The sequence below is a fragment of the Kitasatospora sp. NPDC033851 genome, from assembly GCF_055576085.1.
Genome location: NZ_JBVIRL010000004.1, coordinates 56,744 through 112,563 on the forward strand (window position 1 = coordinate 56,744; position 55,820 = coordinate 112,563).

A 55,820-nucleotide genomic window follows, 5' to 3' on the forward strand; every position below is an offset into this window, starting at 1 on the left:
TTGCTCCTGACGCTGGTCGGGAGTTGTGAAGCTGAAGTCGGCCCGGCGGGAAGGGATCCCCCGCCGGGCCGACTTCTTCGCGTTTCAGCCCTGGTCGCGGGTGTAGGTGGCGAGCAGGCGGGCCAGGTGCTTGCCGGTGACCAGCAGGGGCTCCTCGCTGCGGGCGACCTGCGCGGCGAGCTCGGCGCCCTCGAGGATGTTGATCACCGTGCCGGCCAGTTCGCGGGCGTCCTGCGCGTCGATGCCGGCGGCGCGCAGCCGTTCCTCCACGATGGCCCGCCAGTTGGCGAAGGCCTCGGTCACGGCCTGCTCGATCACCGGTACCCGGCCGACCGTCTCCAGGGCGGTGGTGGTGATCGGGCAGCCGTCCTGCCAGTCGGAGGCACGCAGTTCGGTGGCCAGCATCCGGGTACAGGCGGTCATCGCCTCGCCGAGGTCCGCCGAGGAGTCCAGTCCGGCGCGCAGCAGGACGGCGAACTCCTTGTCCCCGTGCCGGATCGCCTCGGCGGCCAACTCCTGCTTGCCGCCCGGGAAGAAGTGGTAGACGGAGCCGAGGGTGGCCTCGGCCTCGCGGGAGATCTGCTTGATCCCGGTGCCCTCGTACCCCTGGCGCTGCAGCAGCCGGGAGGTGGCCCGGACGATCCGCTCGCGGGTGCCGACGGTGGTGGTCTTCTCGGGCGTCTCGGACGTCTTCACGGCGTGATCCTAGCCGAAATATGAATAGAGCGTTCGTTCCAGAGCTGTGTTAGCGTCAGCTCCGTCGCTCTGGATAGAGCGTTCGTTCCAACGGAGGGGTAGACGTATGTCCGTCGAGCAGCAGCCGGAGCAGCAGCCGGAGCGATCGGTGACGGTGATCGGGCTCGGCCCGATGGGGCAGGCCATGGCCGGGGCGTTCCTGGACGCCGGGTACGCCGTCACCGTGTGGAACCGTACGGCCGCGCGGGCCGATGAACCGGTCGCCAGGGGTGCGGAGTTGGCGTCGAGTGCGGAAGCGGCGGTGGCGGCGAACGAGCTGGTGGTCCTCAGCCTCACCGACTACGACGCGGTGTTCACCGTGCTGGAGTCGCTGGACCCGGCCGTGCTCAAGGGCAAGGCCGTCGTCAACCTCAGCTCCGACACCCCCGAGCGGGCCCGCGAGGCCGCCCGCCGGCTCGCCGAGCACGGGGCCGGACACCTGACCGGCGGGGTGCAGACGCCGCCGTCCGGCATCGGCAGCCCCGAGTCGTCCACCTTCTACAGCGGCCCGGTCGAGCTGTTCCAGCGGCACCGGGCCGCCCTGGAGGTCCTCACCGGGGCCGACTACCGGGGCGACGACCCCGGGCTGGCACAGTTGTACTACCAGATCCAGATGGACCTGTTCTGGACCTCCATGGTCGGCTACCTGCATGCCACGGCGATCGCCGAAGCCAACGGCATCTCGGCCGAGGAGTTCCTGCCGTACCTGAGCTCGACGGCCGCCTCGCTCCCCGGCTTCCAGGCGTTCTACGCGCCGCGGATCACCGCCGGGGACCACCGCGGGGACGTCGACCGGATGGCGATGGCGCTCGCCAGCATCGAGCACGTCCGGCACACCGCGGAGGCCTCCGGAGTGGACGGCGCACTGCCGGCGCTGCTGGCGGAGGCGTTCCGGCGCGGCGTCGAGAGCGGCAACGGCGCGGCGAGCCTGACCGCGCTGGTCGGGCAGTTCCGCCGGGCGTAGCCCGGTCCCGTACGGCAGATCGTGTGCCGTCGGCCGTTGTCACGGTCGGCGGCCGCTGCCACCATGGGTTTCGGCGGCTGACGGGTTGTTTGAATCGCGGACTGTTGCGTACTCAACGTAACGTGACATTGTACACTGGTGTTCTGCACCCACCCGGAGGAACACCATGGCCGACCTCAAACCCCGCACCCTGATCTCCGTCCAGGAGCGGCTTCGCGACCAGGTCGCCCACGCACTCCGGGCGGCTCTGATCTCCGGCGAACTGCGCCCCGGCGTCGTCTACTCCGCGCCCGCCCTCGCCGCCGACTTCGGCGTCTCCGCCACCCCCGTCCGCGAGGCCATGCTCGACCTCGCCCGCGAGGGTCTCGTCGAGGCCGTCCGCAACAAGGGCTTCCGGGTCACCGAACTCACCGAACGCGACCTGGACGACTACACCGAGATCCGCGCCCTGATCGAGGTCCCGACCGTCGGCCGGGTCACGCAGACGGCGACGAAGGAGCAGCTGGAGCGGCTGCGCCCGCAGGCGGAGGCGATCGTCGCGGCCGCACGCAAGCACGACCTGATCGGCTACCTGGAGGCCGACCGGCAGTTCCACCTCGACCTGCTGGGGCTCGCGGGCAACGCGCGGCTGGTCGACGTCGTCGGCGACCTGCGCAAGCGCTCGCGCCTGTACGGGCTCAACCGGCTCGACGAGCGCGGCGAGCTGGTCTCCTCGGCGGAGGAGCACCTGGAACTGCTCGACCTGATGATCGCGGGCGACGTGGCGGCGGCGGAGGCCTGCATGACCCGCCACCTCAGCCACGTCCGCTCCCTGTGGGCCGGCCAGGACGAGGCGGCGGAGCCGGAGCGGCCGGCGCTGCGCCTGCGGGCCCGGTAGGGGCTAAACCGCCCGTTCGGGTGAAGACTGAGGATCGGGCGTCGGGGGGCGCCCGGGCTCTACGATGATGCTCTCGACATCGGCAGCCAGGAGGAATTCCATGTCCGCCGCAGCAGTGGAAGAGCCGTTCGAGCAGCAGACGCTGCTCGAAACCGCCGAGCTGATCTCCAAGCAGTTCGTGGGGCACCGGGTCGAGATCCTCGGAGGACAGATCACAGTGACGCCGCCTCCCGACGGGCCGCACGGGGAAACGCTCACGGACCTCATGATCCCGTTGTGGGCTGCAGGGCTTCACGGTGACACATCTCGAGTGGTCCAGGGGATGGGTATGTGGCTGCCAGGAGGCCCGTCCGATTACGCGATTCCCGACCTGTCTCTTGTCGATGCCGACTATCGGGACCATCTGATCGAGCATAATTGCTATGATCCGGCGGTCTTTCGGTTGGTCGTAGAGGTCACGTCCTCCAACCATCTATCTGATGTCAAGATCAAGCCGGGAATCTATGCCGAAGCGGGAGTGCCCGTTTACGTCATCGTCGACCGTAAGAACCTGAAGGTCATGGTTCTTACCGAGCCACGAGATGGCGAGTACCGGGTGCATGCCGTCCACCACCCGGGCCAGTCGTTCACGTTGCCGGAGTCGATCGGCGCGTCGGTGACGCTGTCGGTGGACGACGTGCTGACTGCCAAGAAGTAGTGCCGTACTCCGTGCTCGGTATGGCCGAGGCTCTCGTCGAGCGGTTCCCCGAGCACCGGGTGGAGGTGCTGGGTGGTGAGGTGTCGGTCGACCCGTTGCCGGACGGGCGGCATGCCCGGGCAGTCGTTCACCCTGCCCGGGACGTCGGTGGCACTGAACGTGGACGAGCTCTTCTCCTAACCCACCGCCGTCGGCAGGGTCAGCCTCCCGTCGTGGACTTCGGCGATCTGGTCGACGGCCGTGAGGTGGGTGCGGTCGTGGGTGACCAGGACGGTGGCGGTGGCCCTTCGGTGGGTGAGTTCCGTGATCAAGTCCAGGACGGCGGCGCCGCGTTCGTGGTCGAGGGCACTGGTGGGTTCGTCCACCAGCAGGACCGTGGGGTCGTTCATCAGGGCGCGGGCGATGTTGACGCGCTGGCGCTGGCCGCCGGAGAGCTGGTGCGGGCGGCGGGCGGCCTGGTCGCGCAGGCCGACGGCGTCCAGCAGGTCCAGGGCGCGGGGGAGGGCTTCGCGCGGCGGGCGGCCGTCGAGGTGGGCCATCACCTGGAGTTGTTCGGTGGCGGTGAGCGAGGGAAGCAGGTTGGCCTGCTGGAAGACGACGCCGATCCTGGTGCGGCGCAGCGCGGTGAGGTCGGCCCGGCTGAGGCCCGTGGTGTCGGTGCCGTCGATGACGACCTGCCCGGAGTCCGGGGTGATCAGGGTGGCGGCCACCGCCAGCAGGCTGGACTTGCCGGAGCCGGACGGGCCGACGACGGCGGTGATGGTGCCCTTGGGGACGGTCAGCGAGACGTCGTCGAGGGCGGTGAGCCGGCCGTCGCCGTCCGGGTAGGTGAGGGTGATGCGGTCGAGCAGGAGACTCATCGGGCGCTCCCCAGGGCGGTCAGCGGGTCGACGGAGGTGATCCGGCGGATGGACAGGGCCGCGCCGACCGCGCCGAGGGCGATCATGACGGTGGCGGGCAGCAGGACGGTCGGGGCGTCCAGGACGAAGGGGACGGCGGAGCCGACCAGCGCCCCCAGGCCCGCCGCGATCGCCGTGCCCAGCAGGGTGCCGAGCACGAGCAGCAGGACGGCCTGGCCCAGCGCGTCGCGCAGCAGGTAGCGGGTGGAGGCGCCGAGGGCCTTGAGGACGGCGATGTCGCCGCTGCGCTGGATCGTCCAGACGGTGAAGAACGCGCCGATCACCAGCGCCGAGATGGCGAACAGGAAGCCGCGCATCAGCTGGAGGGAGCCGTTCTCCGAGGTGTAGGAGCCGATCGCGGCGAGGGCGTCGTCGCGGGTGCGGGTCACGGTGCCCTGGTGGGTGTCGGCGGCGGCGAGGTCGGCGCCCTTCGCGGTGGTGAGCGCGATGACGGTGGCGTGGCCGGTGCCGCCGGGGGCGAACCGCTGCCAGTCGGTGAGGCTGGTCCAGATCACCGGGGTGTGGCTGTACGCGGCGTCGCCGTCGACGGCCGCGACCCGCAGCGGGTGCCCGGCCAGGGTGAAGTCGGCGCCGGTGGTGAGGCCGCCCAGGTTCTCGGCGGCGGTCTTCGACAGCACCGCCCGGCCGGGGGCGATCAGGGTGCCCTGTGGGGCGAGCCCGGAGCCGTCCGGGACGCCGAAGGCGGAGAGCGCGGCGGTGCGGGTGCCGGCGGCGGCCTTGGTGGTGGTGATGCCGATGGGCTGGGCGGAGGTGACGCCCGGCTCGCGGGACCAGGCCTGCCACTGCTCGGGGGTGACCTGGGAGTCGGTGAAGGACAGCTGCTGTCCGTCGGCTGACTTGGAGAACACCAGGTGATCGGCGGGCAGGCCGGTGATCGCGGAGATGTTCTGGCGGCCGAGGCCGGCGGTCAGACCGGACAGCAGGCCGACCAGGACGGTGATCAGGACGATGACGGTCCCCATCAGGGCGAACCGCCCCTTGGCGAACCTCAGGTCCCTCCAGGCGACGAACACGGTGGGCCTTCCTCTGCGCAGGTGTTTTCCGACGTTCCCACCGTCGTGGACGGCACGGCCCCGCGGCATCGCGCCGGGGATTGCATCCTGGGCATCAAAGGGCAGAAGCGGAGTTCAACCTTTTGATTGATGCCGAGCCCCGCGAACGGAACTTAGGCTGGACGGATGGCGACCGAACGATCCAGAACCACCCCCGTCGCCCGCGTCCTCCAGGTCTGCCTGCACCTGCTCGTAGCGGGCCTCCTCGCGCTCGCCGTCGCCCGGTCCGCCTTCACCGGCCACGGCGCCGACCACGGCGGCGACCCGGCCGCCGTCGCCGCCGCGGCCACCGCGATGGGCGCCGTCTACGCCGTCGGACCGCAGCTGGCCGCCGTCCGCCGCTCGCGCCGGGCGGCCGCGCTCTGGCTGGCACTGCTCGGCGTCACCTGGGCGGGCGTGCTGGTCGCCACCCAGGACGGGGTCTGGCTGGCGTTCCCGCTGTACTTCCTGGAACTGCACCTGCTCGGGCGGCAAGGCGGGCCCGTGGCCGTCGGGCTGACCGCCGTCGCGGCGATCGTCGCATGGTCCTGGCACCAGCACAGCTTCAGCCTCGCCGCCGCCATCGGGCCCGCCCTCGGCGCGGCCGTCGCCACCGCCACCGTGCTCGGCTACCAGGCGCTCTACCAAGAGAGCGAAGAACGGCGCCGGCTGATCGACGAACTCACCGCCGCCCGCGCCGACCTCGCCGCCGCCCACCACACCGCCGGCGTGCTGGCCGAACGCGAACGCCTCGCCCGCGAGATCCACGACACCCTCGCGCAGAGCCTCAGCTCCATCCAACTGCTGCTGCGGGCCGCCCAACGGGCCCTGCCCGAGCGCACCGAAGCCGCCGCCGGATACGTCGAGCAGGCGCGGCAGGCCGCTCAGGACAACCTGGACGAGGCCCGGCGCTTCGTCCGCGCGCTCACCCCGCCCGCACTGGACAGCGACCCGCTGCCGGTCGCGCTGGAACGGCTGTGCGCGACGACGACGGCGCACGGTGCGCTGCCCGTCCACCTGCACGTCTCCGGCGACCCGGTCCGGCTGCCGGCCGCGCAGGAGGTCGCGCTGCTGCGGATCGCACAGTCGGCGCTCGGCAACACCGTCCGGCACGCGAAGGCCTCGCGGGCCGAAGTGACACTCAGCTACATGGAGGGCGAGGTGGCGCTCGACGTGTTCGACGACGGGGCCGGATTCGACCCGGCGGCGGTCGCGGGCCGCACCGGCGCGGACGGCGGATTCGGGCTGCCCTCGATGCGGGCCCGGGCGCGGACGCTCGGCGGCACCTTCACGGTGGAGTCGGCGCCCGGAGAGGGGACGGCGGTGGCCGTGCAACTGCCTGTCGGGCCGGTCGTTCCCGGAGCGGAGGAGGCGACGTGATCCGGCTGCTGATCGCCGACGACCACCCCGTCGTGCGCGCCGGGCTACGGGCGGTACTGGAGAGCGAACCGGACTTCGCGATCGTCGCGGAGGCGGCGACCGCCGAACGGGCCGTCGAACTCGCCGCGAAAGCCGGCGTCGACGTGGTGCTGATGGACCTGCAGTTCGGGCCCGGCTCGGCGATGAACGGCGCACAGGCCACCGCGGCGATCACCGCCCGCGCGGGCGCGCCACGCGTCCTGGTCGTCACCACGTACGACACCGACGCCGACACCCTGCCCGCCCTGGAAGCGGGCGCCACCGGGTACCTGCTGAAGGACGCGCCGCCCGAGGAACTGGCCCAGGCCGTACGGGCGGCCGCCGCCGGACGCTCCGCACTGGCGCCCAGCGTCGCGGACCGGCTGCTGGAACGGATGCGGACACCCGCGGCGGCGCTCAGCGCGCGGGAGACCGAAGTGCTGGGGCTGGTCGCCGACGGGCTGACCAACCAGCAGATCAGCCAGCGGCTGCACCTGAGCCAGGCCACGGTGAAGTCGCACCTGGTGCACATCTACACCAAGTTGGGGGTCGACTCGCGCACGGCGGCGGTGCGGGAGGCGCGGGGGCGCGGGCTGATCCGATAGGGACCGCGGCGGCCGGTCCGCCGAGCGTAGGGTGGGAAACGGTCCGTGCCCGCAGCAGTGTGAGGAGCCCCGATGGCCGTGCGTCTCGACGAGCTTGCCGTACCGGTGATCGCCGCGCCGATGGCGGGCGGGGCCTCCACCCCGGAGCTGGTGGCCGCGGTGAACCGGGCCGGCGGGCTCGGGTTCCTCGCCGCGGGGTACAAGAGCGCCGCGGCGATGTGCGAACAGATCGCGCTGGTACGCAAGTCGAGCGACCGGCCGTACGGGGTGAACCTCTTCGTCCCGGCACCGCCCGGGGATCCGGCGGCCGTCGCCGCCTACCGCGAGCGGCTGCGGCCCGAAGCCGAGCGGTGGGGGGTGGCACTGCCGGAGGAGATCGGGCCGGACCGGGACGACTGGGAGGCCAAGCTCGCCGCGCTGCTCGCCGACCCGGTGCCGGTGGTCTCGTACACCTTCGGGCTGCCGACGGCGGAGGAGGCCGCCGCACTGCGGGCCGCCGGGACGCTGCAGGTCGGCACCGTCACCACGCCGGAGGAGGCGCGGGCGGCGGAGGCGGCCGGCATGGACGCGCTGTGCGTGCAGGGCCCGGAAGCGGGCGGGCACCGGGGCACCCACCGGATCGCGGACGTGCCGGGGGAGACGCCGCTGCTCGAACTGCTGCCCGCCGTAGGGGAGGTGACGGCGCTGCCGCTGATCGCCGCCGGCGGGCTCGGCGACGGCGCGGCGATCGCGGCGGCACTGCGGGCCGGGGCGGTCGCGGTGCAGCTGGGGACGGCCCTGCTGCGCTCCGACGAGTCCGGTGCCTCGGCCGCGCACCGGGCGGCGCTCACCGAACTCCCGGAGACGACCGTCACCCGCGCCTTCACCGGCCGTCCCGCCCGCGGCCTGCGCAACGCCTTCATCGACCGCCACGGCCGGTACGCCCCGCCCGCCTACCCCGAGGTCCACCACCTCACCGCCCCGCTCCGCACCGCCGCCACCCGCCGCGCCGACACCACGGCCATGCACCTCTGGGCCGGCACGGCCCACCACCTGGCCCGCTCCGGCCCGGCGGAGCAGATCGTGGCGCAGCTGTGGCAGGGCGCGCAGGGGTAGCGCGCCCAGCGCGCGCCGGACGGGGCGTGTTGTCCCTCGCCGGGGTGGATTAGGAGGGAAAGTACGCGGTAGCGCATAAGGCACAACTCAATGTGGCCGCATGTGGGAGATCACGCCCGTACGACGAGTCGATTCCTCTGGCGGAGAAGCGTTACGCGGGCTACGTCGAGGAGCAACGGAACGGAGCGCGCCGATGAAGGGGCGTAGTTGGACCGAGGTGCGAGCCGAGGTCATGAAGCGGTTTCCCGAGCTGGCGACGCCGGAGGCGGAGGCGAGGCGGGTGCAGGTTCGCCAGGAGATGCTCGCTCAGGTTCGGGGGTATGAGCTTGCGGAGATGCGGCGCAAGGCCGGACTCACGCAGAAGCACGTGGCTGAACTGCTCGGGGTGAGCCAGGCGCGGGTGTCGCAGATCGAGCACGGGCAGGTGGACAGCCTGGACAATCTGCGGGCGTATGCCGCTGCCATCGGTGGCGAGGTGGAGGTCACCGTTCGGCAGGGGGAGCGGACGATCAAGGTGGCTTGATCGTCCGCCCTGGCCGTAGGTGGTCAGCTCAGGAGGGCCGCCATCCATGACTCGATGTCCTTGACCGTCCTCGGGAGGGCGTTCGACATCAGGTGGGCGCCGTCCGGGGTGATCACCAGGTCGTCCTCGATGCGGATGCCGAGGCCGCGGAGTTCGAGGGGGAGGGTTTCGTCGTCGGGTTGGAGGTAGAGGCCGGGTTCGACGGTGAGGACCATGCCCTCTTCGAGGGTGCCGTCGAGGTAGCGGTCGGCGCGGGACTTGGCGCAGTCGTGGTAGTCGAGGCCGAGCATGTGGCCGCTGCCGCAGAGGGTGTAGCGGCGGTAGAGGCCGTTGTCCTCGGCGAGGGCCTGGTCGGCGGGGATGCGCAGGATGCCCCAGTCGGCGAGGCCTTCGGCGATGACGCGCATGGCGGCGCGGTGGAAGTCGCGGAAGCGGGCGCCGGGGCGTAGGGCGGCGATGCCGGCGCTCTGGGCGGCGAGGACGAGTTCGTAGGCCTGGCGTTGGGCGGGGGTGAAGGTGCCGCTGAGCGGGAGGGTGCGGGTGATGTCGGCGGCGTAGAGGGTGTCGGTTTCGACGCCGGCGTCCAGCAGGAGCAGGGCGTTCGGGTCGAGGGCGCCGTCGTTGCGGATCCAGTGCAGGACGCAGGCGTGGGCGCCGGAGGCGGCGATGGTGGTGTAGGCGGTGCCGTTGCCTTCGGCGCGGGCGCGCAGGTCGAAGACGCCTTCGATCCAGCGTTCGCCGCGGTGGTGGCGCAGCGCGGTGGGCAGGGCGCGGACGACGTCTTCGAAGCCGGTGACGGTGTGGTCGACGGCGAGTTGCAGCTGCCCGATTTCCCACTCGTCCTTGACCAGGCGCAACTCGGAGAGGACAGCGGCGAGTTCGCCGTCCTCGTGGGAGGCGGTGCGCCGCCCGGTGGTCTCGTCGACCAGGGCGTCGGTGCCCGCCAGGACCCGGGTGGGCGGCTGGGGGCCGGAGAGCAGTTTGCCGAGGTCGTCGAGGTGTTCGGTGCGTATCCCGGTGAGCCGGGCGGCTTCGGCGAGGTCGGGTCGGGGGCCGACCCAGAACTCGCCGTAGCGGCGGTCGCGGTAGAACTCGCCGCCGTCGCGCGGGGAGCGGGGGCGCAGGTAGAGGATCGGCTCGTGGCCTTCGGGGCCGGCGGGTTCGAGGACGAGGACGTGGTCGGCCTGGTCCTCGCCGGTGAGTCCGGTGAGCCAGACGTACGCGCTGTGCGGGCGGAAGCGGTGGTCGAGGTCGTTGCAGCGCACCTTGAGCCGGCCGGCCGGGATGATGAGCCGTTCGCCGGGGAAGGCGGCACAGAGGCGGGCGCGGCGGCCGGGGAAGCGGTCGTGGCCGGGGACGCGGCGGTCGGTGGGGAGCGGGGTGGGGGCCCAGCGGGTGCCCATGAAGGCGGCGAGGGCGGGGGAGACCGGGAGGTCGTGGCTCCCGGTGTTGAGGCCGGTCCGGGGGAGGGTCACCGGTGAACTCCTTGGCTGGACTGGGGAGATGTGCGGCAGGGGGCGCGCACGGACACAGCTCGGTAACGGGTGGCGTCACCTCTTGTGCAGTGCAATTTCACATTACTATGTTACGGGTCACACAGCGGAGCGGCCGGATCAGGCCCCCCACAGCGGAGTTGCAACATGACCAGGCGCACCCACGCCGCCCTCGCGGCGGCCCTCGCGGCGACCCTCACCCTCGGCCTCGGGGCCTGCAAGAACGACAAGAGCGACAGTGGCGGTGACGCGGCCGGGCCTTCGAACAGTCAGGGCCCGGGCGCGGCGTCCGGTTCGATCGTCGGCGGCACCCCGGCCAAGGGGGGCACCCTCACCGTCCTCACCAACCAGGACTTCGCCCACCTCGATCCGGCCCGCAACTGGGTGGTGCCGCACATGGACTTCGGCACCCGGCTGATCTACCGCACGCTGACCACCTTCAAGTCCGAGCCGGGCGCCGCGGGCAGCGAGATCGTCCCGGACCTCGCCACCGACCTGGGCAAGTCCGCCGAGGGCGGCAAGGTGTGGACCTTCACCCTGAAGGAGGGCCTCAAGTACGAGGACGGCAGCCCGATCAAGTCCGCCGACATCAAGTACAACGTCGAGCGCTCCTTCTCGCCGGACCTCACCGGCGGCCCCGACTACGCGATCCAGTACCTGGCGGGCGGCGAGAACTACAAGGGCCCGCTGAACGGCGAGCACCTGGCGAGCATCGAGACGCCGGACGACAGGACGATCGTCTTCCACCTGAAGCGCCCGGTCGCCGAGTTCTCGGACACCGTCACCCTGCCGACCTTCTCCCCGGTGCCGCAGTCCCAGGAGAAGGGCACCCAGTACGACTCGCGGCCGTTCTCCTCAGGCCCGTACAAGATCGAGACCTACGACCGCGGCAAGCAGCTGGTCCTGGTCCGCAACACCAACTGGGAGCAGGGCACCGACACCGTCCGCAAGGCGTACCCGGACAAGATCGTGGTCACGCAGGGCATCAAGGGCGGCCAGGCCGACGACCGGATCATCGCCAGCGAGGGCGCCGACGCCAACGCCATCGACATGCCCTGGATGCAGCACGAGAGCGTCGCCAAGGTGCTGCCCAAGGTGGACGTCAAGTCCCGCATGGTGGCGGAGCAGACCGGCTGCACCGACATGCTGTACATGAACACCGCCAAGGCCCCCTTCGACGACCCGAAGGTGCGCGAGGCGATGATGTGGGCGGTCGACCGCGAGGCGCAGGTGACGGCGTTCGGCGGCCCGGCGGTGACCGACGTGGCGACCTCCTACCTGCCGCCGTCGCTGACCGGCGGAGTCAAGGCCGACCCGCTGAAGGTCCCGGTGGCCGGTGACCCGGAGAAGGCCAAGGACCTGCTGAAGGCGGCGGGCAAGACCGACCTCAAGGTCGCGATCACCGTCTCGCTCGGCGACAAGACCCGGGCCGAGGCGATCCAGCAGTCGCTGGCCAAGGTCGGCGTCCAGGTCACCGTCAACACCGTGGACCCGTCCGCCTTCGCCGACACCATCGGCGACCTCAAGAACGCCCCCGAGCTGACCATCAACGGCTGGTGTCCCGACTACCCGTCCGCCGCGACCTTCTTCCCGTTCCTGTTCGACGGACGGACCCTCAAGGAGAAGGGCAACCAGGGCAACTACAGCCAGTTCAAGGACCAGGCCACGATGGACCGGATGGACCAGATCGCGGCCATGACGGACGTCAGCGAGGCCAACAAGGCCTGGCAGCAGCTGGACCAGGACCTGATGGCTAAGGCCCCGGCCGTCCCGCTGATGTGGCAGCGCCGCCCCCTGCTGGTGGGCACCAACGTGGCCGGCGCGTTCGGCAACTCCGGCTACGCCGGCATGATCGACCTCGCCGTGGTCGGCCTCAAGGACCCCGCCAAGGGCAAGGGCTGAGGGGCCGGCGCCGATGAGTACCACCACCCCTTCGGGAGCCGAAGGCCGCGCGGGTGTCGACGGTGACGAGCGACAGGCGAGCGCAGCCAGTGCCGGAGCGCGGAGCGTCGACGCCGGATCAGGAGCGGCCGGAGCCGAGCGAAGTGTTGCAGAGCCCGCCGCCGTGGCCGGTGCCACGGCGGCGGGCTCCGCGAAGACCGCCGGGCGCGGGCCCTGGCGGCTGGTCTGGGACCAGCTGTGGGCCAAGGGCTCGGCCCGGTTCGGGCTGATCACGGTCGGCGTGCTGATCCTGGCCGCCGCGCTGGCCGGTCCGCTGAGCTCGCTCGGCGGCTGGACCCCCGAGGAGTTCGACAAGCGCGCCATCGACCCGTACCTGGGCGGCCTGCCCCGGGGCGACTTCGGCGGCATCAGCAGCCGGCACTGGCTGGGCGTCGAGCCGATCACCGGGCGCGACCTGTTCGCCCGGGTGCTGCACGGCGGGCAGGTGTCCCTGCTGATCGCCTTCACCGCGACCGCCGTCGTCGTGATCGCCGGGACCCTGGCCGGCATCGCGGCCGGCTACTTCGGCGGCCGCACCGACACGCTGCTGTCCCGGCTGATGGACCTCACGATGTCCTTCCCCTCGCTGATCTTCATGATCGCGATGATGTCGGTGGCCAAGGACGTCAACCGGATCCTGCTGATCACCCTGGTGATCGGGCTGTTCACCTGGCCCGGCATCGCCCGCGTGGTCCGCGGCCAGACCCTGTCGCTCAAGCACCGCGAGTACGTCGAGGCCGCCAAGGTCGGCGGCGCCCGGTCCTGGCGGATCCTCACCCGGGAGATCCTGCCCAACGTCTCCGGCCCGATCATCGCCTACACCACGCTGCTCATCCCCGGCATGATCGCCACCGAGGCCGCGCTCAGCTACCTCGGCGTGGGCGTCCGCCCGCCGACCCCGTCCTGGGGCCAGATGATCGCCGAGAGCATCGTCCACTACGAGACCGACCCGACCTACTTCCTGATCCCGACCGCCTTCCTGTTCCTCGCCGTGCTCGCCTTCACCCTCCTCGGGGACACGCTGCGCGACATCCTCGACCCCCGGGGAGGCCGGTCGTGATCCTCTACCTCGGCCGCCGACTGCTCGGCGTGGTGGGCATCCTGCTCGCCATCTGCGCCATCACCTTCACCATCTTCTACCTGCTGCCCAACGACCCGGCCGCGGCGGCCTGCGGCAAGACCTGCAGCCCCGAGCGGCTCGCCGACGTCAAGGCGGCGATGGGCCTGGACAAGCCGATCTGGGACCAGTTCCTCGCCTACCTCGGCGGCATCTTCGCCGGCCGCGACTACGGCTCCGGGCCCAGCACCGTGCACTGCGGCTTCCCGTGCCTCGGCTACTCCTACGAGTACGGGCTGCCGGTGTGGGACCTGCTGACCGACCGGCTGCCGGTCTCCATCTCGCTGGCCCTCGGCGCGGCCGTGCTCTGGCTGGTCCTCGGCCTCGGCGCGGGCATCACCTCGGCGCTGCACAAGGGCAGGCCGCTCGACCGGACACTGATGGTGTTCTCGGTCGGCACCGCCTCGCTGCCGGTCTACTTCACCTCGATCATGCTGATCTGGGGCGTCGTCAGGACGGCCGGGCTGCTGCCCTACCCGGCCTACCACCAGTTCACCGAGAACCCCCTCGCGTGGGCCTCCAACCTGCTGCTGCCGTGGACCGCCCTGGCCCTGCTGTACGCGGCGATGTACGCCCGGCAGAGCCGCAACTCGATGATCGAGGCGATGGCCGAGCCGTACATCCGCACCGCCCGGGCCAAGGGGCTGCCGCCGCGGACGGTCACGGTCAAGCACGGGCTGCGCTCCGCGATGACGCCGATCCTCACCATCTTCGGCATGGACCTCGGCGGCCTGCTGGCCGGCGCCGTCATCACCGAGTCCATCTTCGGCCTGCCCGGCGTCGGCCGGCTGTTCTACGACGGCCTGGGCCGCTCCGACCAGCCCGTCATCCTCGGCGTCACCCTGCTCGCGGCGTTCTTCATCGTCGCGGCGAACCTGCTGGTCGACCTGCTCTACGCGTTCGTCGACCCGAGAGTGAGGTACTGATGACCAGCCTGTTGGAGGTCGACGACCTCAGGGTCGCCTTCGACACCCCGCGCGGCACCGTGCGGGCGGTGGACGGCATCTCCTTCGCCGTCGAGGCCGGCCGCACCCTCGGCCTGGTCGGCGAGTCCGGCAGCGGCAAGTCCGTCACCTCGCTCGCCGTCATGGGCCTGCACCGCGGCGCCGCCGTCACCGGCTCGATCCGGCTGCACGGGCAGGAGCTGAACGGGCTCGGGGAGAAGGAACTGGGCACCGTCCGGGGCCGCCGGATCGCGATGATCTTCCAGGACCCGCTGTCCAGCCTGCACCCCTTCTACACCGTCGGCGAGCAGATCGCCGAGCACTACCGGGTGCACTTCAAGGCCAACCGCAGGGCGGGCCGGGCCCGCGCGGTGGAGATGCTCACCGAGGTCGGCATCCCCGAGCCGGCCCGCCGGGTCGACGAGTACCCGCACCAGTTCTCCGGCGGCATGCGCCAACGTGTCATGATCGCCATGGCGCTCGCCTGCGAGCCCGAGCTGCTGATCGCCGACGAGCCCACCACGGCGCTCGACGTCACCGTCCAGGCGCAGATCCTCGACCTGATCGCCCGGATCCAGCAGGAGCGCGGCCTCGGCGTCGTGATGATCACCCACGACCTCGGCGTGGTCGCCCGGGTCGCCCACGAGGTCCTGGTCATGTACGGCGGACGGGCGGCCGAACAGGCCCCGGTGGACCGGCTGTTCGCGCAACCCGCACACCCGTACACCCGCGGCCTGCTGGACTCGCTGCCCCGCCTGGACGACACCGACGACGCCCCGCTGCGGGCCATCCCCGGCAGCCCGCCGTCGCTGATCGCCCCCGCCACCGGCTGCTCCTTCGCCCCGCGCTGCGCCCGCACCACCGCCGCGTCCGCCGAGGAACACGCCCGCTGCCTGGCCGATCGACCCGTGTTCGGCCCGCTCACTCCCGGCCACCAGGCCGCCTGCCACCTGCCGCTGGTGCCGGAAGGGGTGCTGTGATGGCCGATGCCGCGATGACCGATCCTGCGATGACCGATCCTGCGACGGCCGATGCCGTGCCGACCGGTCCGCTGCTGTCCGTACGGGACCTGGTGAAGACCTTCCCCGGCCGGCGCAGCCGCACCGGGCGGCCCGGTGCGCCGGTCCGGGCCGTGGACGGGGTCAGCTTCGACGTCGGCGCGGGGGAGACGCTCGGCCTGGTCGGCGAGTCCGGCTGCGGCAAGTCCACCACCGGCCGGATGATCGTCCGCCTGCTCGACCCGACCTCGGGCACCGTCACCTTCGACGGCACCGAGATCGGCGGGCTCTCCCAGGCCCGGCTGCGCCCGCACCGGCGGGACCTGCAGATGGTCTTCCAGGACCCGTACTCCTCGCTCAACCCCCGGCAGACGGTGTCCCGGATCATCTCCGAGCCGTTGCTGGTCCAGGGCGAGAGCGCGACGGCCGCGCGCAAGCGGGCCGCCGAACTGATGGAACTGGTCGGGCTGATCCCCGAGCACCTGGACCGCTACCCGCACGAGTTCTCCGGCGGCCAGGCGCAGCGCATCGGCATCGCCCGCTCGCTGGCCACCTCGCCGCGGCTGGTGATCGCCGACGAGCCGGTCTCCGCGCTGGACGTGTCCATCCAGGCCCAGGTGGTCAACCTGATGGAGCGGCTCCAGCGGGAGCTCGGACTGGCGTACGTGTTCATCGCGCACGACCTGTCGGTGGTCAAGCGGGTCTGCGACCGGGTCGCCGTGATGTACCTGGGCCGGATCGTCGAGATCGGCGACAAGGCCGAGGTGTACGGCAGCCCCGCGCACCCGTACACCAGGGCGCTGCTGTCCGCCGTACCGCTGCCGGACCCGGAGGCCGAGCGGACCCGGGAACGGATCGTGCTGCTCGGCGACCCGCCGAGCCCGGCCGACCCGCCGCCCGGGTGCACCTTCCACCCGCGCTGCCCCAAGGCGCAGGACCTGTGCCGGACGGAGCGGCCGCTGCTGCAGATCGCCGGCCCGGGCACCCGGCAGGCGGCCTGCCATTTCCCGGAGGTGTGAGCCGGGACTTCCCGGAGATGTGATCCGGGCATCCAGACCCCCGGTCGGACGCGGCGGGGAACCTTACGAGGGCCGCGTCCGACCGGGTTCCAACCGATCCCCGGCTCTCACTCCTCGGGCAGCAGGAGGCGCGGGCCGGGGCCCTCGGCGGCCAGCTCGTCGCCGGGGTTGAGCACCCGGCAGCGGCGCAGCGACACGCAGCCGCAGCCGATGCAGCCGGTCAGCTCGCCCTCCAGCCGCTCCAGTTCGATCCGGCGGGCGCGGAGCTGCTCGGCCCAGCGGAGCGAGATGCGCTCCCAGTCGTGTTTGCCGGGCATCCGGTCCTCCGGGAGGCCGGTGAAGACCTCGGCGACCTCGCTGAGCGGGATGCCGAGCCGCTTGGCGACCAGGATGAGCGAGATCCGGCGCAGCACGTGCCGGCGGTAGCGGCGCTGGTTTCCGGCCGACCGCTCGGAGGAGATCAGTCCCTGCTCCTCGTAGAAGCGCACCGCCGAGGTGGCGATCCCGGCCCGCCGGGCCACCTCGCCGACGCTCAGCAGGTCGACGGGCGCGGTGGTCATGTCTCCTCCGCGGTGGTCATGGCGACTCCTTGACTTCAAGTTCTCTTGAAGTCTCAGCGTACCGGACGTGGCCGAATCATCTGCCGTGAGGAACGGTACAACCGTTGCCCAGCCGCACAGTTACCCAACGGAGTCGCCGTCCGACGGGGCCTCCGGCGGGTGGCGCGAACTCTTCTCCCGCCGTGCTGCCGGGCGGCGGCCTGGTCATCCTGCGCGCGGACAGCCCGGTCGGCTCGGCCCGGTACATGACCTTCGGGATCGCCGCGATCACCGTGCTCGGCGTAGCCACGGCCACGGCCACGGCCACGGCCACCGCCGCGCCCACCGCCCGCCGCCTCGGGCGGTGATCGGACGCGGACCGGCCCCGGATCCCTTTGTCGGGGGATCCGGGGCCTTCGTCATGCGCGGCGCTGGAGGCCGCGGTTCGGGATGTTGCCGTTCGGGATGTTGCCGTTCGGGAGGTCGAGGCTCAGGAGGCCGGGCCCACCCGGACGGTGGTGATCCGCCCGCCCTGGGACTCCCGGACGACCTCGATCTTCGTGTCGGTGTCCGGCACCTTCACCGTCAGCTGCGGCGTGGCCGGGTCGGCGTACACCCCGGTGTGGTCGTTGAACACCGGGACGGCCGGCTCGGCCGGGATCCGCACCGCGACTCCGCCCTTGTGCAGGGTGAACGGGGTGGTCGGCCTGAGGGAGAAGGTGGCGTCGAAGGTCTGCGCCCGCCCGTTGACCAGGGTCCCGTCGGCGAAGCGGATCGGCGCCGGGTGGGCGTCGATCGGCAGGATCAGCCCGCCGCCGGGGTGGTCCTTGGTGTTGTTGTCGCCGTACGAGGTGTCCCAGAGCCAGAGCAGGACGCCTTCCTGGTACGGGTAGTTGTCGACGACGTTGGCCTTGCCGGTGACGCCGGTGTAGCCGAAGTTGTACGGGCCGGTCTTCAGGAACGCCCCGTAGCCGGTGTAGCGGCGGTTCTCGGCGATGTAGGCGCGCGGGTGCTGCTTGACGGCGGTGCGGCCGGTGATGGCCGTGAAGCCGCTGGCCGTCCAGCCGCCGGCCCCGTTCTCGGCGCCGTCGGCGAACAGCTCGGTGCCCCCGGCGGTGGCCTTCACGGCGTCCACCAGGACGCCCCTGCCGTGGGTGTTGCCGTCCGAGGTGGCGTGGAAGCGCAGCCGGACCTGCTGGCCGAGGTAGCCGTCCAGCGGGATGTGCAGCTTCCGGTACGTGCCGGAACTGCCGCTCAGCCCGGGGGTGTTGGCGCTGGTGTTGCCGATCGGGGCGCCGTCCACGGTGCCGCCCAGGGCGGTCCAGTGCTTGCCCTGGTCGGTGGAGGCCTCGACGGTCAGGAAGTCGTAGTCCTGCTCGGTGTCGTACCAGGCCGCGGCGTCCAGCGCGGCCGGTCCGGTGGCGGTGCGCAGGTCGACGTCCCGGGCGAGGGAGTTGTCGAGGTTGTCGCCGGTGTCGCTCCACCACTGCTTGGAGCCCTCGTACGGGTCGGCGAGGTCGGTGCTGGTGGTGCCGTCCGGCAGGTGGACCAGGACCGCCTGCGCCTGGTCGGTGTTGTAGCTGCTCACCCCGAGGGCGTGGCTGGAGCGGGTGGCGGCCTGCGCCTCGTCGTAGTTGAGCCAGCCGAACTGCAGCTTGCTCCAGGCGTCGAGGTCGCCCGGGTAGCCGCCGGTGGTGTTGGGGCCCTTGCCCAGGTACGAGCCGGAGGACATCAGCGACCAGAAGTTGACGCTGTTGTCGCCGCCGGTGGTGCTGTACAGGTCGGGCAGGCCGAGGTTGTGGCCGTACTCGTGGGCGAACAGGCCGACGCCGCTGTTCTCGCCGCCCTGGACGTAGTCGTAGACGTAGAGGCCGGTGTCGCCGACGGGCGCGCCGCCGATCTTGTCGCCGTCCGGGCCGGTCTGCCCGGTCGCGTCCGGGAAGGCCCAACTGCGGTGTGCCCACAGCGCGTCGGTGCCCTGTGCGCCGCCGCCCCAGGTCTCGTCCACGCCGGCGTGCACGACGATGACGTTGTCCAGGTAGCCGTCGGGCCGGTTGAACTCGCCGTCCTTGTCGTGGTCGTAGCGGTCGTAGACGTCGTACTGGGCGAGCTGCGCCTTGATGTCGGCGGACGAGCGGCCCTTGGCGACCTCGCCGTCGAACCAGGCCTTCACGGCGTCCCGGACGAACTCCTGGGCCTCGGTCCAGGCGCCGGAGCCCTGCGGGCCCTTGTTGCTGCCGTAGCGGGCCTCGTTGTACGGGACGGTGACCCAGTCGCTGACCGTGCCCTCGACGTCGTACCGGCCGGAGGACTGGGTGCGGTAGTAGTTGCGCATCGACACGGCGCCGGGCGCGTCGTCGAAGAACATCTTCTGGTAGTACGTGCGGTCGAAGTCCGGCGACCACAGGGTGTGGTTGTCGTCCTTGCCCGGCTTGGGGATCTGGTCGTGGCGCGGGCCGGGGGTGCCGCCGTAGCGGGGCTGGCCGTTCCACTGGGTGGAGTTGTCCACCTCGTCGCCGAACTGGGCGAGGATCACGAAGACCTTGTCCGTGCGCTGGTGCGCCAGTTGGACGTAGTCGTTGCCGACCTTCACCTTCGCCGGGGCCCGCTTGTCGGCGGTCTTGGCGACGGCGCCCTTGTTGAGCTGCTCCAGGGCCTTGCTGCGGAGCGCCTGGCGCTCGCGCTCCTGGGGGACGAGCGGTGCGGGCGGGGCCTCGGCGCCCTGTGCGGCGGCGTCGGAGGCCGCGGCGGCGGTGACGGTGAGGGGGGTCGGGGGAGCGGCTTGGGCGGGGGTGCCCAGCAGGGTGGCCGCTATCGCGCTCGTGGTGAGCGCTGCTGCGAGGGCCGCGGACAGTCTGCGCAACTGACCGGTCCTTTCCGGGGGATGGGGTGCTTCGGATCATCGGTCGATGAAGCGCAGGTAATATTTCACATGTCACGGGTCACGTGGAAGGGGTCCGGGGCAAGCGAAAGGGGCGCCGCACCCGCAGGTGCGACGCCCCTTTCCGTGACGTCCTGTCTAGCCGTTGCCGAAGTCCAGCGCCAGGCTGAACGCCACCAGTGCCGCGAACACCGCCGCCAGGGTGGCCGGCCCGGCGGCGGACAGTGCCACCACGGCCACGCCGAGCAGGACCAGTTTCAGCACCAGCCGGGCGGCGAGCGGCAGTTCGACCTTCGCCCGGCGCTCGGCCAGGAACACGTCCCAGACCGCCCGGGCCGCGGCCGGGATGCCGAGCCCCAGCAGCAGCCACAGGCCCAGGCTGTCGCCGGTCCTGAACCCCCAGTAACAGAGCGCCGCCAGGCTCGCGAGCTGCACCCCGAAGCCGAGTTCGGTGCCGGCCCTGGCCAGCGACCTGCGCAGCCGCCGCTCCGTCGGGCCGGGTCCGTCGATCGTCATCCGCGCGCTCTCCCCGCCTCGGTCCCGGCCTCGATCCCGGCCCCGATCCCCGCCTCGATCCTCGCGCCGTCCGCCGCCGGGGCCGCCGCCGGGACCGGACGGCGGACAGGCGGAGGGCTGCTCCAGCGGAGTGTCCCAGCCCGGTCGGGCGAACTCAACGGATCCTCCCGCGGCTGCCGGTCCGATGCCTCCCACCTGCCGGTCCGTCAACGGCGTTGCCGTCAGCGGGTGCTGTACTCGACGGTCACGCTGACCACCACCAGCACGCCGTACACCACCGCGAGGGTGGTCCGCCCGGTGGCGTACAGCGCGAGCGCGGCCGTGCCGAGCGTCAGCAGCTTGAGGACGATCTCGGCGGGCAGCGGGAGCCGGTACTTCGGCCCGCCCGCGGCCAGGAACAGGCCCCAGACGAGGGCGGCCAGGGCCGGTGCGCCGAGCCCCAGCAGAAGCCGGGTGCCCAGGTCGGACCCGGTCTTGAAGCCCCAGTAGCAGAGCGCCGCCAGCATGGCGAGCTCCAGCCCGAAGGCGAGGCCGGCGTTGCCGGCGGTCAGCGGGGTCCACTGCCGCTGTCCGACCGGGCCGGGTCTGTCGATCTTCATTTCGCGCTCTCCCCGTTCCACTGCTCCGCCCGGGCCGGGCGGCGACCACGCGGAGTGTCGCAGTCCGGCCCGGGCGGCGCAATGGACAGACCCGAACGGGTCACCCCAAGGAGGCCCGGAGGAAGGAGAGTTCGGCCCGGGTCAGCTGCTCGTTCATCCCGTCCGGAGTCATGTGGGTGACGCCCGGCAGCGGCAGCACCGTGTGCGGGCGGCCGGCCTTGGTGAGGGCCTGGGAGAGCAGCAGGGTGTGCGAGGGGTGGACGTTGTCGTCGGCCAGCCCGTGGATCAGCAGCAGCGGCCTGGTCAGCGCGGGCGCGTCGGCGAGCAGGCAGTCGCCGGCGTAGCCCTCGGGGTTGTCCTGCGGCAGGCCGAGGTAGCGCTCGGTGTACGCGGTGTCGTACTGCCGGAAGTCGGTGGGCGGGGCGCCCGCGCAGGCGGCGTGGAAGACGTCCGGGCGGCGCAGCACCGCGAGCGCGGCGAAGTAGCCGCCGTACGACCAGCCGCGCACGGCGACCCGGCCGAGGTCGAGGTCCGGGTGGTGCGCGGCGAGCGCGTGCAGGGCGTCGACCTGGTCGTCCAGGGCGGCCTGGGAGAAGCGGCGGAAGATCGCCCGGGTGAAGTCCGGGGAGACGAACGGGGTGCCGCGGTTGTCGGTGGTGACCACGGCGAAGCCCTGGTCGGCCCACCACTGGCGGAGCTGCCAGCGGCGCGGCTCGGCGGCCACGGCCTGGTAGCCGGGCCCGCCGTAGATGTCCAGCAGGACGGGCAGCCGGCGGCCGGGGCCGTGCTCGCGCGGGTAGACGACGGCGGTCGGCAGGCCGCGTTCGGTGACCCGGGCGAGCCGCGGGCTGACCCGGTACGGCAGCGCGGCGCTGAGGTCGGTGAGCGGCAGCCCGGCGCTGAGGTCGGTGAGCGCCCGCTCGCCGCCGTCGCGCAGGACGCGGCGGCGGATCCCGTCGGCGGTGGCCGAGGTGAGGACCAGGGTGTCGGCGGCGGCAAGGGCGGAGTGCGTGCCGGGGCCGGTGGTGAGGGGCTCGGGCGCGCCGCCGTCCGGGTCGATCAGGTGGACGTACTGGTCTGCGGGGTCGCCCTGGCCGGTCTCGCAGAGCAGTCGGCCGCGCAGCAGTCCGACCACCCGGCGGATCTGCAGCCCGGTGGTGTCCAGCGGCTTGCCGTCCAGGGCGAGGCCGCGGGCCTGCGGGGTGTCGTGGACGGTGAGCAGTCGGCCGTCGGCCAGTCGGCCGGGGGTTCCGGGCAGGTCGTCGACCCAGAACTCGTCGGTGGTGCGGGAGAGTTCGCGGGTCGCGCCGGTGGCCGGGTCGGCGCTGAGGAGCAGCACGTTCTGCTGCAGCCGGTCGGCGACGGTGAGCAGCACCTCGTGGTCGGAGGCCCAGGAGGCGGCGCAGAGGTACGGGAACCCGTCGGTGTCCCAGCGCAGCCGGACCCGGCCGCCGTCGAGGCCGAGGACCCAGAGCTGGACGTCCGCGTTGGGGCCGCCGGCCTGCGGGTAGGCGAAGTCCTCGGGGGCCTCGGCGGGGCGGGCCGGGTCGGCGAAGTAGCGCCGGGGGAGGGCGGATTCGTCCACCCGGGCGGCCAGCAGCGCGCCACCGTCCGGGCGCCACCAGTGGCCCCGGGCACGGCCGAGCTCCTCGGCGGCGGCGAACTCGGCCACGCCCCAGCGGGCGCCGTCAGCGGGGGAGAGCGGTTCGAGGCCGGGGGTGACGTACAGGGCGTCGTCGGCGACGTAGGCGACGCGCTGGCCGGTGGCGTCCGGCCGGGGGTCGAACGCGGGCCCGGCGACCGGGAGTTCGTCGCTGGTGGCGGCGGCGGTGTCGGTGCGGAACAGCCGGCCGTCGAGGGTGAAGACGGCGATCGCGAGGTCGGCGGTGGCCGCGTACGAGCCGATCCCGGCGGCGACCAGCCGGGTGCGCTCGCGCAGCCGGCGCTCGACGGTCGGCAGGTCGTCGCGGCGGCCGGTGCGGCCGGGCAGCAGTGCGGCCGGGTCGGCGACCGTCCGCTCCTCGCCGGTGGCGGTGTCGAGCAGGTGGAGGCGGTCGACCGGATCCTCGGGACCGTTCGAGCGGAGCAGCAGCAGCCGGGTACCGTCCTCGGCGAGGGTGTACGCGCGCGGTGCGCCGAAGGTGAACCGGCCGGTACGGGCGCTGAGGGCAAGGAAGGCGTCGGTGATGGTCACGGCCCGATCGTGGTCGCGCGGTGCGTGCCCCGACCAGTAGTCTGTCATGTGAAATGTCACACACCACGTGATGTGCGCCATACGACGCCGCGCGACGCCATATGACGCCATACGAGGCCATGGAAGGCCGGACGAGCGGAGGAAACCGTGACCGAGGACCTGAAGACCGCCGAGCCCCCGGCCCCGCTGCCCGCCGCCGACGGCCTGTTCAGCGTGTCGACGGACGCGGCGCACCTGAACCACGGGTCGTACGGCGCCGTGCCCCTCCCGGTGCAGCGCGCGCAGGAACGGCTGCGGACCGAACACGAGCTCGACCCGGACGGCTTCTTCGCCGACCTCCCGGCCAGGATCGCCGCCGCCCGGGCCCTCATCGCCGCCGAACTGGGCACCGACCCCGACCGGCTCGCCCTGGTCGCCAACGTCACCGAGGCGGTCGCGATCGCCCTGGACACCCTCCCGCTCGCCCCCGGCGACCGGATCCTGGTCACCGACCACGGCTACGGCGCGGTGACCCAGGCCGTCGCCCGCAAAGCCGCCGAGACCGGAGCCGAACTGGTCGTCGCTCGGATCCCGCTGGACGCCCCGGACGAGCACGCCGTCCGGGAGGCCGTGCTCGCCGCCGTGGACGCACGCACCACCGTCGCCGTCCTGGACCAGCTCACCTCGCCCACCGCCCGCCTGGTGGCCGGCCCGGCCCTGCTCGCCGACCTGCGCGAACGCGGCGTGACCACCGTCGTCGACGGCGCCCACGCGCCCGGCATGCTGCCCGCCCCGGCCGACCCGAACGCCGACTTCTGGTTCGGCAACCTGCACAAGTGGGCCTTCGCCCCGCGCGCCACCGGCGTCCTCGCCGTCCGCCCCGAGTGGACCGGCCGGGTACGCCCGCTGGCGCTGTCCTGGGAACACGACAAGGGCTTCCCGGGCAACGTCGAATGGCGCGGCACCTGCGACTACACGCCCTGGCTGGCCGCCCCGGCCGGCTTCGACCTGCTGCGCACGCTCGGCCCGGCGGCGGTGGCCGCCCACAACACCGCGCTCGCCGCGTACGGCCGGCAGGCGCTGGTCGAACGCGCGGGGCTGGAACCGCTGCCCGCGACGCCCGGGGTGTGGATGCGCACGGTCCGGCTGCCGGCCGGCCACGGCGAGACCGAGCCGCAGGTACGGGCGCTGATGGCCGAGGTGTGGCAGCGGCTGCGCACCCGCATCGCCGTCCGCCCCTGGGCCGGCGGCGGGGTGCTGCGGATCAGCGCCCAGCTGTACAACCGGCCGGAGGAGTACGAGCGGCTGGCGGACGGGCTGGCGGGGGTGCTCAAGGAGCTGGAGGGCTAGCGTCCGAGGCTCGCGTCCCCGCGCAGGTTCGCGTCCCCGCGCAGTCCCGTGTCCCCGCGCGGGCTCGTGTCCCCGCGCGGGCTCGCGTCCCCGCGCAGCTCCGCGAGCAGCAGGTTCCGGTCGGCGAGCAGCCCGGTGAGGATCCGCCGGGCCGCCCGCAGCAGGTCGGCCACGTCCCCGCCGGCCAGCGCGTAGACCACCGTGCTGCCCTCCCGGGTGGCGGTGACGATGCCGGACCGGCGCAGCACCGCGAGCTGCTGGGAGAGACTGGAGGGTTCGACCTCCAGCTCGGCGAGCAGGCAGCGGACGGGCGTCGGCCCGGCCTGGAGCAGTTCCAGCACCCGGATCCGGACGGGATGGCCGAGCATCCGGAAGAACTCGGCCTTGGCCTGGTAGAGCGCCACCGTCACGAGGCCCCCCTTCCTGGTGTCGGTCCGGGTTCAGATCTCCAGCGATAGTTCGATCCGCTTGAGCTGGTGGCGGGCCATCGCGAGGTTGGAGCGGCTGCGGTTGAGCGCCAGGAAGAGGAACAGGCCGCGCCCGGTGGGCGTCGTGATCGGCCGGACCATGTGGTACTGGTTGGTCAGGCTGATCAGGATGTCCTCGATCTCGTTGTCGTGCAGGTTGAGCATCTCCATCGCCCGCATCTTGGCGCGGACCACGTCGGTGTTCCCCGCCGCGGCGACGTTGAGGTCCAGCTCGCCGCCGTCGCCGAGGCTGCCGAGCGCCATGCCGCTGCCGTAGTCGACCAGGGCGACGCCGATCGCGCCGTCGATCGACATGGCGTCCTTGAGGGACGTCTCCAGGTTCGCCATCGTGGCTGTCCTCCCGTGCGTCGGCGGCCGTGTGCGGGCCGCTTGGTGGCCGTGTGGTGGCTGTGACGACGACGGTAGGAAGCCTGCGGCCCGGTCCACCGGGAATGACCGGAGATGTCCGAACTCGGACGCATCGCGATCGCTTGAAGACATTTGCAACTATGGAGCTGTGCGGGAACTGATCCGTAGCGCGAAAAAACGGTGCTATCGATGTCAGTCCTCCCGGGTAACCTCTCGCTGAGATGCGAGATCACACCAACCACACCCGGACGGCGATGAACACCCCCGATCCAGAGCCCCAGGTCGACCAGGAGCTCAGCCCCGCCGAGGCGTACGCGGCCAGTCGTCGCCGGGCCAAGGAACAGGCCACCGCCCTGTACGGCTTCCAGCAGCTGTACGACTTCCCGCTGGACGACTTCCAGCTGGAGGCCTGCGAGACGCTGGAATCCGGCTCGGGTGTCCTGGTCGCCGCCCCCACCGGCTCCGGGAAGACCATCGTCGGCGAGTTCGCCGTGCACCTGGCCCTGGCCGCCGGGCGCAAGTGCTTCTACACCACGCCCATCAAGGCCCTGTCCAACCAGAAGTACGGTGACCTGGTCAAGCGCTACGGCGCCGCCAAGGTCGGCCTGCTCACCGGCGACAACACCGTCAACGGCGACGCCCCCGTGGTGGTCATGACCACCGAGGTGCTGCGCAACATGCTCTACGCCGGCTCCAGCACCCTCAACGGCCTCGGCTACGTCGTCATGGACGAGGTGCACTACCTCGCCGACCGCATCCGCGGCGCCGTCTGGGAGGAGGTCATCATCCACCTTCCCGAGTCGGTCACCCTCGTCTCGCTCTCCGCGACCGTCTCCAACGCCGAGGAATTCGGCGACTGGCTGGACACCGTGCGCGGCGGCACCAAGGTGATCGTCTCCGAGACCCGCCCGGTGCCGCTGTGGCAGCACGTGATGGCCGGCAACCGGATGTACGACCTGTTCGCCAACCCCGACCGGGACGGCCGCCCCAAGAACAACCTGAAGAACCCCGGCAAGGCCGTCAACCCCGAACTGGTCCGGCTCGCCCGCTCCGAGGTCGACCGCAACCCCCGCGACCGCTTCGGCCGCGGCCGGGGCCGCTCGATGCCCAACGGCCGTCCCGGCCGGGTCTGGACACCGGGCCGGGTGGACGTCATCGACCGGCTCGACGCCGAAGGCCTGCTGCCCGCGATCACCTTCATCTTCAGCCGGGCCGGCTGCGAGGCCGCCGTCCAGCAGTGCCTCAGCTCCGGGCTGCGGCTCAACAAGGACTCCGACCGCGCCCAGGTCCGGGCCCTCGTCGAGGAACGCTGCGCCGACATCCCCGACGAGGACCTGCACGTCCTCGGCTACTTCGAGTGGCTGGACGGCCTGGAGCGCGGCATCGCCGCCCACCACGCCGGGATGCTGCCCCGGTTCAAGGAAGTCGTCGAAGAGCTCTTCGTGAAGGGCCTGGTCAAGGCCGTCTTCGCGACCGAGACCCTCGCGCTCGGCATCAACATGCCCGCCCGCTCGGTGGTCATGGAGAAGCTGGTCAAGTGGAACGGCGAGACCCACGCCGACATCACCCCCGGCGAGTACACCCAGCTCACCGGCCGGGCCGGTCGACGCGGCATCGACGTCGAGGGCCACGCCGTGGTGCTCTGGCAGCGCGGCCTCGACCCGGAGGCGCTGGCCGGCCTGGCCGGCACCCGTACCTACCCGCTCAAGTCCTCGTTCCGGCCCTCCTACAACATGGCCGTCAACCTGGTCTCCCAGTTCGGCCGGCACCGCTCGCGCGAACTGCTGGAGACCTCCTTCGCCCAGTTCCAGGCGGACCGCTCGGTCGTCGGCATCGCCCGCCAGGTGCAGCGCAACGAGGAAGGGCTGGACGGCTACCGCGAGTCGATGACCTGCCACCTCGGCGACTTCGACGAGTACATGGAGCTGCGCCGCCGGCTCAAGGACCGCGAGAACGAGATGGCCCGCGAAGGCACCAGCCAGCGCCGCGCGGCCGCCGTCGAGTCCATCGAGCACCTCAAGCCGGGCGACGTCATCCACGTCCCCACCGGCAAGTTCGCCGGCCTCGCCCTGGTCCTCGACCCCGGCCTGCCCCCGGTCGACCGCTCCGGCCGGGGCGACCGGCGCCACCCCGACTTCCAGGACGGCCCGCGCCCGGTGGTCCTCACCGCCGAACGCCAGGTCAAGCGGCTCGCCATGATCGACTTCCCGTACCCGGTCGCCGCGATCGAGCGCGTCCGCATCCCCAAGTCCTTCAACCCGCGGAGCCCGCAGTCCCGCCGCGACCTCGCCTCCGCGCTGCGCACCAAGGCCGGCCACCTCGAACCCGAACGGTTCCGCAAGGGCCGCGCCGCCGCCGCCGACGACCCGGAGATCACCCGACTGCGGGCCGAACTGCGCCAGCACCCCTGCCACGGCTGCTCCGACCGCGAGGACCACGCCCGTTGGTCCGAGCGCTACCACCGGCTGCACCGCGACACCGAAATGCTGGAACGCCGGATGCGCTCGCGCACCCACACCATCGCCCGCACCTTCGACCGGGTCTGCGCCCTGCTCACCGACCTCGGCTACCTCCGCGGCGACACCGTCACCGACGACGGCAAGCGGCTCGGCCGGCTCTACGGCGAACTCGACCTGCTCGCCTCCGAATGCATCCGCGAAGGGGTCTGGAGCGGCCTCGCCGCCGCCGAACTCGCCGCCTGCGCCTCGGCGCTGGTGTACGAGGCCCGCCAGGCTGACGACGCCGGAGCCCCCCGGGTGCCGGAGGGCGCGGCCAAGGAGGCGCTCGGCAAGATGGTCCGGATCTGGGGCCACCTGGACGCCCTGGAGGAGCAGCACCGGATCAACACCGCCGAGGGCGTCGGCCAGCGCGAACCCGACCTGGGCTTCGCCTGGGTCGCCTACCGCTGGGCGCTCGGCCACAACCTCGACCAGGTCCTGCGCGACGCCGACATGCCCGCCGGCGACTTCGTCCGCTGGACCAAGCAGCTGATCGACGTCCTCGGCCAGATCCAGGACGCCGCCGGCGAGGACGCCGACCTCCGCAAGACCGCCCGCAAGGCCGTCGACAGCCTCCGCCGCGGCATCATCGCCTACTCCTCCGTGAGCTGACCGCGCAACGCCAAGGGGCCCGCACGTTCGCGTCGTCGAACGTGCGGGCCCCTTGGCGCTCCCACCCCCACCCGCCTGCCCGCCGCCGCTTCGGCTCAGCCGAAGCGGCGGCGTTGTTTCCAAACTCCGAGGCCCGCGCTGACGGGGACGTAGGGAGTTGGACGACCCGCTCCCCAGGGAACTGGGGCGCGGGCAGAGGGATGGGCAGAAGCAAGGTGATCCCAGGCGAGACGTTCAGTGAGCAGGGTCCACCGGGGCGAAGTAGTCGCGGAGCATCTCCGTCGTCCACGCGGGCTGGCGCACCTCTCCGCGCGGGCCGAACTCCTCGAACCAGGGCTTCACTTCGAGGACCGGGGTGCCGTCGATGGCGTCCAGGTCCTCGACGTGCAGGTCCAGGCCGTCGACCTTGACGAGCCGGCAACGGGAGGACCCCAGCCAGTTGATGCGCCGCATGTTCCGGTGGCCGAACACGCCGACCTCGGGCCAGTCCGGGTTGTCCCGGGGACGGCGTGCGCCGAAGTTCAGATCGGCCGGGTCGGTCTTGTGGAACCGGAAGATCACATCGAGGTGGGAGAACTCCTCCAGCCCCTTCGTCGCGTCGAGCGGAAACCTGTCGCCGTCCAGTCGGATGATGGCACGTGTCCCTCCCCAGTAGTCGTCGGTCGGTTCCGTTCGGCCTCCCACAACATGCCCGAGCGCCTCCACGCTGAAGACTTCACCCACGTGCTTCCCCTCCTCTGAACGGACCCGCCAGGACGGCGGGTCAGATGGTGGCCGCCAGGTACTCGGCGGCGAGCCTGTCGATGGTGTCGATGGCCTGCACCTTCCGTCCGCGATAGGGCGACAGAGCACTGCGGATGCCCAGGGCGACATCGCGGGTACGGGCGGAGCGGACCGCCTGCATGGCGTCGAGCGACCGGGACCAGATTGTGCAGGCTTCCTCGATCGAGTGTTGCCGGGCCTTCACGAGGCCCAGGTGACCGAGGGTCACCGCGTGGGTCCTGGTGAAGGAAGCGACCTTCCGCGTTGCAACGCTGCGTTCGAACTCCTTCGCCGCACCTTCCAAGTCGCCGAGGTCGCGTAGCGCCGACGCCGTTTCGTGCGCCAAGGAGGCCTCGCCGAAGAAGAACACCCGGGCCGGTTCGTCGTCGCCGGGCGAGGCCGCGGACAGATCCCGCTCGGCCTGAAGGAGCGCGGCGTTCGCCTCCGCGGTGCGCCCGGCAGCAGCGAGAGCACGTGCGTGGACGACGCCGAGCAGGGACCGCTCGCGAGGGCTGGCGAGCCCGTACCGGTCGCCGGCCATGGATGCCTCGGCGACCCTGACGGCATGGTCCGGCTTCCGGAGGTCGACCGCCTGGTGGGCCATGGCGCGCAGTACGTGGCCGGCCATCGCGGCGTCGTCGGCCTCGGCCGCCAGCTTCACGGCGACGGTGTAGTAGTGCTGGGCGGTGGGGTGCTCGCCGTTGTCGAACGCCGTCCACCCTGCCAGGTAGGCGAGTTCGGATGCTGCGGAGAACATGTCCCGCCGAATCCGGTCGGAGGAGAAGGTGCCCTGGAGGAACTCTCCGACGTCCGTGAGGAGGTACTGCGCGACCGCCGTGCGGCCGTGCCCGCCGCCACGGCGCTGGTCGAGCTGGGAGAACAGCCCCGCCATCTCGCGGACGGCGTCCACATCGGCCTGGCCGGAGCGGCGTTGTGTGATGCCGCGACTCTCCGTTCGGGCCATGTGCTCCCACCAACTGTCGGGGGGGATACTCAGCGCTCCGAGAGAGTACGTGAGCGTGCGGAGGAGCTGTCTGCGTTCCACGTCAACGTCGATCCGTCCAAGAGCCGCCAGGGCTTTCAGCGTATCCAAACCCCAGTCACGTAGATCCGATTGCTCGTCTCCGAACCCCATCGCACACAGGGTGACGTCACGGTTCAGCCAGGTGGTGAGCACCTGCGTGAGGTACTGAGGGATGTTCCCGGAGGGCATCACGCCCTGGCGGACCCATTGCGTGACGGATGCCCGGCTCGGCCGTGCCGGATCGTTGTGACCGGCCGCGACGGCGCACAAGGCCCGGGCGAGGGCTTCGTTCGGTCGGCCTGTTTCCCGGATGAGCTGTCCCAGCCGTTCATTGGGCTGGCGGGTACGCCCCATGGGGGTCTCCTGGCGGTGCCGTTTAACCGGTTTAACAGCGGAAGGTAGCCGACACCTTACTCCCAGCGAACTTGGGCGGTTTGCTGTTCGTGCAAGGCAGTCACAGGTTGCACTGCGAATGTTCCGTCACGTTCGGCCAGCAGCAGGGACGTTTTCCCGAAAGCCCGGCCCCGAGTGAGTGAGGCGCCCTCATGGAGCCCGGATCACACATCATCACGACGAGGTTTACCGCTGAACGGGAGCGGATCGGTGAGCTCCGCCGCTGGGCCCGGATGGCTGTGCCGCTGCTTGGTCTCGGCTTGGACGACCGGCAGCGCGGTGACGTGCTGGGCGACGTGGAACTCGTCCTGTCCGTACTCGGCACCAACGCCGTGCAGCACGGCTGCGGCGGCGACCAGCCGGATCTGAAACTGACCGCCTCTCTGACGTCCGCCCCGGGTGTGCTGCGAGTGTCCGTGGCCGACCCGGGCGGCGGCAGGCCCGAGTGCCGGTCGGTGAGCGACGAGGCGACCTGTGGGCGCGGCCTGAGGTTGGTCATGGGGGTCGTGTCCCGGTTCGGTGTCGAGAACCTTCCCGAGGGTGGCAAGGAGATCTGGTCCGAGATCGACCTGCCCGATCCGGTTACCGGGTGGTGCGTGACCTCGTCATGCTCACCGAGCTGATGGAGACGGTGCGCCGCACTCACCTCGACGCCCCACACCCGCCGGCAGGCCGCCCACCGAGTCGCGTGCCTGCGGGGAGCCCCCGGGGCCCCTGGACCTGGGGGCCGCGAAGAACCGAGCAAGGAAACGGAGTTCACATTGGACGTGACCCAAGGGGTCTTCGTCACCCTCGACGGTCTGAGTGCGAGCGGGAAGACCACCGTCGCCCCGCTGGTCGCCGCGTTCGTCAACGGCGTTCACCTCACGGACGGGGCATTGCCGACGTTCCCCCGCATGCGGGCGGAAGTCGACGCCGCCGGCGTTCTGTCGGCGCGGTTCCACTGGTGGATGATGGCCAACCACATCAAGTCCGAGACCGCGCGGGCGCTCGTGGAGGTCGGCCGAACGGTGGTGGTCGAGTCCTACTTCCCGCGCACCATCGCCACTCACAGGGCGATGGGGCAGGACTGCGTGCCGGAGTACCCGAGCGATGCCCTCGTGCCGGACGTGCCGATCCTCCTGGGAGTGGACGAACGCGTACGCCAAGAGCGGCTCAATCGACGCTCCGAGCGAGGGACGCTGACGTACTGGCACCAGCGGGAAGAGCCGAACGTGGCGGAAAGCTCCCGCGTGTACCGGGAGTTCGGTCTGGTGCCGGTGGACGGCACCGGCCGTACGCCCGAGGAGGTGGCGAGGGGCATCGCCGATATCGTGCGCGCGCATGCCCGTACCGCATCGAGGAAGGCAACTTCCCATGACCGCGATTGAGTTCGAGGCGAAGGTCCTCAACATCGAGCCGGAGACGATGCGCGCCCTGCTGGCGGAAGCCGGCGCCGAGCACCTGCGTGACCGGTTCCAGCGCCGCTATGTCTACGACATCCCCGGTCGGCCGGGTGCGTGGGTCCGGCTGCGTGACACCGGTTCCGACGTCACCCTGTGCGTCAAGGAGATCCACTCCGACGCGATCGACGGCGTCACCGAGACGGAGACGAGCGTCGGCGACTTCGACGCCATGAACACGCTCCTCGGCAAGCTCGGCTACCAGCCGAAGGCGTACCAGGAGAACCGCCGGTCCTCCTGGACGCTGGGCGGCGCGGCCATCGAGATCGACCACTGGCCGCTGATCCCCCCGTACCTGGAGATCGAGGGCGACAGCGCCGAACACGTCCACACGACCGCGCTCTCGCTGAAGCTCCCCTTGGGGGAGCTGACCAGCGAGAACACGACCAAGGTCTACCGCCGGTACGGGATCGACATCGAGGCGATCCCCCGGCTCACGTTCGAGTGACAGGAGACGAACCTTGTCGGCAACCAACCGTCCGGCGGTCAGGGTCGTCCGCGACAGGACTGTCCGCATCAAGGTGATCGACGACTGCGGATTGGCCTGCACGTTCTGCCACAACGAGGGAACGCCCGTCACCGCCGACCACCGAGGCCGCACCGAACTGCCCTTCGCGGCCGGTCCGGGCAGGACCGGCCGCGTATCGATCTACAGCGAGACGAACGGGGTCGGCTTCCTTGCCGCCAGGATGGCCCCGGACATGTCTTTCCGACGTGCGGTGCGAACCGTGGCGAGGGCGTTCGACGCCGACGAGGTTCACCTCACGGGCGGGGAACCCACGCTCCACACGGAAGTGTCCTCGCTGGTCTCGGCGCTCACCGGAATGGGGCTGAGCGTCGGAATGACCAGCAACGGGGAGCGCGGCCGGCAGGTCATGCGGGATTGCTCGGCGGCCGGCCTCAACCGGGCCAATGTCTCCGTCTTCGGCACGACCCCCGAAGAACTCCGAGCCGTTCAGTCCGAGCGCTTCAGGTCGGCGGGTCTGGCCGGGACGAAGATCCGCGCCGCGGAGCAGACCATCCGGGCTGCCGTTTCCAACGGCGTGAAGGTCTCCGTGAACATCGTCGTCCCCGGTATGACCCACGTCGACCGCATCGTCAACCTGGTGGAGTCGTACGGTCAGTTCGCGGACGTGCGGATGCTCACCAGCATCCAGGACGGAGCGGAGTCGACCGCGGCCATCTCCGAAGTGCTCGCCCGTGTCGGCGCGGAACCGGTGCTCCGGACGTTCACCGCTGGGACTTCCGATGAGCGCACCCTCTACCGGGCGCTCGGCAGCCGGGCGGTCTATGTCAAGCGATTGCTGCCCGTACGGCTTCCCGGTACGTGCGCGTCGTGTCGTTTGAACAATGACACGGACTGTGAGGAGGGCTACTACGGCATCCGCCTGTACCTCACTGATCAAGGGGAGTACATGGTGGGCGTCTGTATCCAGCGGATGGACCTCTGCGTTCCTGTGCCCGAGTTGCGGAGGAGCGGGATCGTGGAAGAGGTGAGGGCTTTCAAGGATGCAGAGGTCCGAAGGCTGACGAGCGCGTCCGGGACCGCTGCCTGACCGAGGCCGAATGTGGCGGGTGGCCGCGGGCTGCGCAACGCCAAGGGGCCCGCACGTTCGACGACGCGAACGTGCGGGCCCCTTGGCGTTGCGCAGTGCGGCCGACGGCGCTCGGGTCGAAGTGGACAAAGTAGGATGACTCAACTCCCGCGCTACGCGCGAAGAGTTCCATCAATGTTCCATTTGCCCGATTTATCTCCCGCTTCACACGCACGGAGCCACCCTCATGGACAAGCTGTCCACCGCCGACACCGACGGCGCGATAGAGACCCGCGGTATCGAACCCGTCCCGGACCACGAGCGCCGGGGCAGAGTCCGCGAGCTCTTCCCGACCTGGGTCGCGGCGAACATCAGCGTCCTGCTCCTCACCATGGGCGCGGCCCTGGTGGTGTTCAACCAGTTGAACTTCTGGCAGGTCCTGATCGTCGCCGCGTGCGCCGCGCTCGCCTCCTTCGGCATGGTCGGCCTGCTGTCCGTCTCCGGCAAGTGGGGCGGAGCCCCGGGTGCCACGCTCTCCCGGGCGACCTTCGGTGTGCGCGGCAACCTGTTCCCCGGCGCGATCCTCTGGATCGCCCGGTTCGGCTGGGAGACGATCAACGCCGTCACCGGTGCCTACGCCGTGCTGACCGTCCTTGACCTGCTCTTCGGCGTCAAGAGCAACACCGTGCTGATCGTCGTCACGCTCTTCGTCTTCGTCGCCTGCACCTTCCTGGTCTCCGGCATGGGCCGGAAGGCGCTGAACGTCTGCAACACCTGGTCGACGTACCTCTTCGGCATCTTCAGTGTCCTGGTGCTGGGCTACCTGGTCGCGACCATGCACTGGAGCGAGGTCTTCGCCAAGCCCGCGGGCACCACCGCGATGATGATCGCCGGCATCGGGACCATCGCCGCCGGTGGCATCAGCTGGGTCCCCACCGGCCCGGACTTCGCCCGCTACCTGCCGCACGCCGCCTCCGGCCGGAAGATCGTCGGCGTGACGGTCTCCGGCGCCGGCCTGGTGATGGTGCCGATGGTGCTGATGGGTGCCGTGATGGCGGTGGCCTCGCCGGGCCTGGCCGAGGCCGCGGACCCGGTCTCCTTCCTCGGCGACCTGCTGCCGACCTGGCTGGCCGTGCCCTACCTGCTGACCGCGATCGTCGGCATGCTGCTGATCAACAGCCTCTCCATGTACTCGGCCGGCTTCACCGCGCAGACCATGGGCGTCAAGCTGCCGCGCGCCATGGCCGTCAGCATCAACGCCGTGATCTCGCTGGTCGGCGGCCTGCTGCTGATGCTGGTCGCCAAGAGCTTCCTGGGCTCCTTCATCACCTTCCTGATCCTGCTGGCCGTCTCCTTCTCGGCCTGGATCGGCGTCTACGCGGTGGACATGTTCCGGCGCCGCTCGCGCGCGGTGCGCTACGACGCCGCCGCGCTGATGGACACCGGCCGGAGCAGCCGGTACTGGTACGTGGGCGGCTTCTGCTGGCAGGCGATGGTGTCCTGGGTGCTCGCGCTGCTGATCGGGCTCGCCTTCACCAAGTGCGACTGGTTCGCCGGCCCGTTCTCCGGCACTTTCGTCGGCAAGTACGGGCTCGCCTGGGCGGCGACCATCGTGATCTCCGGCGTGATCATGGCCGTGCTTCCCACGCCGCGGGAGAACACCTCCGCCGGCGCCGAGCAGCCCGCCGGTCTCCAGGCGGAGCAGGCCGAACGGGTCACCGCCTGACCGCGTGACGCCAACATCCCGGACGCCCCCGTCCGACCGAAAGGGCCCGCCGCACCGAGTGCGGCGGGCCCTTCGTGTCGGGCTGCTCAGCGCGTCGCCAGGGCTTCCAGGACGCGGTCGAGGGAGGTGCCGAGGCCCCAGCGGGTGGCGAGTTCCTCGAGGGTCATCGGGTCGAGGGGTTCGCGGGGGAGGGCCGGGTCGAAGGCGGGCAGGGGAGCGTCGTCGGCGACCCGGACCACCTTCGGGGCGACGTCGAGGTAGGCGGAGCCCTCGACGATGTTGCGGCGGCGGGCGGGGGTGAGCTTGGAGGCGAGGTCGAGGGCGGCGGCGCGGATGCCGGCGAGGTCCCCGTACTCGTTGATCAGCTGGGTGGCGGTCTTCTCGCCGATGCCCTTGACGCCGGGCAGGCCGTCCGACGGGTCTCCGCGCAGGGCGGCCATGTCGGCGTACCGGGCGCCGCGCACGCCGTACTTCTCGAGCAGCAGGGCGTCGTCGGTGACCTGGAGGTTGCCCATGCCCTTGACGGGGTAGAGCACGGTGATCCCGCGGGCGTCGTCGACCAGCTGGAAGAGGTCGCGGTCCCCGGTGACGATCTGCACCGGCCCCTTGGCGCGGGCCGTGAGGGTGCCGATCACGTCGTCGGCCTCGTAGCCGGGGGAGCCGACCCGGGCGATGCCGAGCGCGTCCAGCACCTGCTCGATCACCGGGACCTGCGGGGCCAGCGTGTCGGGCACCTCCTCCTCGCCGTCCTCGGCGGCCTCGGCGACCCGGTGGGTCTTGTACGAGGGGACGAGGTCGACGCGCCACTGGGGGCGCCAGTCGGCGTCCATGCAGGCGACCAGTTCGTCGGGGCGGTGGTCGTGGACCAGCCGGGCGATGAAGTCCAGCAGGCCGCGGACGGCGTTGACCGGCTCGCCCTGCGGCGAGCGCAGGGTGTCCGGTACGCCGTAGTAGGCCCGGAAGTACAGGCTGGCGGAGTCGAGCAGCATCAGTCGCGGTGCGGTCACGCCTCCGATCATGCCGTACGAGGGTGACATCGGAGGGCCTCGGTGCCCGTGCGGCGCCACTGCCCGTGCCCGTGCGGCGTCGGCGTTCGTGTGCCGTCAGCGCTCGTGCGCCGTCAGTGCTCGTGCGGCCCGGAGCGGTGGACCGGGCCGTGGGCGTCGGCACAGTGCTCGGCGGCCGTGTCGCCCGGGGCCGCGATCTGCAGCAGTGCGCCCGCCTCGTCCTCGCCGACGTGGTCGACCTGGAGGGTGCTGTGGGTGATCCCGTACTCGTCGGCGAGCCGGCGTTGGAGCTGGCGCCGGACGGCGTGGCAGTCGCCGCCGGGGGTGACCAGGATGTGCGCGGACAGCGCCGGCTGGCCGGAGGTGATCTCCCAGATGTGCAGGTCGTGGATCTCTTCGACCAGCGGCTCGGTGACCATCCGGTCGGCCACCGCGTCCGGGTCGATCCCGGCCGGGGCGGCTTCCAGGAAGATCCGCCCGGACTCCCGGACCAGTGCGACGCCGGCCTTGAGCATCAGCGCGACGACGATCAGCGAGGCGATCGCGTCGGCGCGGGCGAAGCCGGTGGTCAGGATGATCAGACCGGCGACGGCGGTGGCGATGAAGGCGTACAGGTCGGTGAGGACGTGCTGGAAGGCGCCCTCGACGTTGAGCGAGGTGCGGTTGGCCTTGGACATGCACCAGGTGGCCGCGAGGTTGACCACGATCCCGATCAGCGCGGTGACCAGCACCAGCGAGCCGGTGACCGCGGGAGGCGAGATCAGCCGGGTGACCGCCTCGTAGCCCAGCCAGGCCGAGAGCACCAGCAGGGTGACGCCGTTGGCCTGCGCGGAGAGGATCTCGGCGCGCTTGAGGCCGTAGGTGTAGCCGCCGCGGGCCGGGCGGGCGGCGAGCCGCATCGCGATCAGGGCGAGCACGATCGAGGCGGCGTCGGTGAGCATGTGGGCCGCGTCGGAGATCAGCGCGAGGGACTTGGCGGCGAAGCCGACCACGACCTCGCCGGCCATGAAGACGACGATCAGGGCGAGGGCGCTGAGCAGCCAGCGGCGGTCCGCGTCGGCGGAGACGCCGTGCGAGTGCCCACCGTGGCCGCCGTGCCCGCCGTGGCTGCCGTGTCCGCCATGGCTGCCATGTCCGCCGTGACCGTGCGCGTGCCCGTCCCCGTTCGACGGCTGGTGGTCATGCGCATGATCATCGTGCGAATGCTCGGGCCTGGCCATGGAAGTCCTCTCTGGGCGCACGGATGGGAACAGGGGCGCGGCGCGACCGCCCTGCAACCGAAGTGAACCGCAGAATCGACAAAGATCCAAAGGCTGTACTGGTGACCGTTGTCGTTGCCGTTCGGGTGGCTTTACCCGGCGCACGCCGCAGCCGTCCGACCAGCAGAAATCCCCTGCGCCCGCGCCCAGTTGAGCTATCCCAGCGCCGCCATGTCCAAGGCCGGGTCCAGCGCCACCGCGTCCAGGGCCGCGGCGGTGGCCGCCCGAACCAGGGCCCGCATCAGCCGCAGGTCGTCCCCCTGTTCCGGATGCCACTGCACCCCGAGCGTGAAGCCGGGCCCCTCCAGCGCCTCCACCGTGCCGTCCGGCGCGTGGGCGCTCACCCGCAGGCCCGTCCCGACCCGGTCGACGGCCTGGTGGTGGAAGGTCGGTACCTCCAGCTCGCACTCCGGCAGCAGCCCGCCCAGCAGCGTCCCCGGCACCGGCCGCACCGGGTGCGAGCCGTACTTCCCCGGCGAGCCGCCGTGCACGTCCACCGGCACCACGTCCGGCAGGTGCTGCACCAGCGTGCCCCCGCACACCACGTTCAGGACCTGCATCCCGCGGCAGACGGCCAGCAGCGGCATCCCCGCCGCCAGCGCGGCCCGCAGCAGCGCGACCTCCCAGACGTCCCGCTCCGGCGAGTCCACCTCGGTCGCCGGATGGGCCGGCTCCCCGTAGTACGCCGGGTCGATGTCCGGCCCGCCCGCGATGACCAGCGCGTCCAGCCGGGCCAGCACCTCCGGCGCGCGCTCCGGGGCGTCGGGCGGCAGCAGGACGGCGACCCCGCCGGAGTCCCGGACGTACGCGGTGTACCGCTCGGGGACGAGAGCGACCCGACGGCTCCGCCAGTGGCTCCAACTCGCGTCCACCAGGTAGGTGCTGACACCGATCAAAGGCCTGCGATCCATGGCGCGCATTCTCCTCCCGAACCGCCCGATACCCCGTCAACCACGCATATCGGCGCGCCACACACGCCTGCCCTCTTCCGCCCCGCGAGGCGCAGGCCGTACGGTTCGCTGTGACTGCTTGATCTCGAAGAGTGATCGACGGGTTCGAGGTCGTCACGGCCATCCGGGCCACCAGACCACCGAGACCATCGAGACCACCTAGACCATCGAGACCACCCAGGACACGAGGAAGGAGGGTTCCGTCATGTCCGAGAACGCCGCACCCGGGAACGCCGCCGCGGGGCCGCCGCCCCGGCCGCCGCTGACCCTGGACGAGCTGCGCACCCTGGTGGACGCCGGCAAGGTGCACACCGTGGCACTCGCCTTCACCGACATGCAGGGCCGGCTGCAGGGCAAGCGCTTCGCCGCCCGGTTCTTCCTCGACGAAGTCGCCGAGCACGGCGCCGAGGCCTGCGACTACCTGCTGGCCGTCGACGTCGACATGAACACCGTGGACGGCTACGCCTTCTCGTCCTGGGCCACCGGCTACGGCGACTTCGCGATGCGCCCCGACCTGGGCACCCTGCGGCTGACCCCCTGGCAGCCCGGCACCGCCCAGGTCACCGCCGACCTGGCCCGGCACGGCGGCCACCCGGTGGATGCCGCCCCGCGCCAACTGCTGCGCCGCCAGATCGCCCGGCTCGCCGAGTACGGCCTGGCCGCCGACATCGGCACCGAACTGGAGTTCCTGGTCTTCCGCGACACCTACGAGCAGGCCTGGCTCGGCGGCTACCGCGGCCTGACCCCGGCGAACCTCTACAACGTGGACTACTCGATGCTGGGCACCGCCCGGGTCGAGCCGCTGCTCTCCCGGATCCGCAACGAGATGGCCGGCGCCGGCCTGGTCGTGGAGTCCGCCAAGGGCGAGTGCAACCTCGGCCAGCACGAGATCGCCTTCCGCTACACCGACGCCCTCACCACCTGCGACCAGCACAGCGTCTACAAGACCGGGGCCAAGGAGATCGCCGCCCAACTGGGCTGCGCGCTCACCTTCATGGCCAAGTACGACGAGCGCGAGGGCAACAGCTGCCACATCCACCTCTCGCTGCGCGACGCCGTCGGCGCCCCCGCCTTCGCCGACCGGGACGGCCGGATGACCGACACCATGCGGCACTTCCTGGCCGGCCAGCTGACGGCGCTGCGCGAGTTCAGCGTGCTCTACGCCCCGAACATCAACTCCTACAAGCGCTACCGCCCGGGTTCCTTCGCCCCGACCGCCGTCGCCTGGGGCCGGGACAACCGCACCTGCGCCTACCGGGTGGTCGGCCACGGCCCCGGCCTGCGGATGGAGAACCGGGTGCCCGGCGGCGACGTCAACCCGTACCTCGCCGTGGCCGGGATGATCGCGGCCGGCCTGCACGGGCTGCAGCGCAAGCTGGAGCTGCCCACGCCCTGCCTGGGCAACGCCTACGCGGTCGAGGAGTACGCCCGGGTGCCCGGATCGCTGCGCGAGGCCGCCGCGTTGTGGGCGGAGAGCGAACTGGCCCGGGAGGCCTTCGGCGACGACGTGGTCGACCACTACCTGAACATGGCCCGGGTCGAGCAGGCCGCCTACGACGGCGCCGTCACCGACTGGGAGCGCTACCGATCCTTCGAACGGATGTGACGCGTGACCGACGGACGTGACGCATGACCGACTGGACACCCTTGGGCGGCTTCGGCGAGTCCGGGGTGGGCCGCGAGCGGGGGCCGGACGTGCTGCGCCGCGTCACCGAGACCAAGAACGTCTTCATCCAGAGCGAGGAGTGACAGCCCGATGAGCGAGAAGCACGCCGCGCGGGACGAGGTGGTCTGCCGCCGGCTGGTCGGCCGCACCGCCGTGGTCACCGGCGCGGGCAGCGGCATCGGCCTGGCCGCCGCCCGCCGGCTCGCCTCGGAGGGGGCGAAGGTGGTCTGCGCCGACCTCGACGAGGAGACCGGGCGGGCCGCCGCCAAGGAGGTCAGCGGGCTGTTCGTGCACACCGATGTCACCGACCCGTACATGGTCGAGGCGCTGTTCGACGAGGCGTACGAGACCTGCGGCAGTGTGGACGTCGCCTTCAACAACGCGGGCATCTCGCCGCCGGAGGACGACTCGATCCTGACCACCGGCCTGGACGCCTGGAAGCGGGTCCAGGAGGTCAATCTGACCAGCGTCTACCTGTGCTGCAAGGCCGCGTTGCCGTACATGCGCCGGCACGGGCGTGGCTCGATCATCAACACCGCCAGCTTCGTGGCCCGGATGGGCGCGGCCACCTCGCAGATCTCCTACACCGCCTCCAAGGGCGGGGTGCTCGCGATGTCCCGCGAGCTGGGCGTGCAGTTCGCCCGTGAGGGGATCCGGGTCAACGCGCTCTCCCCGGGGCCGGTGGACACCCCGCTGCTGCGCGAGCTGTTCGCCGAGGACCCGGAGCGGGCCGCCCGCCGGCTGGTGCACATTCCGCTCGGTCGGTTCGCCCGGGCCGAGGAGATCGCCGCCGCGGTGGCCTTCCTGGCGAGCGACGACTCCTCGTTCATCACCGCGAGCGAGTTCCTGGTCGACGGCGGGATCTCCGGGGCGTACGTCACCCCGTTGTAGTCCGGTGCGCTGCTTCTCACCGTAATTTCATCGAAAACCGGGGGAATTCCGTGCCGCGCTGATTTCGCGCTTATCCGGCTGCCTTTAGATTCTCTGCTGTGAGCGAGCAGATTCCCGCCGGGTGGTACCCGGATCCGAAGGACCCCACCGGTGACCCGAGGCCGCAGCGGTGGTGGGACGGCAAGGGCTGGACAGCCGACACCCGGCCCACGCCCTCGGACGCCCCGGACTCGACCGCTCCCGCGGCCGATGCTGCGGCACCCGGCGCCCCGGAGGGCCCGGACACCCCGGAGGGCCCGGCGGCCCCGGAGGCCGGCGATCCGGGGGCGACCGATCAGACCCGGGTGCTGGAGGGCGAAGTCCTGGGCAGCGGCCCGACCGTCCGCTATCCGGAGCCGCCGCCCTTCGGCGCCGCCTTCGGTTCACCGCTGCCGCCGCGCAAGCCCCGGCGCAAGCCGTCCAAGCTGGTCGTGGCGACCGTCGCCGCCGCCCTGCTCGGCCTGGGCGCGGGCTCGGGGATCACCTACCTCGCGATGGACGGCCACGGGGACAAGCCCAAGCCGATCGCCCAGCACACCCCGCGAGGCGCCTATGGGCCGTGGGACGGCTACCCGGGCGGTGGCAATGGTGGCAACGGCAATGGTGGCAACGGCGGTGGCGGCAACGGGAGCAGCGGGGACGGCAAGGGCAACGGCAAGGGCAACGGGAACGGCAAGGTCCGGCCCGGCGCCGACACGGCGATCGACGTGGTGAACCGCCTCACCTTGCCGGTCCCGAACGGCTGGCAGGCCGGCACCACCGGCGACGGCTACGCCATGATCACCGTCGGCTCCTACGCCTGCCCCGACGGCAGTGGCGACTGTACCCTCGGCGGGGTGAACACCGGCCGGATCGACGGTGGCGGCACCGACGCCCAGACGGCGGCCAAGGCCGACATCGCGAAGGTCGCCAAGGAGTCGTACGGCAACATCACCGGGCACCAGGAGCTCAAGTCCGAGGCGGTCAAGGTCAACGGCCAGGACGGCTACCTGGTCCGTTGGAAGGTGGACGCGCCCAAGGGCAACAACGGCTACGTGGAGACCGTGGTCTTCCCGTCCGCCGACGGCAAGTCGCTGGTCTCGGTGCACTTCGGCTTCGACATCGCCGACAAGGCGCCGGACGTCGCCGTGATGGACACCATCGTCAAGGGCATCACCGACTTCAAGGGCAAGATCCCGAGCATTCCCGGGATGCCCGGCACCGGCCCGGGCGGCAGCGCGGGCTCCGGCCCCGGTGGCACCGGGGGCACCGACGGGACCGGGGGCACCACCACCTGAGCCCCGCGCTCCTCACACAGCGGCGGCCCACCCGGGAGGGAAACCCCGGGTGGGCCGCCGCCGTCATGCGGTGACGGAACCGGGCCGGACGGGGGTGTGACCGGCCCGGCCCCGCCTCCGGCGTCAGGCGTCGCGTCGAACAGCCTCGACGCGGCGGCGCCGGAGCACCATGCCCGCCCACCCGACGCCGATCGCGGCGGCGCCGGCGAGCAGCAGCGGACCGGTGGCCGAGGTGCCGGCCACGGCGGCGGAGGTGGTCGGGACGATCTGGCCGGCCGGGGCGTTCGGGTCCCCGCCGTGGCCGTGGTGGGCGACCGTGGACCTGGGCGCGTCGGCCGCGATCTGGGCGTCGCTCGGCGCGGCCGGGGCCTGCGCGGCGAGTGCCGGGGCGGCAGCGGCGGTGCTCGAGCCGAAGTCGACGTCGGAGCAGCTGTAGAACGCCTCCGGGCTGTCGCTGCGCTGCCAGACCATGTACAGCAGCTGGCGGCCGGTGCGCTGCGGCAGAGTGCCGGAGTAGGTGTAGTAGCCGTTCGTGGCGGTGCGGTCGACCTGCACCTGGGCCACCGGTGTCGGGTCGAGGTCCGACCACTTCAGCGGCTTGGTGGGGTCGTAGCTCGGCTTGGTGATGTAGACGGTCTGGGTGCCGATGTGCGGCGCGGTGGTGCGGAACTGGAAGGTGAACGCGCCGGCCTTGACCGGGGTCGCGGGCCAGTCGGTGCGCGGCCAGTCCAGCGCCTTGTACTTGTCGCGGTTGGCCGAGCAGAGCTTGCCGTCCGGGATCAGCGCCTGGTGGTTGCCGGCGGCGTTGGCGATGTTGACCTCGTTCCAGTCGTACAGCGGCTGGGTGCCGCTCGCGGCGACGAGGTCCTTGCAGACCTGGGACACCGGGTGCTCGGGGCCCTCCGCGTAGCACGCGGCGACCCGGCTGACGGGGTTGGTCATCGTGCCGTGCGCGCCGGCGGTGCCGGCGGTGGTCGCGGCCACCGCGAGGACCGCGGCGCCGACCACGCCGACGGACAGGGCACTTCGCTTGATGGACATGGGGTGGGGACTCCTTGGCCGTCGTTCCGGGCGAGTGTGGGGGAACGGACACGCCTGCCCGCTCGGGAGCCGCCGGCCCGGCGCGCGACCCCCGGCCAGAGCGTAGGATTGGTCTGGACCAGATGGCAATAGCCATGCGTGGAGCACTTGTTGACGGACTGTAGGCCGCAGAGCAGCACAAAGGCCCGATGGAGGACGGTGGTTAGCCGTTCCATCGGGCCTGGTTAAGGCTGCGGAAAGGTCAGCGCTGGATGCCGTGGATGATGCCGGCCTGGATCACGAGATCGCTGTTGACGGTCGAGTTCCCGTCGATCGTGTTGATGATGTACGTTCCGCCGGCCGACTTGCTGAACCGCTCGGGAGCGAACTCCGAGAGGATCTCAAAGAGTTCCTCGGCCGCCTGCGGGTTCTCCCGGAACAGCGCGCGCAGCCGGTTGCGGATCGCCGCGGCCTGGTCGTCCAGGACCTCCTGGTCGCCGTCGGCCTCCAGCACCTCGGCGCGGATGACCTCCAGCTCCGCGCTCGCCTGCTCGTCCCGCTCGCCGCGCCCGAACAGTCGGGCGATCCGCGAACTGGCCTGGTTCCAGGCCGCCGTGGCCATCAGGCCGGCAACCGACGTCGCACCGGACCTCACCATCTCGTGCACGAGCTCGGTGTCCATGCGCCCCCTCCCGGGTCGTACTTTCAGGTCGCCACCACCGTAGGGCAATGCCGGACGAAGCGTCAGAGGAATGTCTTCCCCTCGCCCCGGTACGTCGGTACGGTCCGCACGATCCGGTCGCCCTCGATGAGGTGCAGCTCGGCGAAGCGCTCGCACAGCTCTCCCGCCTTGGCGTGCCGGAACCAGACCCGGTCGCCGATCAGCAGGTCGTCCGCGGCGGAGCCGAGCAGGGGGGTCTGGACCTCCCCGGCGCCCTCCATCGGGTCGTAGCGCAGGCCCTGCGGCAGGTACGGCACCGGCGAGCGGTCGGGGCCGGCCGCGCCGGAGGCCGGGTAGCCGCCGCCGAGGACCGTCACCACGCCGACGCCGGGGCGGCGTACCACCGGCTGGCCGAACAGGGCGGCCGGACGGCCCCGGAACGAGCGGTAGTTGTCGAACAGCTGCGGCTGGTACAGCCCGGAGCCGGCCGCCACTTCGGTGACGGCGCGCTCGGCCACGGTGGACTCCACGCTGCCGGTGCCGCCGCCGTTGACGAACTCCAGCTCGGCCACCTGGCGCAGTCGCCGGACCACCGCCGCGCGTCGTTCGGCGAGTTCGGCCCGGGCCTTGGCCTGCATCAGCCGGATCAGCTGTGAGCGCACCGGCCGTCCGGGCATCCGGTCGCCCACCCCGGCGACGTGTCCCTCGTACGCCATCAGGCCGACGACCCGGAAGCCCCGGCGGTGCTGGACGAGTTCGGCGAAGGCGCCGAGGTCCTCGGGGGTGCGCAGCGGGGAGCGTCGGGCGCCGACCCGGACCCGGCCGCCCAGCAGGTGCAGGGCGGTGTCCAGTTCCAGGCAGACCCGGATCTCGGCGTCGCCGGTCCGGGCCTTGTCGATCAGGTCGAGCTGGTCCGGGTCGTCCAGGACGACGGTGATCTCCCGGGCGGTTTCGGGGTCGGCGGTCAGCTCGGCGAATCCGTCCCGGTCGGCGGAGGGGTAGGCGAGCAGGATGTCGCGGACGCCGGTCCGGGCCAGCCAGAGCGACTCGTCGAGGGTGAAGCTCATCACCCCGGCGAAGCCGTCGGTGGCCAGCACCCGCTCCAGCAGCGCGCGGCAGCGCACGGACTTGCTGGCGACCCGGATCGGCTTGCCGCCGGCCCGGCGCACCAGGTCGGCGGCGTTGGCGTCGAAGGCGGCGAGGTCCACGACGGCCACCGGCCCGTCCAGGTGGGCGGTGGCGCGGTCGTACCGGAGGCGGTCGGAGACCGGGGCGGGCGCGGGTGCGTCGAGGATCACCATGGGCGCAGGGTGCCACAGCGGGCTACCGGTGGGTAGGGGGCGCGTGCGGGGAAATGAGGCCGGTCGGGTGCGGTGGCATAGGGTCGGGCGGGTGGACCGCAAAGACTTCTCCAACCCGGCGTTCGTCGGCAAGAACATCCCGAATCCCGGCTTCGGCGACGACGACGGTACCGCCGACGCGGCGCTCGTCGAGGCCCTCGCCCGCTGGTCGCAGGACCGCGCGGCCGAGCCCGAGGTGCTGGCGGCGCTGACCCCCACCCGGCTGATGGTCCCGATCGTCGCGATCCTCGGCGAGGTCGAGGTGGACGAGCACGGGCACCGGCACGACAAGTCCAGCGACATGGCCGTCCCGGTGCTGGAGGCCCCGGACGGGCGCCGCGCGCTGCCGGCCTTCACCTCGCTCGAGACGCTCGCCCGCTGGCGGGCCGACGCCCGCCCGGCGCCGGTGGCCGCCCCGCAGGCCGCCATGGTGGCCTTCTCGGAGCGTGCCGACACGCTCCTGGTCGACCCGGCCGGTCCGGTGCCCTTCCAGCTGGCCGGCGCCCGGCTGCGGGCGCTCGCGGAGAACCGTCCGTTCCTGCCGCCGGCGCGGGACCCGGAGGTGCGCGAGGCGGTCCGGGCGCTGCTGGCGGCCGAGCCGCAGGTGGTCACCGGGCTGCTGGCGGCTTCCGAGGGCTCGGACGGGGTGCTCGCGGTGGTGTTCGACCCGGCGCTGGACCAGCCCGGGCTGCAGGCGGCCGCGCAGCGGGTCGGGCAGGCAGTGGCCGCCGACCCGGTGCTGCGGGTGCGGCTGGACCGGGGGCTGGACCTCGCGGTGCTGCCGGCGAGCGCCGAGCTGCCGGGGGAGCCGCTGTACCGGCGGTAAAGGCGATCGGCGGCAGAAACGATCAGGGGGCGCGCCTCGGGTGAGGCGCGCCCCCTGTCGCACGGACGACACTCAGGCGTAGACCGGCCCGGTGAACTTCTCGCCCGGGCCCGTGCCCGGCGCGTCCGGGACGATGGAGGCCTCGCGGAAGGCGAGCTGCAGCGAGCGCAGGCCGTCGCGCAGCGGGGCGGCGTGGAAGTTGCTGATCTCCGGGGCGCCGGCGGTGACCAGTCCGGCGAGCGCGGTGATCAGCTTGCGGGCCTCGTCCAGGTCCTTGTCCTTCTCGCCGCCCTCGGCGAGACCGCACTTGACGGCGGCCGCGCTCATCAGGTGCACGGCGACGGTGGTGATCACCTCGACGGCCGGGACCTCGGCGATGTCGCGGGTGAGGTCGTCGAAGCCGATCGCGTCGTCGTCCGTGCCGGGGGTCTGGGTGGGCTCGCTGCTCAAGGGGGGCTCGTTCCGTCGTGCCGTGTGGGTACATGTGGAGCGTACAAGGGCCCTTCGGGGCGCGGAGAAGGCAGTGCGCCGGGGCGGAATAGCGTTCGACCTCCCGGCGCTGTATGCTTCGAGACTGACCGGCCGGGATCCCGCATGGGCGCCTGGCCAGCAAGTGGAGGCTCCACTGAGGAGGCCCGAGAGGGCAACCGCGAAAGTCTCCCACCCGATCGGCTTCGCGGTCGACGGGTCCCGGTCCGCGACGGGCGCTTCGGCGCCGAGTCGCCGCAGCGCCCCTCACCGGGCGTCGCCCCCGGTTGTGTGGAGCCCCGCTTGTACCGAGCGGGGCTTTTTTCGTGTCGCGGGTGCAGTCGGTGCCGGAAGGTGCCGGGCAGCGCAGTACGAATGAAGCCCCGCCCAGTGGTCGAGTCCACTACGTGCGACCGCCGTCCGACGGCCGCATCGCAGAAGGTGCAACCTAGGAGGCCCCATCAGCACCGAGCCCCGCATCAACGACCGGATTCGCGTCCCCGAGGTGCGACTCGTCGGTCCCAGCGGCGAGCAGGTCGGCATCGTGCCGCTTGCCAAGGCGCTGGAGCTTGCGCAGGAGTACGACCTCGACCTGGTCGAGGTCGCGGCGACCGCCCGGCCGCCGGTGTGCAAGCTCATGGACTACGGCAAGTTCAAGTACGAGTCGGCCATGAAGGCCCGTGAGGCGCGCAAGAACCAGGCGCACACGGTCATCAAGGAGATGAAGCTCCGGCCGAAGATCGACCCGCACGACTATGACACCAAGAAGGGTCATGTCGTCCGGTTCCTCAACCAGGGCGACAAGGTCAAGATCACGATCATGTTCCGTGGTCGTGAGCAGTCCCGCCCCGAGCTGGGCTTCCGCCTGCTGCAGCGGCTCGCCGACGACGTCCAGGAGCTGGGCTTCGTCGAGTCCTCGCCCAAGCAGGACGGCCGGAACATGATCATGGTTCTTGGCCCGCACAAGAAGAAGACCGAGGCGATGGCCGAGGCCCGCGCCCTCGCGGACGCCCGCAAGGCCGAGCGTCAGGGCCGTACCCCCGGCTCCGACGCCGCCCTCGCCGACGACGAGGTGGCCGAGGACCTGGCGACCGACGACGTCGTGACCGAGGACGTGGCGACCGAGGACGTGGCGACCGACGACGCCGCGACCGAGGCGCAGGACGCCCCGGCCGAGGCCGCGGCCCCCGAGGCCGACGCTCCGGTCGAGCAGCCGGCCGCCTCCCAGGGCGCCTGAGCCTTCACCGGCCAGGAGGCCCGGGAGACCGGCCCCCAAGGGTGACGGGCGTCCCGCCCGGTCACCACAGATCCATCCAGTTCACGCCCGTGTGGCAGCGCCGCGCGGGCGTGAATGGGACCGACGAGGAGATACGGCGAAATGCCGAAGCAGAAGACGCACAGTGGCGCCAGCAAGCGCTTCAAGATCAGTGGCTCTGGCAAGGTGCTGCGCGAGCGCGCCGGCCGCCGCCACCTCCTGGAGCACAAGCCCTCGACGCTGACCCGCAAGCTGGCCGGGACCGTCGAGCTGGCCCCCGCTGACGCCAAGAAGATCAAGAAGCTTCTCGGCAAGTGATCGCCTTCCCGCCCGGCGAGAGCCGTGTGCGGGGCAGCTGATCCTTCCCGACCCATTCGAATGACGGACCACGTGAAGTAGTCCGTGGTCCAACCCAAGGAGTAATCAAGTGGCACGCGTCAAGCGGGCAGTCAACGCCCACAAGAAGCGCCGGGTCATCCTGGAGCGCGCCAGCGGCTACCGTGGCCAGCGCTCGCGCCTGTACCGCAAGGCCAAGGAGCAGGTCACCCACTCGCTGGTCTACAACTTCAACGACCGCAAGAAGCGCAAGGGCGACTTCCGTCAGCTGTGGATCCAGCGCATCAACGCTGCGGCCCGTGCCAACGGCATCACCTACAACCGCTTCGTGCAGGGCCTGAAGGCCGCCAGCATCGAGATCGACCGCAAGATGCTGGCCGACCTGGCCGTCAACGACCCGGGTGCGTTCGCCTCCCTGGTCGAGGTCGCCCAGAAGGCGCTGCCGGCCGACGTGAACGCCCCGAAGGCCGCCGCCGACGCCGCCTGATCTTCCGAGATCGGTTGAGCTCTGACCGGACCCGCAGGCTCGCCTGCGGGTCCGGTTCTGCTTTACCCCCTCCGTCAGCGCCTCCAGAGAACGAGACCATGCCGAGCACCGAGACCCCCCTGCTGACCTCCCTGCGCTCGCCGCGCGTCGTCGCCGCCCGCCGGCTGGCCAAGCGCAACCAGCGGACCAAGGAGCGCCGCTTCCTGGCCGAGGGCCCGCAGGCCGTCCGGGAGGCCGTCGCCTTCGGCAGGCTGCCGGGCACGTCCGAGCACGCCGTGGTCGAGGTGTACGTGAGCCCGGAGGCCGCCGAGCGGCACGCCGGCATCGTCGAGGAGGCCCGGGCCGAGGGGCTGCCCGTGCTGACCGCCACCGACGAGGTGATCGCCGGGATCTGCGACACGGTGACCCCGCAGGGCATCGTGGCGCTCTGCCGCTTCATCGACACCCCGTTCGCCGAGGTGCTCGAGGCCCGTCCGAAGCTGGTCGCGATCCTCGCCCACGTGCGCGACCCCGGGAACGCCGGCACCGTCCTGCGCACCGCCGACGCGGCCGGCGCGGACGCCGTGGTGCTCACCGACGCCTCGGTGGACCTCTACAACCCGAAGGCCGTGCGGGCCTCCGTGGGCAGCCTCTTCCACCTGCCGGTGGCGGTCGGCGTGCAGGTCGAGGAAGCCGTCGGGAAGCTGCGCGAGGCCGGCATCCGGGTGCTCGCCGCGGACGGCGCGGGGGAGCGCGACCTGGACCAGGAGCTGGACGAGGGCACCCTGGGCGCGCCCGGCGCGTGGCTGTTCGGCAACGAGGCGTGGGGGCTTCCGGAGGAGACCCGCGCGCTCACCGACGAGGTCGTGCGCGTCCCGATCCACGGTCACGCCGAGAGCCTCAACCTGGCCACCGCCGCGGCAGTCTGCCTCTACGCCTCGGCCCGGGCGCAGCGTTCGCCCGGCGGCTGCCGTTCGAACACCTGACACACCCGGGGGCGCACCGGGATCACCCCGTTGCAAGCCCTACTGCGGGGGCCTGCGAGGCGCTAGGGTCTGCCTCGGTGGGGGGAACGGCACGGTGGGTAATCGGGGAGGCAACCCATGGTCGGCAGCGGGCCCGAGCTCGACCCGGACGACCTGCCGGACGGCCTGGTGGTCGCCGACGGGCTGGGCCGGGTGGTCTGCTTCAACCGGGCCGCGGCCCGGCTCACCGGCGTGCCCCCGGAGGCCGCGCTCGGCTGCGTGCTGGAGGACGCCCTCCCGCTGGAGGACCTGGACGGGCGCCGCTGGTGGCAGCTGACCAACCCGTACGGCGGCCTGGCCACCCGCACCCGCCAGCCGGAGCGCAACCTGCTGCTGCCCGGCGGCCGTGAGGTGCTGGTCTCCGCCCGGTACGTCCGTACGGTGCCGTGCGGGCCGCTGGAGCGCCTGGTGATCGCCCTGCGCGGCACCGAGGCCCGGCGCCGCACCGAGCGCAGCCACGCCGAGCTGATCGCCACCGTCGCGCACGAGCTGCGCTCCCCGCTGACCAGCGTCAAGGGCTTCACGGCGACGCTGCTGGCCAAGTGGGAGCGGTTCACCGACGGGCAGAAGCGGCTGATGCTGGAGACCGTGGACGCCGACGCCGACCGGGTCACCCGGCTGATCGCCGAGCTGCTGGACATCTCCCGGATCGACGCCGGCCGGCTGGAGCTGCGCAAGCAGGTGGTCGACCTGGCCGCGGCGGTGCGCCGGCACGTCGAGCGCAAGGTCGCCACCGGCATCGCCGAGGACCGCTTCGACATCCGGGTCAGCGAGCCGCTGACCGTCCTGTGGGCCGACCCGGACAAGGTCGACCAGGTGCTCGCCAACCTGCTGGAAAATGCGGTGCGGCACGGTGAGGGAACTGTCACGATCGAGGTGGCACCGGCCAAGGAGGTCGTCGAGGCACCCGTCTGGGAGCGCTCCGGCACCCCGCCCCGCATCGTGGAAGGCACAGCGGTCACCGTGAGCGACGAAGGCAGCGGCATCCCCGAGGAATCGATGCCGCGCGTCTTCACCCGCTTCTGGCGCGGCTCCAAGCGTGGCGGCACGGGCCTGGGCCTCTACATCGTCAAGGGCATCGTGGAAGCCCACGGCGGCTCGATCCGCGTCGACCGCGCGCCCGGCGGCGGCGCCCGGTTCCGATTTATCCTGCCCGCCGGCGTACCCGACTTCATGCTCTGAGCACTGCTCCGAGAGGGCACCGGGGTCCCGCCGGACGGGCTTCGCGGCAGCGGCGCTACGCGCTGCGACTACACTCGACCTTTGGCGTCGCGCAACGCCCCGCGCGGCTGAGCCGCGGACACCCACTCCCGTGAGCCTCCGGTGAACGGAGAACCGGCTGCCCGTGCCCCGGCCCCGCCGGGCGTGACGCGAAGGCGAGCCCACACACCTGAGCACGGACGAGCAGGAGCACGGGAAAGATAGAGATGTCGGCACCCAACAAGTCGTACGACCCGGTCGAGGTCGAGGCCCTCAAGCCCGAGGTGGTGGAGCAGGCGCGGGACGAGGCCGTCGCCGCGTTCGCCGCCGCCACCACCCTGGACGAGCTGAAGCAGGCCAAGGTCGCCCACACCGGCGACCGGTCCCCGCTGTCGCTCGCCAACCGCGAGATCGGCGCCCTGCCCCCGCACGCCAAGGCGGCCGCCGGCAAGCTGATCGGCCAGGCCCGCGGGGCCGTCAACCAGGCCCTCGCCAAGCGGCAGGCCGAGCTGGAGGCGGAGCGTGACGCCCGCGTGCTGGTCGAGGAGTCGGTGGACGTCACGCTGCCGTTCGACCGCATCCCGCGCGGCGCCCGGCACCCGCTGACCACCATGGCCGAGCGCATCGAGGACACCTTCGTCGCGATGGGCTACCAGATCGCCGAGGGCCCCGAGGTCGAGGCCGAGTGGCTGAACTTCGACGCCCTCAACCTGGGCCCGGACCACCCGGCACGCTCGATGCAGGACACCTTCTTCGTCCAGGCCCCGGACGGCTCCGCCGACTCCGGCGTGGTGCTGCGCACCCAGACCTCCCCGGTCCAGGCCCGCACCATGCTCGACCGCGAGCCCCCCATCTACGTGGTCTGCCCGGGCCGGGTCTACCGGACCGACGAGCTGGACGCCACCCACACCCCGGTCTTCCGCCAGGTCGAGGGCCTCGCGGTGGACGAGGGCATCACCTTCGCCGACCTCAAGGGCACCATCGAGGTCATGGTCGAGAAGCTGATCGGCGACCACCTGGAGCTGCGCTGGCGGCCCTCGTACTTCCCGTTCACCGAGCCGTCGGCCGAGGTCGACCTGCAGTGCTTCGTGTGCCTGGGCGAGAGCGTCGGCAACCCGGACCGGCCGTGCCGCACCTGCTCCTCCGAGGGCTGGATCGAGCTCGGCGGCTGCGGCGTGGTCAACCCGCGGGTGCTCGTCGCCTGCGGTGTCGACCCCAACCGCTACAGCGGGTTCGCCTTCGGCCTGGGCCTGGAGCGGATTCTGATGAATCGTCACAACGTCGCCGACATGCGCGACATGGTCGAGGGTGACGTGCGCTTCACCCTCCCGTTCGGGATGGAGATCTGATGCGCGTCCCGCTTTCCTGGCTGCGCGAGTACGTCGACCTGCCGGCCGGCGCGACCGGCCGTGACGTCGCGGAGCGCCTGGTCCGGGCCGGCCTGGAGGTCGAGACCGTCGAGCAGATCGGCGCCGACCTCAAGGGTCCGCTGGTGGTCGGCGAGGTGCTCTCCATCGAGGAGCTGACCGGCTTCAAGAAGCCGATCCGGCACTGCTTCGTCAACGTCGGCGCCGCCAACGGCACCGGCGAGCCGCAGGAGATCGTCTGCGGCGCGACCAACTTCGCCGTCGGCGACAAGGTCGTGGTCGTGCTCCCGGGCGCCGTGCTGCCCGGCCCCTTCCCGATCGCGGCCCGCCAGACCTACGGCCACACCTCGGCCGGCATGATCTGCTCCGCCCGCGAGCTGGGCATGGGCGACGAGCACAACGGCATCATCGTGCTCCCGCCGGAGTACGAGCCCGGCACCGACGCCGTCGAGCTGCTCCAGCTCGTCGACGAGGTGCTCGACATCGCCGTCACCCCGGACCGCGGCTACTGCCTGTCCATGCGCGGCGTGGCCCGTGAGGCCGCCGCCGCGTACGGGCTGCCGCTGGCCGACCCGGCGCTGCTCGACGTGCCGCCGGCCAACTCCTTCGGCTACCTGGTCAAGGTCAACGACCCGGCCGGCTGCGACCGCTTCGTGGCCCGTACGGTCGTCGGAGTCGACCCCGACGCCAAGTCCCCGCTGTGGCTGCAGCGCCGCCTGCAGAAGTCGGGCATCCGCCCGATCTCGCTGACCGTCGACATCACCAACTACGTGATGCTCGAGGTCGGCCAGCCGCTGCACGCCTACGACAAGCAGCGCGTGGACGGCCCGATCACGGTCCGCCGGGCGGCGCAGGGCGAGACCCTCACCACCCTCGACGGCGTCGAGCGCAAGCTCTCCGCCGAGGACCTGCTGATCTGCGACAACAGCGGCCCGATCGGCCTGGCCGGTGTCATGGGCGGCGCCTCCACCGAGATCCTCGACCCGGCCGCAGGCCCGGGCACCACCGAGGTGATCATCGAGGCGGCGCACTTCGACCCGGTCGCCATCGCCCGCACCGCCAAGCGCCACAAGCTGCCCTCCGAGGCGTCCAAGCGCTTCGAGCGCGGCGTCGACCCGGAGGCCGCCCGCGCCGCCGCGCAGCGCGCCGTCGACCTGCTGGTCCTGATCGCCGGCGGCACCGCCGAGGCCGGGGTCACCGACATCGCCGCCCCGCACCCGGTGCGCACCATCACCATCGCCGCCGACCTGCCCGACCGGGTGGCCGGCACCGCGTACGGCCGCGAGACCGTCACCCGGCGCCTGCAGGAGATCGGCTGCTCGGTCGCCGGCGCCGACGTCCTGGAGGTCACCCCGCCGACCTGGCGCCCCGACCTCACCGACCCGTACGACCTCGCGGAGGAGGTCATCCGGCTGGAGGGCTACGACAACGTCCCCGCCCGGATGCCCAACGTGCCGCCGGGCAAGGGCCTGACCGAGACCCAGCGGATCAACCGCCGGATCGGCGTCGCGCTGGCCGGGGCCGGCTACGTCGAGGTCAACAACTACCCGTTCCTCGGCGAGACCGCCTGGGACGCGCTCGGCCTGGAGGCGGACGACCGCCGCCGCCGGACGGTCAAGCTGGTCAACCCGCTGAACGACGAGGAGCCGGCGCTGCGCACCACGCTGCTGCCGGGCCTGCTCGGCGCGCTGCGCCGCAACATCGGCCGGGGCAACACCGACCTCGCGATCTACGAGACCGGCACCGTCTTCCTGCCCAAGGACGAGCTGTCCGTGGCCCCGCGCCCGGCCGTCGACCACCGGCCCAGCGACGAGGAGCTGGCCGAGCTGGACGCCGCGCTGCCGGACCAGCCGCGCCGGATCGCCGTCGCCCTCGCGGGTGAGCGGCTGCCGTCGGGCTGGTGGGGCAAGGGCGAACAGGCCTCCTGGGCGGACGCCGTCGAGGCGGCCCGCACGGTGGCCCGGGCGGCCGGCATCGAGCTGACCGTCCGCCAGGGGCAGCTGGCGCCCTGGCACCCGGGTCGCTGCGCCGAGCTGCTCGTCACCGGCACCGACCGGGTGGTCGGCCACGCCGGCGAGCTGCACCCGCGGGTGGTCAAGGCGCTCGGGCTGCCGGCCCGTACCGCCGCGATGGAGATCGACGTCGACCTGCTCACCGCCGACGGCGCCGAGCGGGTCAACGGTCCGACCGTCTCCGGTTTCCCGGTGGCCACCCAGGACGTCGCGCTGATCGTCGACACGGCGGTTCCGGCCGCCGACGTCGAGGCCGCGCTGCGCACCGGCGCCGGCGAACTGCTGGAGGCCATCCGGCTGTTCGACGTGTTCACCGGCGAGCAGGTGGGCGAGGGCAAGAAGTCGCTGGCGTACGCGCTGCGCTTCCGCGCCGTCGACCGCACGCTGACCGCGGACGAGGCCACCGCCGCCCGTGAGGCGGCCGTCGCCGAGGCCGTCGCCCGTACGGGAGCGGTGCTGCGCGGCGCCTGATGCCGTAGCGCCCGAGCAGGGGCCCCGCCCCGGACCACGAGGTCCGGGGCGGGGCCCTTCGCGTTTCTCGGATTTGACCCTGCCTGGGGTTGACGGTTCCTCAGTGAATCCTTTATCTCTTTACCTATGGAAGTAGATAAAGGAGACGACCAGCCGTCGCCCATCGAGTTCCGCCTGGACCCGGCCTCCGGTGTCCCGACCTACCTGCAGCTCGTGCAGCAGGTCGAACAGGCGCTGCGGATGGGCTGGTTGACCGAGGGGGATCGGCTGCCCCGGGTGCGCGAGGTGGTGGCCGGGCTGGCGATCAACCCGAACACCGTGCTCAAGGCGTACCGCGAGCTGGAACACCGCGGCCTCGCGGTCGGCCGCCGCGGCCAGGGCACCTTCATCAGGGGGCTGCCCGTCGGGGTGGTGCCGCTGCGCGAACGGGCCGCGCTGCGGCGGGGGCTGCTGGACTGGATGCGCTCGGCGCGGACCGCCGGGCTGGACGAGGAGGGGATGGCCGCCGTGTTCGAGGACGCGCTGCGCGACCTGCGCGAAGGCCGGGACGGGGTGGTGGCCTGATGGCCGCGGACACGGTGATCGACTGCGCCGGACTCGGCAAGCGCTACCGTCGCTCCTGGGCGCTGCGGGACTGCCGACTGGCCGTCCCCGCCGGGCACGTGGTGGCTCTGGTCGGCCCGAACGGCGCCGGCAAGACCACGCTGCTCAGCCTGGCCGCCGGACTGACCCTGCCCAGCGAGGGCGCGCTGACCGTCCTCGGCGACCAACTGCCCGGCTCACCCCGGGCGTTGGACCGGATCGGCTTCGTCGCCCAGAACGCCTCGCTCTACCCGGGCCTGCCCGTACGCGACCTGCTCGCGATGGGCCGCCACCTCAACCGCCGCTGGGACGAGGCCCGGGCCCGGACCCACCTGGAGGGCCTCGGCATCCCGCTGGACCGCAAGTACGGCCGCCTCTCCGGCGGTCAGCAAGCCCAGGTCTCGCTCGCCCTCGCGCTCGCCAAGCGCCCCGAACTCCTGCTGCTGGACGAGCCCTTGG

The 55,820-nt window shown here is 71.8% G+C and carries 53 protein-coding genes (1 of these 53 cut by a window edge); 33 read left to right on the top strand and 20 right to left on the bottom strand.

Features of this window, described 5'->3' with window-relative positions:
- Positions 1-84: 84 nt before the first annotated feature.
- Complete coding sequence (locus ACZ51D_RS09720) at positions 85-696, bottom strand: TetR/AcrR family transcriptional regulator (RefSeq protein WP_465625581.1); 612 nt, start codon at positions 694-696, stop codon at positions 85-87.
- Positions 697-802: 106 nt separating this feature from the next.
- Between ACZ51D_RS09720 and ACZ51D_RS09725 the strand changes: the two genes are divergently transcribed.
- From ACZ51D_RS09725 to ACZ51D_RS09735, 3 genes are all read left to right on the top strand, one after another.
- Positions 803-1,699: an NAD(P)-dependent oxidoreductase gene (locus tag ACZ51D_RS09725; protein ID WP_465661783.1), complete on the top strand. Its 897-nt coding sequence runs from the start codon at positions 803-805 to the stop codon at positions 1,697-1,699.
- Between the two features lie 166 nt (positions 1,700-1,865).
- The gene (locus ACZ51D_RS09730; protein WP_360498294.1) at positions 1,866-2,576 is read left to right on the top strand and encodes a GntR family transcriptional regulator; all 711 of its coding nucleotides are present in this window, start codon (positions 1,866-1,868) and stop codon (positions 2,574-2,576) included.
- A gap of 100 nt (positions 2,577-2,676) precedes the next feature.
- Positions 2,677-3,273 carry a Uma2 family endonuclease gene (locus tag ACZ51D_RS09735; protein ID WP_465625585.1) on the top strand — a complete coding sequence of 199 codons (597 nt, stop codon included), beginning with the start codon at positions 2,677-2,679 and terminating at the stop codon, positions 3,271-3,273.
- A 176-nt stretch (positions 3,274-3,449) separates the two neighbouring features.
- Here the strand turns inward: ACZ51D_RS09735 and ACZ51D_RS09740 are convergent, their stop codons facing one another.
- Together ACZ51D_RS09740 and ACZ51D_RS09745 are read right to left on the bottom strand one after the other, a co-directional pair.
- Positions 3,450-4,133, bottom strand: coding sequence for an ABC transporter ATP-binding protein (locus tag ACZ51D_RS09740; RefSeq protein WP_465616909.1), 684 nt, complete (start codon positions 4,131-4,133; stop codon positions 3,450-3,452).
- The gene (locus tag ACZ51D_RS09745; RefSeq protein ID WP_465661785.1) at positions 4,130-5,206 is read right to left on the bottom strand and encodes an ABC transporter permease; all 1,077 of its coding nucleotides are present in this window, start codon (positions 5,204-5,206) and stop codon (positions 4,130-4,132) included. The genes ACZ51D_RS09740 and ACZ51D_RS09745 overlap by 4 nt, the downstream gene beginning before the upstream one ends.
- Before the next feature lie 165 nt (positions 5,207-5,371).
- Here ACZ51D_RS09745 and ACZ51D_RS09750 point away from each other — a divergent pair, with 165 nt between their 5' ends.
- The 4 genes from ACZ51D_RS09750 to ACZ51D_RS09765 all read left to right on the top strand — a co-directional run bounded on the left by ACZ51D_RS09750 (position 5,372) and on the right by ACZ51D_RS09765 (position 8,845).
- Positions 5,372-6,604, top strand: a complete 1,233-nt coding sequence (locus ACZ51D_RS09750; RefSeq protein ID WP_465661787.1) for a sensor histidine kinase — start codon at positions 5,372-5,374, stop codon at positions 6,602-6,604.
- Entirely contained in the window at positions 6,601-7,227 is a 627-nt protein-coding gene (locus ACZ51D_RS09755) for a response regulator transcription factor (protein ID WP_465616914.1), read from the top strand. Before ACZ51D_RS09750 ends, ACZ51D_RS09755 begins: the two co-directional genes overlap by 4 nt.
- 72 nt (positions 7,228-7,299) lie before the next feature.
- Positions 7,300-8,322, top strand: coding sequence for a nitronate monooxygenase (locus ACZ51D_RS09760; RefSeq protein ID WP_465661789.1), 1,023 nt, complete (start codon positions 7,300-7,302; stop codon positions 8,320-8,322).
- A 193-nt stretch (positions 8,323-8,515) separates the two neighbouring features.
- Positions 8,516-8,845, top strand: coding sequence for an XRE family transcriptional regulator (locus ACZ51D_RS09765; RefSeq protein ID WP_360498312.1), 330 nt, complete (start codon positions 8,516-8,518; stop codon positions 8,843-8,845).
- Positions 8,846-8,868: 23 nt separating this feature from the next.
- On the opposite strand, the gene ACZ51D_RS09770 is transcribed toward ACZ51D_RS09765, so the two are convergent.
- On the bottom strand, positions 8,869-10,320 hold the full coding sequence (locus ACZ51D_RS09770; protein WP_465661790.1) for an aminopeptidase P family protein: 1,452 nt from the start codon (positions 10,318-10,320) through the stop codon (positions 8,869-8,871).
- Between the two features lie 165 nt (positions 10,321-10,485).
- Between ACZ51D_RS09770 and ACZ51D_RS09775 the strand changes: the two genes are divergently transcribed.
- The 5 genes from ACZ51D_RS09775 (at position 10,486) to ACZ51D_RS09795 (ending at position 16,357) form a co-directional block, all read left to right on the top strand.
- Positions 10,486-12,240: an ABC transporter substrate-binding protein gene (locus tag ACZ51D_RS09775; protein ID WP_465661792.1), complete on the top strand. Its 1,755-nt coding sequence runs from the start codon at positions 10,486-10,488 to the stop codon at positions 12,238-12,240.
- A 163-nt stretch (positions 12,241-12,403) separates the two neighbouring features.
- Entirely contained in the window at positions 12,404-13,339 is a 936-nt protein-coding gene (locus tag ACZ51D_RS09780) for an ABC transporter permease (protein ID WP_465661793.1), read from the top strand.
- Complete coding sequence (locus tag ACZ51D_RS09785; RefSeq protein ID WP_360498317.1) at positions 13,336-14,322, top strand: ABC transporter permease; 987 nt, start codon at positions 13,336-13,338, stop codon at positions 14,320-14,322. Before ACZ51D_RS09780 ends, ACZ51D_RS09785 begins: the two co-directional genes overlap by 4 nt.
- Positions 14,322-15,320, top strand: a complete 999-nt coding sequence (locus ACZ51D_RS09790) for an ABC transporter ATP-binding protein (protein ID WP_465661795.1) — start codon at positions 14,322-14,324, stop codon at positions 15,318-15,320. The genes ACZ51D_RS09785 and ACZ51D_RS09790 overlap by 1 nt, the downstream gene beginning before the upstream one ends.
- 14 nt (positions 15,321-15,334) lie before the next feature.
- On the top strand, positions 15,335-16,357 hold the full coding sequence (locus ACZ51D_RS09795; RefSeq protein ID WP_465617413.1) for an ABC transporter ATP-binding protein: 1,023 nt from the start codon (positions 15,335-15,337) through the stop codon (positions 16,355-16,357).
- Between the two features lie 107 nt (positions 16,358-16,464).
- Here ACZ51D_RS09795 and soxR read toward each other — a convergent pair whose 3' ends face one another.
- A complete protein-coding gene (gene soxR / locus ACZ51D_RS09800; protein WP_360498321.1) occupies positions 16,465-16,917 on the bottom strand; it encodes a redox-sensitive transcriptional activator SoxR in 453 nt (150 codons plus the stop codon).
- Between the two features lie 182 nt (positions 16,918-17,099).
- Here soxR and ACZ51D_RS09805 point away from each other — a divergent pair, with 182 nt between their 5' ends.
- Positions 17,100-17,264 (top strand): hypothetical protein, encoded by a 165-nt coding sequence (locus ACZ51D_RS09805; protein WP_465616926.1) that lies wholly within the window; start codon positions 17,100-17,102, stop codon positions 17,262-17,264.
- A gap of 122 nt (positions 17,265-17,386) precedes the next feature.
- Here ACZ51D_RS09805 and ACZ51D_RS09810 read toward each other — a convergent pair whose 3' ends face one another.
- The 4 genes from ACZ51D_RS09810 to ACZ51D_RS09825 all read right to left on the bottom strand — a co-directional run bounded on the left by ACZ51D_RS09810 (position 17,387) and on the right by ACZ51D_RS09825 (position 23,086).
- Positions 17,387-19,759, bottom strand: coding sequence for an immune inhibitor A domain-containing protein (locus ACZ51D_RS09810; RefSeq protein ID WP_465616928.1), 2,373 nt, complete (start codon positions 19,757-19,759; stop codon positions 17,387-17,389).
- A gap of 156 nt (positions 19,760-19,915) precedes the next feature.
- Entirely contained in the window at positions 19,916-20,293 is a 378-nt protein-coding gene (locus ACZ51D_RS09815) for a DUF2568 domain-containing protein (protein WP_465616930.1), read from the bottom strand.
- A gap of 221 nt (positions 20,294-20,514) precedes the next feature.
- Positions 20,515-20,892, bottom strand: coding sequence for a YrdB family protein (locus ACZ51D_RS09820; protein WP_465616932.1), 378 nt, complete (start codon positions 20,890-20,892; stop codon positions 20,515-20,517).
- Positions 20,893-20,992: 100 nt separating this feature from the next.
- The gene (locus ACZ51D_RS09825; RefSeq protein ID WP_465616934.1) at positions 20,993-23,086 is read right to left on the bottom strand and encodes a S9 family peptidase; all 2,094 of its coding nucleotides are present in this window, start codon (positions 23,084-23,086) and stop codon (positions 20,993-20,995) included.
- A gap of 147 nt (positions 23,087-23,233) precedes the next feature.
- Here ACZ51D_RS09825 and ACZ51D_RS09830 point away from each other — a divergent pair, with 147 nt between their 5' ends.
- Positions 23,234-24,415: an aminotransferase class V-fold PLP-dependent enzyme gene (locus ACZ51D_RS09830; RefSeq protein ID WP_465616936.1), complete on the top strand. Its 1,182-nt coding sequence runs from the start codon at positions 23,234-23,236 to the stop codon at positions 24,413-24,415.
- On the opposite strand, the gene ACZ51D_RS09835 is transcribed toward ACZ51D_RS09830, so the two are convergent.
- Both ACZ51D_RS09835 and ACZ51D_RS09840 read right to left on the bottom strand, forming a co-directional pair.
- Positions 24,412-24,825 carry an ArsR/SmtB family transcription factor gene (locus ACZ51D_RS09835; protein ID WP_465616938.1) on the bottom strand — a complete coding sequence of 138 codons (414 nt, stop codon included), beginning with the start codon at positions 24,823-24,825 and terminating at the stop codon, positions 24,412-24,414. The genes ACZ51D_RS09830 and ACZ51D_RS09835 overlap by 4 nt on opposite strands.
- 30 nt (positions 24,826-24,855) lie before the next feature.
- Complete coding sequence (locus ACZ51D_RS09840; RefSeq protein WP_360498337.1) at positions 24,856-25,230, bottom strand: hypothetical protein; 375 nt, start codon at positions 25,228-25,230, stop codon at positions 24,856-24,858.
- Between the two features lie 275 nt (positions 25,231-25,505).
- On the opposite strand from ACZ51D_RS09840, the gene ACZ51D_RS09845 reads away from it, so the two are divergent.
- The gene (locus ACZ51D_RS09845) at positions 25,506-28,361 is read left to right on the top strand and encodes a DEAD/DEAH box helicase (RefSeq protein WP_465617415.1); all 2,856 of its coding nucleotides are present in this window, start codon (positions 25,506-25,508) and stop codon (positions 28,359-28,361) included.
- 234 nt (positions 28,362-28,595) lie between these two features.
- Here the strand turns inward: ACZ51D_RS09845 and ACZ51D_RS09850 are convergent, their stop codons facing one another.
- Both ACZ51D_RS09850 and ACZ51D_RS09855 read right to left on the bottom strand, forming a co-directional pair.
- Positions 28,596-29,084, bottom strand: a complete 489-nt coding sequence (locus ACZ51D_RS09850) for an SAM-dependent methyltransferase (RefSeq protein WP_465616940.1) — start codon at positions 29,082-29,084, stop codon at positions 28,596-28,598.
- 40 nt (positions 29,085-29,124) lie between these two features.
- Positions 29,125-30,501, bottom strand: coding sequence for a Tat pathway signal protein (locus tag ACZ51D_RS09855; RefSeq protein WP_465661797.1), 1,377 nt, complete (start codon positions 30,499-30,501; stop codon positions 29,125-29,127).
- Positions 30,502-30,692: 191 nt separating this feature from the next.
- Here ACZ51D_RS09855 and ACZ51D_RS09860 point away from each other — a divergent pair, with 191 nt between their 5' ends.
- The 5 genes from ACZ51D_RS09860 to ACZ51D_RS09880 all read left to right on the top strand — a co-directional run bounded on the left by ACZ51D_RS09860 (position 30,693) and on the right by ACZ51D_RS09880 (position 35,243).
- Positions 30,693-31,163 (top strand): ATP-binding protein, encoded by a 471-nt coding sequence (locus tag ACZ51D_RS09860; protein WP_465661799.1) that lies wholly within the window; start codon positions 30,693-30,695, stop codon positions 31,161-31,163.
- A gap of 138 nt (positions 31,164-31,301) precedes the next feature.
- Positions 31,302-31,910 carry a hypothetical protein gene (locus ACZ51D_RS09865; RefSeq protein ID WP_465616946.1) on the top strand — a complete coding sequence of 203 codons (609 nt, stop codon included), beginning with the start codon at positions 31,302-31,304 and terminating at the stop codon, positions 31,908-31,910.
- On the top strand, positions 31,897-32,430 hold the full coding sequence (locus ACZ51D_RS09870) for a class IV adenylate cyclase (protein WP_465616948.1): 534 nt from the start codon (positions 31,897-31,899) through the stop codon (positions 32,428-32,430). Before ACZ51D_RS09865 ends, ACZ51D_RS09870 begins: the two co-directional genes overlap by 14 nt.
- Before the next feature lie 13 nt (positions 32,431-32,443).
- Positions 32,444-33,538: a radical SAM protein gene (locus ACZ51D_RS09875; RefSeq protein ID WP_465661801.1), complete on the top strand. Its 1,095-nt coding sequence runs from the start codon at positions 32,444-32,446 to the stop codon at positions 33,536-33,538.
- Between the two features lie 226 nt (positions 33,539-33,764).
- Positions 33,765-35,243: a purine-cytosine permease family protein gene (locus ACZ51D_RS09880; RefSeq protein WP_465616952.1), complete on the top strand. Its 1,479-nt coding sequence runs from the start codon at positions 33,765-33,767 to the stop codon at positions 35,241-35,243.
- Between the two features lie 86 nt (positions 35,244-35,329).
- On the opposite strand, the gene ACZ51D_RS09885 is transcribed toward ACZ51D_RS09880, so the two are convergent.
- The 3 genes from ACZ51D_RS09885 to ACZ51D_RS09895 form a co-directional block, all read right to left on the bottom strand.
- Complete coding sequence (locus tag ACZ51D_RS09885; protein WP_360498533.1) at positions 35,330-36,232, bottom strand: 5'-3' exonuclease; 903 nt, start codon at positions 36,230-36,232, stop codon at positions 35,330-35,332.
- A gap of 131 nt (positions 36,233-36,363) precedes the next feature.
- Positions 36,364-37,470 carry a cation diffusion facilitator family transporter gene (locus ACZ51D_RS09890; protein ID WP_465661803.1) on the bottom strand — a complete coding sequence of 369 codons (1,107 nt, stop codon included), beginning with the start codon at positions 37,468-37,470 and terminating at the stop codon, positions 36,364-36,366.
- Between the two features lie 194 nt (positions 37,471-37,664).
- A complete protein-coding gene (locus ACZ51D_RS09895) occupies positions 37,665-38,420 on the bottom strand; it encodes a gamma-glutamyl-gamma-aminobutyrate hydrolase family protein (protein WP_465616956.1) in 756 nt (251 codons plus the stop codon).
- Between the two features lie 244 nt (positions 38,421-38,664).
- Between ACZ51D_RS09895 and ACZ51D_RS09900 the strand changes: the two genes are divergently transcribed.
- The 3 genes from ACZ51D_RS09900 (at position 38,665) to ACZ51D_RS09910 (ending at position 42,332) form a co-directional block, all read left to right on the top strand.
- On the top strand, positions 38,665-40,065 hold the full coding sequence (locus ACZ51D_RS09900) for a glutamine synthetase family protein (protein WP_465616958.1): 1,401 nt from the start codon (positions 38,665-38,667) through the stop codon (positions 40,063-40,065).
- 150 nt (positions 40,066-40,215) lie between these two features.
- Positions 40,216-41,016: a 3-oxoacyl-ACP reductase gene (locus tag ACZ51D_RS09905; protein ID WP_465616960.1), complete on the top strand. Its 801-nt coding sequence runs from the start codon at positions 40,216-40,218 to the stop codon at positions 41,014-41,016.
- 98 nt (positions 41,017-41,114) lie between these two features.
- Complete coding sequence (locus ACZ51D_RS09910; protein ID WP_465616962.1) at positions 41,115-42,332, top strand: DUF2510 domain-containing protein; 1,218 nt, start codon at positions 41,115-41,117, stop codon at positions 42,330-42,332.
- Between the two features lie 123 nt (positions 42,333-42,455).
- Here the strand turns inward: ACZ51D_RS09910 and ACZ51D_RS09915 are convergent, their stop codons facing one another.
- From ACZ51D_RS09915 to ACZ51D_RS09925, 3 genes are all read right to left on the bottom strand, one after another.
- A complete protein-coding gene (locus ACZ51D_RS09915; RefSeq protein WP_465616964.1) occupies positions 42,456-43,373 on the bottom strand; it encodes a lytic polysaccharide monooxygenase auxiliary activity family 9 protein in 918 nt (305 codons plus the stop codon).
- A 241-nt stretch (positions 43,374-43,614) separates the two neighbouring features.
- Positions 43,615-44,034 carry a hypothetical protein gene (locus ACZ51D_RS09920; protein ID WP_465616966.1) on the bottom strand — a complete coding sequence of 140 codons (420 nt, stop codon included), beginning with the start codon at positions 44,032-44,034 and terminating at the stop codon, positions 43,615-43,617.
- 62 nt (positions 44,035-44,096) lie between these two features.
- Complete coding sequence (locus ACZ51D_RS09925) at positions 44,097-45,314, bottom strand: amino acid deaminase/aldolase (protein WP_465616968.1); 1,218 nt, start codon at positions 45,312-45,314, stop codon at positions 44,097-44,099.
- A gap of 91 nt (positions 45,315-45,405) precedes the next feature.
- On the opposite strand from ACZ51D_RS09925, the gene ACZ51D_RS09930 reads away from it, so the two are divergent.
- Positions 45,406-46,179, top strand: coding sequence for an SseB family protein (locus ACZ51D_RS09930; RefSeq protein WP_360498357.1), 774 nt, complete (start codon positions 45,406-45,408; stop codon positions 46,177-46,179).
- A 72-nt stretch (positions 46,180-46,251) separates the two neighbouring features.
- On the opposite strand, the gene ACZ51D_RS09935 is transcribed toward ACZ51D_RS09930, so the two are convergent.
- Entirely contained in the window at positions 46,252-46,629 is a 378-nt protein-coding gene (locus ACZ51D_RS09935) for a DUF1844 domain-containing protein (RefSeq protein WP_360498359.1), read from the bottom strand.
- A gap of 478 nt (positions 46,630-47,107) precedes the next feature.
- Between ACZ51D_RS09935 and infC the strand changes: the two genes are divergently transcribed.
- The 9 genes from infC to ACZ51D_RS09980 all read left to right on the top strand — a co-directional run.
- The gene (infC, locus tag ACZ51D_RS09940; RefSeq protein ID WP_360498535.1) at positions 47,108-47,884 is read left to right on the top strand and encodes a translation initiation factor IF-3; all 777 of its coding nucleotides are present in this window, start codon (positions 47,108-47,110) and stop codon (positions 47,882-47,884) included.
- Between the two features lie 141 nt (positions 47,885-48,025).
- Positions 48,026-48,220: a 50S ribosomal protein L35 gene (gene rpmI / locus ACZ51D_RS09945; RefSeq protein WP_030055648.1), complete on the top strand. Its 195-nt coding sequence runs from the start codon at positions 48,026-48,028 to the stop codon at positions 48,218-48,220.
- 109 nt (positions 48,221-48,329) lie between these two features.
- Positions 48,330-48,725: a 50S ribosomal protein L20 gene (gene rplT / locus ACZ51D_RS09950; protein WP_360498361.1), complete on the top strand. Its 396-nt coding sequence runs from the start codon at positions 48,330-48,332 to the stop codon at positions 48,723-48,725.
- A gap of 98 nt (positions 48,726-48,823) precedes the next feature.
- Entirely contained in the window at positions 48,824-49,690 is an 867-nt protein-coding gene (locus tag ACZ51D_RS09955) for a TrmH family RNA methyltransferase (RefSeq protein WP_465661805.1), read from the top strand.
- 117 nt (positions 49,691-49,807) lie between these two features.
- Entirely contained in the window at positions 49,808-50,911 is a 1,104-nt protein-coding gene (locus ACZ51D_RS09960; RefSeq protein ID WP_465616970.1) for a sensor histidine kinase, read from the top strand.
- Between the two features lie 245 nt (positions 50,912-51,156).
- A complete protein-coding gene (gene pheS, locus ACZ51D_RS09965) occupies positions 51,157-52,278 on the top strand; it encodes a phenylalanine--tRNA ligase subunit alpha (protein ID WP_360498367.1) in 1,122 nt (373 codons plus the stop codon).
- Positions 52,278-54,779 carry a phenylalanine--tRNA ligase subunit beta gene (gene pheT, locus ACZ51D_RS09970; protein WP_360498369.1) on the top strand — a complete coding sequence of 834 codons (2,502 nt, stop codon included), beginning with the start codon at positions 52,278-52,280 and terminating at the stop codon, positions 54,777-54,779. Before pheS ends, pheT begins: the two co-directional genes overlap by 1 nt.
- A gap of 126 nt (positions 54,780-54,905) precedes the next feature.
- The gene (locus tag ACZ51D_RS09975; RefSeq protein ID WP_465616974.1) at positions 54,906-55,343 is read left to right on the top strand and encodes a GntR family transcriptional regulator; all 438 of its coding nucleotides are present in this window, start codon (positions 54,906-54,908) and stop codon (positions 55,341-55,343) included.
- A protein-coding gene (locus tag ACZ51D_RS09980) for an ATP-binding cassette domain-containing protein (RefSeq protein WP_465661807.1) crosses the window boundary here: on the top strand, positions 55,343-55,820 show its 5' portion. 449 nt of this gene lie beyond the right edge of the window; 478 of the gene's 927 nt are visible here — the first part of the coding sequence; it begins with the start codon at positions 55,343-55,345; its stop codon lies beyond the right edge, outside the window. The genes ACZ51D_RS09975 and ACZ51D_RS09980 overlap by 1 nt, the downstream gene beginning before the upstream one ends.

Excerpts from the sequence above, each read along its gene's own strand:
- ACZ51D_RS09725 (WP_465661783.1), top strand. The coding sequence starts at position 803 with ATGTCCGTCGAGCAGCAGCCGGAGCAGCAGCCGGAGCGATCGGTGACG.
- ACZ51D_RS09730 (WP_360498294.1), top strand. The coding sequence starts at position 1,866 with ATGGCCGACCTCAAACCCCGCACCCTGATCTCCGTCCAGGAGCGGCTT.
- ACZ51D_RS09735 (WP_465625585.1), top strand. The coding sequence starts at position 2,677 with ATGTCCGCCGCAGCAGTGGAAGAGCCGTTCGAGCAGCAGACGCTGCTC.
- ACZ51D_RS09740 (WP_465616909.1), bottom strand. The coding sequence starts at position 4,133 with ATGAGTCTCCTGCTCGACCGCATCACCCTCACCTACCCGGACGGCGAC.
- ACZ51D_RS09750 (WP_465661787.1), top strand. The coding sequence starts at position 5,372 with ATGGCGACCGAACGATCCAGAACCACCCCCGTCGCCCGCGTCCTCCAG.
- ACZ51D_RS09760 (WP_465661789.1), top strand. The coding sequence starts at position 7,300 with ATGGCCGTGCGTCTCGACGAGCTTGCCGTACCGGTGATCGCCGCGCCG.
- ACZ51D_RS09765 (WP_360498312.1), top strand. The coding sequence starts at position 8,516 with ATGAAGGGGCGTAGTTGGACCGAGGTGCGAGCCGAGGTCATGAAGCGG.
- ACZ51D_RS09775 (WP_465661792.1), top strand. The coding sequence starts at position 10,486 with ATGACCAGGCGCACCCACGCCGCCCTCGCGGCGGCCCTCGCGGCGACC.
- ACZ51D_RS09790 (WP_465661795.1), top strand. The coding sequence starts at position 14,322 with ATGACCAGCCTGTTGGAGGTCGACGACCTCAGGGTCGCCTTCGACACC.
- ACZ51D_RS09795 (WP_465617413.1), top strand. The coding sequence starts at position 15,335 with ATGACCGATCCTGCGATGACCGATCCTGCGACGGCCGATGCCGTGCCG.
- soxR (WP_360498321.1), bottom strand. The coding sequence starts at position 16,917 with ATGACCACCGCGCCCGTCGACCTGCTGAGCGTCGGCGAGGTGGCCCGG.
- ACZ51D_RS09815 (WP_465616930.1), bottom strand. The coding sequence starts at position 20,293 with ATGACGATCGACGGACCCGGCCCGACGGAGCGGCGGCTGCGCAGGTCG.
- ACZ51D_RS09820 (WP_465616932.1), bottom strand. The coding sequence starts at position 20,892 with ATGAAGATCGACAGACCCGGCCCGGTCGGACAGCGGCAGTGGACCCCG.
- ACZ51D_RS09840 (WP_360498337.1), bottom strand. The coding sequence starts at position 25,230 with ATGGCGAACCTGGAGACGTCCCTCAAGGACGCCATGTCGATCGACGGC.
- ACZ51D_RS09845 (WP_465617415.1), top strand. The coding sequence starts at position 25,506 with ATGAACACCCCCGATCCAGAGCCCCAGGTCGACCAGGAGCTCAGCCCC.
- ACZ51D_RS09855 (WP_465661797.1), bottom strand. The coding sequence starts at position 30,501 with ATGGGGCGTACCCGCCAGCCCAATGAACGGCTGGGACAGCTCATCCGG.
- ACZ51D_RS09860 (WP_465661799.1), top strand. The coding sequence starts at position 30,693 with ATGGAGCCCGGATCACACATCATCACGACGAGGTTTACCGCTGAACGG.
- ACZ51D_RS09870 (WP_465616948.1), top strand. The coding sequence starts at position 31,897 with ATGACCGCGATTGAGTTCGAGGCGAAGGTCCTCAACATCGAGCCGGAG.
- ACZ51D_RS09880 (WP_465616952.1), top strand. The coding sequence starts at position 33,765 with ATGGACAAGCTGTCCACCGCCGACACCGACGGCGCGATAGAGACCCGC.
- ACZ51D_RS09885 (WP_360498533.1), bottom strand. The coding sequence starts at position 36,232 with ATGCTGCTCGACTCCGCCAGCCTGTACTTCCGGGCCTACTACGGCGTA.
- ACZ51D_RS09890 (WP_465661803.1), bottom strand. The coding sequence starts at position 37,470 with ATGGCCAGGCCCGAGCATTCGCACGATGATCATGCGCATGACCACCAG.
- ACZ51D_RS09895 (WP_465616956.1), bottom strand. The coding sequence starts at position 38,420 with ATGGATCGCAGGCCTTTGATCGGTGTCAGCACCTACCTGGTGGACGCG.
- ACZ51D_RS09900 (WP_465616958.1), top strand. The coding sequence starts at position 38,665 with ATGTCCGAGAACGCCGCACCCGGGAACGCCGCCGCGGGGCCGCCGCCC.
- ACZ51D_RS09905 (WP_465616960.1), top strand. The coding sequence starts at position 40,216 with ATGAGCGAGAAGCACGCCGCGCGGGACGAGGTGGTCTGCCGCCGGCTG.
- ACZ51D_RS09915 (WP_465616964.1), bottom strand. The coding sequence starts at position 43,373 with ATGTCCATCAAGCGAAGTGCCCTGTCCGTCGGCGTGGTCGGCGCCGCG.
- ACZ51D_RS09920 (WP_465616966.1), bottom strand. The coding sequence starts at position 44,034 with ATGGACACCGAGCTCGTGCACGAGATGGTGAGGTCCGGTGCGACGTCG.
- ACZ51D_RS09925 (WP_465616968.1), bottom strand. The coding sequence starts at position 45,314 with ATGGTGATCCTCGACGCACCCGCGCCCGCCCCGGTCTCCGACCGCCTC.
- rpmI (WP_030055648.1), top strand. The coding sequence starts at position 48,026 with ATGCCGAAGCAGAAGACGCACAGTGGCGCCAGCAAGCGCTTCAAGATC.
- ACZ51D_RS09955 (WP_465661805.1), top strand. The coding sequence starts at position 48,824 with ATGCCGAGCACCGAGACCCCCCTGCTGACCTCCCTGCGCTCGCCGCGC.
- ACZ51D_RS09960 (WP_465616970.1), top strand. The coding sequence starts at position 49,808 with ATGGTCGGCAGCGGGCCCGAGCTCGACCCGGACGACCTGCCGGACGGC.
- pheS (WP_360498367.1), top strand. The coding sequence starts at position 51,157 with ATGTCGGCACCCAACAAGTCGTACGACCCGGTCGAGGTCGAGGCCCTC.
- pheT (WP_360498369.1), top strand. The coding sequence starts at position 52,278 with ATGCGCGTCCCGCTTTCCTGGCTGCGCGAGTACGTCGACCTGCCGGCC.
- ACZ51D_RS09975 (WP_465616974.1), top strand. The coding sequence starts at position 54,906 with ATGGAAGTAGATAAAGGAGACGACCAGCCGTCGCCCATCGAGTTCCGC.